This is a genomic window from Streptomyces sp. CBMA152 (assembly GCF_014596475.1).
Classification (GTDB): Bacteria; Actinomycetota; Actinomycetes; order Streptomycetales; family Streptomycetaceae; genus Streptomyces.
The window spans coordinates 224,085-280,802 of the sequence record NZ_MECJ01000033.1 but is presented as its reverse complement, the minus strand read 5'-3'; the positions used below and the strand labels follow the sequence as shown (position 1 = coordinate 280,802).

General features: G+C 71.2%; 53 protein-coding genes, 4 tRNA genes and 1 riboswitch (2 of these 58 running past the window's edge). Of the genes, 26 read left to right on the top strand and 31 right to left on the bottom strand.

Annotated features, from left to right (window positions below):
• The 4 genes from BG418_RS34340 to BG418_RS34325 all read right to left on the bottom strand — a co-directional run.
• Positions 1-380 carry the beginning of an ABC transporter ATP-binding protein gene (locus BG418_RS34340; RefSeq protein ID WP_188277968.1) on the bottom strand. It extends 1,546 nt beyond the left edge of the window, so the window shows 380 of its 1,926 coding nt (coding positions 1-380); it begins with the start codon at positions 378-380; the stop codon falls past the left edge of the window.
• Entirely contained in the window at positions 377-2,110 is a 1,734-nt protein-coding gene (locus tag BG418_RS34335; RefSeq protein WP_188277967.1) for an ABC transporter ATP-binding protein, read from the bottom strand. The genes BG418_RS34340 and BG418_RS34335 overlap by 4 nt, the downstream gene beginning before the upstream one ends.
• A 189-nt stretch (positions 2,111-2,299) precedes the next feature.
• Positions 2,300-3,751: an FGGY family carbohydrate kinase gene (locus BG418_RS34330; protein WP_188277966.1), complete on the bottom strand. Its 1,452-nt coding sequence runs from the start codon at positions 3,749-3,751 to the stop codon at positions 2,300-2,302.
• Between the two features lie 137 nt (positions 3,752-3,888).
• Positions 3,889-4,200, bottom strand: a complete 312-nt coding sequence (locus BG418_RS34325) for a YtxH domain-containing protein (protein ID WP_188277965.1) — start codon at positions 4,198-4,200, stop codon at positions 3,889-3,891.
• Positions 4,201-4,394: 194 nt separating this feature from the next.
• On the opposite strand from BG418_RS34325, the gene BG418_RS34320 reads away from it, so the two are divergent.
• The 5 genes from BG418_RS34320 (at position 4,395) to BG418_RS34300 (ending at position 7,626) form a co-directional block, all read left to right on the top strand.
• Positions 4,395-4,467, top strand: a tRNA-Asn gene (locus BG418_RS34320).
• Positions 4,468-4,472: 5 nt separating this feature from the next.
• Positions 4,473-4,545 (top strand) — tRNA-Asn (locus tag BG418_RS34315).
• A gap of 165 nt (positions 4,546-4,710) precedes the next feature.
• A tRNA-Ile gene (locus tag BG418_RS34310) sits at positions 4,711-4,784 on the top strand.
• Positions 4,785-5,474: 690 nt separating this feature from the next.
• On the top strand, positions 5,475-6,215 hold the full coding sequence (locus tag BG418_RS34305) for a class I SAM-dependent methyltransferase (RefSeq protein ID WP_188277964.1): 741 nt from the start codon (positions 5,475-5,477) through the stop codon (positions 6,213-6,215).
• Between the two features lie 187 nt (positions 6,216-6,402).
• A complete protein-coding gene (locus tag BG418_RS34300; RefSeq protein ID WP_317453874.1) occupies positions 6,403-7,626 on the top strand; it encodes an MFS transporter in 1,224 nt (407 codons plus the stop codon).
• A 200-nt stretch (positions 7,627-7,826) separates the two neighbouring features.
• Here the strand turns inward: BG418_RS34300 and BG418_RS34295 are convergent, their stop codons facing one another.
• The 6 genes from BG418_RS34295 to BG418_RS34270 form a co-directional block, all read right to left on the bottom strand.
• Entirely contained in the window at positions 7,827-9,182 is a 1,356-nt protein-coding gene (locus BG418_RS34295; protein ID WP_188278335.1) for a carboxyl transferase domain-containing protein, read from the bottom strand.
• A gap of 28 nt (positions 9,183-9,210) precedes the next feature.
• Positions 9,211-10,656 carry an acyl-CoA synthetase gene (locus tag BG418_RS34290; protein WP_188277962.1) on the bottom strand — a complete coding sequence of 482 codons (1,446 nt, stop codon included), beginning with the start codon at positions 10,654-10,656 and terminating at the stop codon, positions 9,211-9,213.
• Between the two features lie 301 nt (positions 10,657-10,957).
• Positions 10,958-12,592, bottom strand: coding sequence for a GAF domain-containing protein (locus BG418_RS34285; protein ID WP_188277961.1), 1,635 nt, complete (start codon positions 12,590-12,592; stop codon positions 10,958-10,960).
• Between the two features lie 38 nt (positions 12,593-12,630).
• The gene (locus BG418_RS34280) at positions 12,631-13,668 is read right to left on the bottom strand and encodes a rod shape-determining protein (protein WP_188277960.1); all 1,038 of its coding nucleotides are present in this window, start codon (positions 13,666-13,668) and stop codon (positions 12,631-12,633) included.
• 326 nt (positions 13,669-13,994) lie between these two features.
• Positions 13,995-14,585, bottom strand: a complete 591-nt coding sequence (locus BG418_RS34275; RefSeq protein ID WP_188277959.1) for a hypothetical protein — start codon at positions 14,583-14,585, stop codon at positions 13,995-13,997.
• A 921-nt stretch (positions 14,586-15,506) separates the two neighbouring features.
• A complete protein-coding gene (locus BG418_RS34270) occupies positions 15,507-15,932 on the bottom strand; it encodes a MarR family winged helix-turn-helix transcriptional regulator (protein ID WP_188277958.1) in 426 nt (141 codons plus the stop codon).
• Positions 15,933-16,024: 92 nt separating this feature from the next.
• Between BG418_RS34270 and BG418_RS34265 the strand changes: the two genes are divergently transcribed.
• Together BG418_RS34265 and BG418_RS34260 are read left to right on the top strand one after the other, a co-directional pair.
• Positions 16,025-17,053 (top strand): NADP-dependent oxidoreductase, encoded by a 1,029-nt coding sequence (locus tag BG418_RS34265; RefSeq protein ID WP_188277957.1) that lies wholly within the window; start codon positions 16,025-16,027, stop codon positions 17,051-17,053.
• Between the two features lie 125 nt (positions 17,054-17,178).
• Positions 17,179-17,604: an organic hydroperoxide resistance protein gene (locus tag BG418_RS34260; protein WP_188277956.1), complete on the top strand. Its 426-nt coding sequence runs from the start codon at positions 17,179-17,181 to the stop codon at positions 17,602-17,604.
• 78 nt (positions 17,605-17,682) lie between these two features.
• Here the strand turns inward: BG418_RS34260 and BG418_RS34255 are convergent, their stop codons facing one another.
• On the bottom strand, positions 17,683-18,834 hold the full coding sequence (locus BG418_RS34255) for a serine hydrolase (protein WP_188277955.1): 1,152 nt from the start codon (positions 18,832-18,834) through the stop codon (positions 17,683-17,685).
• Between the two features lie 121 nt (positions 18,835-18,955).
• Here BG418_RS34255 and BG418_RS34250 point away from each other — a divergent pair, with 121 nt between their 5' ends.
• Entirely contained in the window at positions 18,956-19,786 is an 831-nt protein-coding gene (locus tag BG418_RS34250; RefSeq protein ID WP_188277954.1) for an EI24 domain-containing protein, read from the top strand.
• On the opposite strand, the gene BG418_RS34245 is transcribed toward BG418_RS34250, so the two are convergent.
• The 3 genes from BG418_RS34245 to BG418_RS34235 all read right to left on the bottom strand — a co-directional run bounded on the left by BG418_RS34245 (position 19,740) and on the right by BG418_RS34235 (position 22,991).
• Positions 19,740-20,948: a pyroglutamyl peptidase gene (locus BG418_RS34245; protein WP_188278334.1), complete on the bottom strand. Its 1,209-nt coding sequence runs from the start codon at positions 20,946-20,948 to the stop codon at positions 19,740-19,742. The genes BG418_RS34250 and BG418_RS34245 overlap by 47 nt on opposite strands.
• 154 nt (positions 20,949-21,102) lie before the next feature.
• Entirely contained in the window at positions 21,103-22,032 is a 930-nt protein-coding gene (locus BG418_RS34240; RefSeq protein WP_188278333.1) for an aldose epimerase family protein, read from the bottom strand.
• 35 nt (positions 22,033-22,067) lie between these two features.
• Complete coding sequence (locus BG418_RS34235) at positions 22,068-22,991, bottom strand: SGNH/GDSL hydrolase family protein (RefSeq protein WP_188277953.1); 924 nt, start codon at positions 22,989-22,991, stop codon at positions 22,068-22,070.
• A 315-nt stretch (positions 22,992-23,306) separates the two neighbouring features.
• Between BG418_RS34235 and BG418_RS34230 the strand changes: the two genes are divergently transcribed.
• Positions 23,307-23,801: a DUF3145 domain-containing protein gene (locus BG418_RS34230; protein ID WP_188277952.1), complete on the top strand. Its 495-nt coding sequence runs from the start codon at positions 23,307-23,309 to the stop codon at positions 23,799-23,801.
• A 69-nt stretch (positions 23,802-23,870) separates the two neighbouring features.
• Here BG418_RS34230 and fabF read toward each other — a convergent pair whose 3' ends face one another.
• From fabF to BG418_RS34205, 5 genes are all read right to left on the bottom strand, one after another.
• Positions 23,871-25,133 carry a beta-ketoacyl-ACP synthase II gene (gene fabF / locus BG418_RS34225; RefSeq protein WP_188277951.1) on the bottom strand — a complete coding sequence of 421 codons (1,263 nt, stop codon included), beginning with the start codon at positions 25,131-25,133 and terminating at the stop codon, positions 23,871-23,873.
• A 72-nt stretch (positions 25,134-25,205) separates the two neighbouring features.
• Positions 25,206-25,454: an acyl carrier protein gene (locus BG418_RS34220; RefSeq protein WP_188277950.1), complete on the bottom strand. Its 249-nt coding sequence runs from the start codon at positions 25,452-25,454 to the stop codon at positions 25,206-25,208.
• A gap of 56 nt (positions 25,455-25,510) precedes the next feature.
• Positions 25,511-26,506, bottom strand: coding sequence for a ketoacyl-ACP synthase III (locus tag BG418_RS34215; protein ID WP_188277949.1), 996 nt, complete (start codon positions 26,504-26,506; stop codon positions 25,511-25,513).
• Positions 26,507-26,519: 13 nt separating this feature from the next.
• Positions 26,520-27,434 carry an ACP S-malonyltransferase gene (locus BG418_RS34210; protein WP_188277948.1) on the bottom strand — a complete coding sequence of 305 codons (915 nt, stop codon included), beginning with the start codon at positions 27,432-27,434 and terminating at the stop codon, positions 26,520-26,522.
• Positions 27,435-27,523: 89 nt separating this feature from the next.
• Positions 27,524-28,720 carry a CdaR family transcriptional regulator gene (locus tag BG418_RS34205; RefSeq protein WP_188277947.1) on the bottom strand — a complete coding sequence of 399 codons (1,197 nt, stop codon included), beginning with the start codon at positions 28,718-28,720 and terminating at the stop codon, positions 27,524-27,526.
• Between the two features lie 92 nt (positions 28,721-28,812).
• On the opposite strand from BG418_RS34205, the gene BG418_RS34200 reads away from it, so the two are divergent.
• Entirely contained in the window at positions 28,813-29,472 is a 660-nt protein-coding gene (locus BG418_RS34200; RefSeq protein WP_188277946.1) for a pirin family protein, read from the top strand.
• Between the two features lie 162 nt (positions 29,473-29,634).
• Here BG418_RS34200 and BG418_RS34195 read toward each other — a convergent pair whose 3' ends face one another.
• A complete protein-coding gene (locus tag BG418_RS34195) occupies positions 29,635-30,447 on the bottom strand; it encodes a serine hydrolase (protein ID WP_188277945.1) in 813 nt (270 codons plus the stop codon).
• A gap of 20 nt (positions 30,448-30,467) precedes the next feature.
• Complete coding sequence (locus tag BG418_RS34190) at positions 30,468-30,938, bottom strand: GNAT family N-acetyltransferase (RefSeq protein WP_188277944.1); 471 nt, start codon at positions 30,936-30,938, stop codon at positions 30,468-30,470.
• A gap of 87 nt (positions 30,939-31,025) precedes the next feature.
• Between BG418_RS34190 and BG418_RS34185 the strand changes: the two genes are divergently transcribed.
• A complete protein-coding gene (locus BG418_RS34185; protein WP_188277943.1) occupies positions 31,026-31,487 on the top strand; it encodes a MerR family transcriptional regulator in 462 nt (153 codons plus the stop codon).
• 30 nt (positions 31,488-31,517) lie between these two features.
• Positions 31,518-32,549: an aldo/keto reductase gene (locus BG418_RS34180; protein WP_188277942.1), complete on the top strand. Its 1,032-nt coding sequence runs from the start codon at positions 31,518-31,520 to the stop codon at positions 32,547-32,549.
• A gap of 42 nt (positions 32,550-32,591) precedes the next feature.
• Here the strand turns inward: BG418_RS34180 and BG418_RS34175 are convergent, their stop codons facing one another.
• The 3 genes from BG418_RS34175 to BG418_RS34165 all read right to left on the bottom strand — a co-directional run bounded on the left by BG418_RS34175 (position 32,592) and on the right by BG418_RS34165 (position 35,719).
• Positions 32,592-33,455, bottom strand: coding sequence for a DUF4429 domain-containing protein (locus tag BG418_RS34175; protein WP_188277941.1), 864 nt, complete (start codon positions 33,453-33,455; stop codon positions 32,592-32,594).
• A 147-nt stretch (positions 33,456-33,602) separates the two neighbouring features.
• Positions 33,603-34,796 carry an alpha/beta hydrolase gene (locus BG418_RS34170; RefSeq protein WP_188277940.1) on the bottom strand — a complete coding sequence of 398 codons (1,194 nt, stop codon included), beginning with the start codon at positions 34,794-34,796 and terminating at the stop codon, positions 33,603-33,605.
• A gap of 263 nt (positions 34,797-35,059) precedes the next feature.
• Positions 35,060-35,719 carry a TetR family transcriptional regulator gene (locus tag BG418_RS34165; protein WP_317453854.1) on the bottom strand — a complete coding sequence of 220 codons (660 nt, stop codon included), beginning with the start codon at positions 35,717-35,719 and terminating at the stop codon, positions 35,060-35,062.
• A gap of 116 nt (positions 35,720-35,835) precedes the next feature.
• Between BG418_RS34165 and BG418_RS34160 the strand changes: the two genes are divergently transcribed.
• Positions 35,836-37,434 (top strand): MFS transporter, encoded by a 1,599-nt coding sequence (locus tag BG418_RS34160; protein ID WP_188277939.1) that lies wholly within the window; start codon positions 35,836-35,838, stop codon positions 37,432-37,434.
• Between the two features lie 72 nt (positions 37,435-37,506).
• Here the strand turns inward: BG418_RS34160 and BG418_RS34155 are convergent, their stop codons facing one another.
• A complete protein-coding gene (locus BG418_RS34155; RefSeq protein WP_188277938.1) occupies positions 37,507-38,277 on the bottom strand; it encodes a potassium channel family protein in 771 nt (256 codons plus the stop codon).
• A 66-nt stretch (positions 38,278-38,343) separates the two neighbouring features.
• Entirely contained in the window at positions 38,344-41,091 is a 2,748-nt protein-coding gene (aceE, locus tag BG418_RS34150; RefSeq protein WP_188277937.1) for a pyruvate dehydrogenase (acetyl-transferring), homodimeric type, read from the bottom strand.
• A gap of 394 nt (positions 41,092-41,485) precedes the next feature.
• Here aceE and BG418_RS34145 point away from each other — a divergent pair, with 394 nt between their 5' ends.
• From BG418_RS34145 to BG418_RS34120, 6 genes are all read left to right on the top strand, one after another.
• A complete protein-coding gene (locus tag BG418_RS34145; RefSeq protein ID WP_188277936.1) occupies positions 41,486-41,908 on the top strand; it encodes a DUF3052 domain-containing protein in 423 nt (140 codons plus the stop codon).
• 121 nt (positions 41,909-42,029) lie between these two features.
• Complete coding sequence (locus BG418_RS34140) at positions 42,030-42,488, top strand: peroxiredoxin (protein WP_188277935.1); 459 nt, start codon at positions 42,030-42,032, stop codon at positions 42,486-42,488.
• Between the two features lie 121 nt (positions 42,489-42,609).
• The gene (locus BG418_RS34135) at positions 42,610-43,185 is read left to right on the top strand and encodes a TerD family protein (RefSeq protein ID WP_188277934.1); all 576 of its coding nucleotides are present in this window, start codon (positions 42,610-42,612) and stop codon (positions 43,183-43,185) included.
• A gap of 89 nt (positions 43,186-43,274) precedes the next feature.
• On the top strand, positions 43,275-43,850 hold the full coding sequence (locus BG418_RS34130; RefSeq protein WP_188277933.1) for a TerD family protein: 576 nt from the start codon (positions 43,275-43,277) through the stop codon (positions 43,848-43,850).
• Positions 43,851-43,937: 87 nt separating this feature from the next.
• On the top strand, positions 43,938-45,086 hold the full coding sequence (locus BG418_RS34125) for a DUF475 domain-containing protein (protein WP_188277932.1): 1,149 nt from the start codon (positions 43,938-43,940) through the stop codon (positions 45,084-45,086).
• A 131-nt stretch (positions 45,087-45,217) separates the two neighbouring features.
• Complete coding sequence (locus tag BG418_RS34120) at positions 45,218-45,952, top strand: Tellurium resistance (protein WP_188277931.1); 735 nt, start codon at positions 45,218-45,220, stop codon at positions 45,950-45,952.
• Between the two features lie 91 nt (positions 45,953-46,043).
• Here BG418_RS34120 and BG418_RS34115 read toward each other — a convergent pair whose 3' ends face one another.
• Positions 46,044-46,901, bottom strand: a complete 858-nt coding sequence (locus tag BG418_RS34115) for a TerD family protein (protein ID WP_188277930.1) — start codon at positions 46,899-46,901, stop codon at positions 46,044-46,046.
• A gap of 227 nt (positions 46,902-47,128) precedes the next feature.
• Between BG418_RS34115 and BG418_RS34110 the strand changes: the two genes are divergently transcribed.
• From BG418_RS34110 to BG418_RS34095, 4 genes are read left to right on the top strand one after another with little or no spacing between them, the layout of a single operon-like run.
• Positions 47,129-48,292: an HpcH/HpaI aldolase/citrate lyase family protein gene (locus tag BG418_RS34110; RefSeq protein ID WP_188277929.1), complete on the top strand. Its 1,164-nt coding sequence runs from the start codon at positions 47,129-47,131 to the stop codon at positions 48,290-48,292.
• A 38-nt stretch (positions 48,293-48,330) separates the two neighbouring features.
• Positions 48,331-50,811 (top strand): phosphoribosyltransferase, encoded by a 2,481-nt coding sequence (locus tag BG418_RS34105; RefSeq protein ID WP_188278331.1) that lies wholly within the window; start codon positions 48,331-48,333, stop codon positions 50,809-50,811.
• Entirely contained in the window at positions 50,808-51,659 is an 852-nt protein-coding gene (locus BG418_RS34100) for an HAD family hydrolase (protein WP_188277928.1), read from the top strand. Before BG418_RS34105 ends, BG418_RS34100 begins: the two co-directional genes overlap by 4 nt.
• Before the next feature lie 20 nt (positions 51,660-51,679).
• A complete protein-coding gene (locus BG418_RS34095; RefSeq protein ID WP_188277927.1) occupies positions 51,680-52,339 on the top strand; it encodes an O-methyltransferase in 660 nt (219 codons plus the stop codon).
• 219 nt (positions 52,340-52,558) lie between these two features.
• Here the strand turns inward: BG418_RS34095 and BG418_RS34090 are convergent, their stop codons facing one another.
• The 3 genes from BG418_RS34090 to BG418_RS34080 form a co-directional block, all read right to left on the bottom strand.
• The gene (locus BG418_RS34090) at positions 52,559-52,768 is read right to left on the bottom strand and encodes a zinc ribbon domain-containing protein (RefSeq protein WP_188277926.1); all 210 of its coding nucleotides are present in this window, start codon (positions 52,766-52,768) and stop codon (positions 52,559-52,561) included.
• Between the two features lie 64 nt (positions 52,769-52,832).
• Positions 52,833-53,372: a DUF4383 domain-containing protein gene (locus BG418_RS34085; protein ID WP_188277925.1), complete on the bottom strand. Its 540-nt coding sequence runs from the start codon at positions 53,370-53,372 to the stop codon at positions 52,833-52,835.
• Positions 53,373-53,464: 92 nt separating this feature from the next.
• Positions 53,465-54,868 carry a hypothetical protein gene (locus BG418_RS34080; RefSeq protein WP_188278330.1) on the bottom strand — a complete coding sequence of 468 codons (1,404 nt, stop codon included), beginning with the start codon at positions 54,866-54,868 and terminating at the stop codon, positions 53,465-53,467.
• A gap of 185 nt (positions 54,869-55,053) precedes the next feature.
• Here BG418_RS34080 and BG418_RS34075 point away from each other — a divergent pair.
• A tRNA-Val gene (locus BG418_RS34075) sits at positions 55,054-55,125 on the top strand.
• 53 nt (positions 55,126-55,178) lie between these two features.
• Here BG418_RS34075 and BG418_RS34070 read toward each other — a convergent pair.
• On the bottom strand, positions 55,179-55,742 hold the full coding sequence (locus BG418_RS34070; protein ID WP_188277924.1) for a histidine phosphatase family protein: 564 nt from the start codon (positions 55,740-55,742) through the stop codon (positions 55,179-55,181).
• An 88-nt stretch (positions 55,743-55,830) separates the two neighbouring features.
• Positions 55,831-55,969: riboswitch (cobalamin riboswitch) on the top strand.
• 33 nt (positions 55,970-56,002) lie between these two features.
• Here BG418_RS34070 and BG418_RS34065 point away from each other — a divergent pair.
• Both BG418_RS34065 and BG418_RS34060 read left to right on the top strand, forming a co-directional pair.
• Positions 56,003-56,227 (top strand): CbtB domain-containing protein, encoded by a 225-nt coding sequence (locus tag BG418_RS34065; RefSeq protein ID WP_188277923.1) that lies wholly within the window; start codon positions 56,003-56,005, stop codon positions 56,225-56,227.
• Positions 56,228-56,245: 18 nt separating this feature from the next.
• Positions 56,246-56,718 carry the 5' portion of a CbtA family protein gene (locus BG418_RS34060; RefSeq protein ID WP_188277922.1) on the top strand. 292 nt of this gene lie beyond the right edge of the window, so the window shows 473 of its 765 coding nt (coding positions 1-473); it begins with the start codon at positions 56,246-56,248; its stop codon lies beyond the right edge, outside the window.

Here is a 56,718-nt window from a genome sequence, read left to right as displayed (position 1 = left end):
TACACCGCGAGCGCGAGGAGCAGCACCCGGCCGACCGCGCCGAAGTCGATGCCCTGGCCAGGCGTGAAGTCCACCCCGGAGAGCATGTCGGCGAGGCCGCCCTCGCCCTTCCGGCGCAGACCCGCGAGGGCCGCGTCCTTGGTCGCGCCCTCCGAATGCCGCCCGACGACGCCCGCGAAGACCAGGTCGGTCGCCTTGCCGAGGATCTTGGGCCCGACCACCGAGGCGGCCACGCTGAGCACACCGGCCCCGAGCATCACCCAGAGCGTGCGCTTCTCCGGCGCGAGCTGGCGCAGCAGCCGCTTCGAGGAGCCCTTGAAGTCCATCGAGCGCTGGGCGTCGCCGCCGCCCATCATCCGCGCCATGGGTCCGCCGCTCATGCCGCCTCAGCCTCCGTCAGCTGGGAGAGCACGATCTCCCGATACGTTTCGTTCCCGTCCATCAGCTCGTGATGGCGGCCGGTCCCGACGACCCGGCCCTCGTCCAGGACGACGATCCGGTCGGCGTCGCGGATCGTGGACACCCGCTGGGCGACGATCACCACGGTCGCCTCCCGCGTCTCGCGCCCGAGCGCGGCCCGCAGCGCGGCGTCCGTCGCGTAGTCGAGTGCCGAGAACGAGTCGTCGAAGAGATAGATCTCGGGGCGCTGCACCAGCGTGCGCGCGATCGCGAGCCGCTGGCGCTGGCCGCCGGAGACATTGGTGCCGCCCTGCGCGATCGGCGCGTTGAGCCCGCCGTCCAGCTTGGCGACGAACTCCTTGGCCTGGGCGACTTCCAGCGCGTGCCACAGCTCGTCGTCGGTGGCGTCCGGGTTCCCGTAACGGAGGTTGGTCGCGACCGTCCCGGAGAAGAGATACGGCTTCTGCGGCACCATCGAGACGGTCTTGGCCAGCAGTACGGGATCGATTCCGCGCACGTCCTCGCCGTCGACCAGGACCGATCCGTCGGTCACGTCGAACAGCCGCGGTACGAGCCCGAGCAGCGTCGACTTGCCGCTGCCCGTCGACCCGATGATCGCGGTCGTCTCACCGGGCCGGGCCACCAGCTCCACACCCTTGAGCACGGCCTCCTCGGCGCCCGGATACGTGAAGTCGGCGCCGCGCACCTCCAGATGACCGCTGCGGCGCAGCTCGCGCACCGGCGCCTTCGGGGGCACCACGCTGGTCTCGGTGCCGAGCACCTCCTCGATGCGCTCGGCGCAGACCTCGGCGCGCGGCACCATCATGAACATGAAGGTGGCCATCATCACGGCCATCACGATCTGCATCAGATACGTGAGGAACGCGGTCAACTGGCCGATCTGCAGCGACCCGTTGTCGATCCGGTGGGCGCCGAACCACACCACGGCCACGGACGACACGTTCACGACCGTCATGACGGTGGGGAACATCAGGGCCATCAGCCGGCCGGTGCCGAGCGACACTTCCGTCAGCTCGGTGTTGGCCCCGCCGAAGCGCTTCTGCTCGTAGTCGTCCTTCACGAACGCCCTGATCACACGGTTGCCGGTGATCTGCTCGCGCAGCACGCGGTTGACCGTGTCCAGGCGGGTCTGCATGGTGCGGAACAGCGGCCGCATCTTGCGGATGATCAGCGACACGGAGATCCCGAGCACCGGCACCACGGCCAGCAGCACCGTCGAGAGCGGCACGTCCTGGCCGAGCGCCATGATGATGCCGCCGACGCACATGATCGGCGCGGACACCATCAGCGTGAACGACATCAGCGTCAGCATCTGGACCTGCTGGACGTCGTTGGTGGTCCGGGTGATCAGGGACGGCGCCCCGAAGTGGCCCACCTCGCGCGAGGAGAACGACTGGACGCGCCCGAACACGGCCGCCCGGATGTCCCGGCCCACGGCGGCGGCGGTCCGCGCGCCGAAGAAGACGGCACCGACGTTGCAGACGACCTGCACCAGGCTGACGGCGATCATGACACCGCCGTACTCCAGGATGTAGCCGGTGTCCCCGCTCACGACACCGTTGTCGATGATGTCGGCGTTCAGGGTCGGCAAGTAGAGGGTCGCGCAGGTCTGGAGCAGCTGGAGCAGCACCAGAAGCGCGATCGGTTTCCTGTACGGAACCAGATGGGTCCGCAGAAGTCGTATGAGCACGTGGGGGCTCTCCGGGTCGGCAAGATCGGGGTATCGAACCCCATCTTGCGACACACCACCCCCGCAACCCCAAGCAATTAAGCCAAGGGCGAGTCAAAAGGATGAGTAAAGGGCGGACCTCCGACGTAGTCAAGTCGCCACGCCGGAGTCCGTCGTACGAATCCTCCGTACGGCCCCGTACGGGACGGGTCAGGACGTGGCGCCGCCACCGAACGCGCCCGGGTGGATCTCGTCCCGGATCGCGATGTACTGCTGGCGCACCGCCTGCCCCACGGCCAGCTCCTCGCCCGGCTCGAAGACCTGCGCGGCCGCACCCTGCCAGGCCGGCGGGGTGTGCGCGGCCAGGGTGCCCTGCGAGACGCCGAGCGCCCAGGCGGCCTGCCGGGCGGCTCCAAGCGCCGCGTACTCGGCGGGCTGCGGCACGACCACCTGCGTCCCCAGGATCGCGGGCGCGGCCGCCTGCACGGCGGGCAGTTCGGCCGCCGCGCCCAGCAGGAAGACCCGGCGGACCTCGACGCCGCGCATCCGCAGCACGTCCAGCGCGTCCGCCAGCGAGCAGAGCATGCCCTCGAACGCGGCCCGGGCCAGATGTTCCGGCTTCATCGACTCACGGCGCAGCCCGGCGAGCGTCCCGGCGGCGTGCGGCAGCCGGGGCGTGCGCTCGCCCTCCAGATACGGCAGCAGGACGAGCCCGCTGGCGCCCGGCGTGGACTTCAGCGCGAGGGCCGACAGCTCCTCCAGGCTCTCCGCGCCGAGCATCTCGGCCGTGCCGCGCAGGGCCCGTACGGCGTTGCTCGTATGCACGACGGGCAGATGGCGGCCGGTGGCGTCGGCGAACGACGTAATCATCCCGGCGGGGTCGGCCAGCGCCTCGTGATGCACGGCCATGACCGAACCCGAGGCGCCGAGCGAGACGACCGCGTCGCCGGGACCGACGCCGAGCCCGAAGGCGGCGGCCATGGTCTCGCCGGTGCCGGCCGAGATCAGCAGCCCCTCGGGGGTGGTGCCGGCGGCGTCGGAGGGGCCCAGGACCTCGGGCAGGGCCACCTGGTGGCCGAGCGCGAGCTCGACCAGGTCGGGCCGGTAGAAGCCGGTCGCGGCGGACCAGAACCCGGTGCCGGACGCGGCGCCCCGGTCGGTGGTGCGGCGCGCGGGCCGGCCGAGCAGCTGCCACACCAGCCAGTCGTGGGCCTGCACGATCCCGGCGGTGCGCTTCGCGGCCTCGGGTTCGTTCCGTGCCAGCCAGCGCAGCTTGGCCACCGCCTGGGCGGCCTGCGGTACGCACCCGACCGCCTTGGCCCACGACTCGCGCCCGCCGAGCGCGTCGGTGAGGTCGGCGGCGGCGACCTGGGCGCGCTTGTCGTTGCCGGACAGCGCGGCCCGTACGAGCGAGCCCTGTCCGTCGAGCGCGATCAGCGCGTGCTGCTGGGCGGCGACGCCGATGGCCTGCACCCCTTCGAGCAGCCCGCCGGCCGCGGCCTCGCCGAGCGAGAGCAGCCAGGCCTGCGGATCGACCTCGGTGGCCTTCGGGTCCACGGGATGCGGGGCGTACCCCTGCCGCAGGACGGCACCGGTGTCGGTGTCGCAGACGACGATGCGAGTGAAGGCGGAAGAGCTGTCCAGCCCGGCGACTATCCCCATGCGCACGATTCTGCATCACGCCCGGGGCCACGGAGGCCACGCGTGGGTGAGGTGTTGCCCTGGCCGGATGTTGCTCAGGTCAAGTGTTGCCCATGTGCGCGGCGCCCGCCGGGTGCTGCCGGCGTACCCGGCGCCGGTCAGGTGTTGCTGGTGCCCCAGTCGTCGTCGTTGCCCTGGCCGCGCTCGCGCAGCGACCGCACCCGGTCGGCGACCGCGCCCGGCATCTTGTCGCCGACCTTCTCGGAGACCTTGTCGCTCACCGCGCTGAACGCCTTGCCCGCGTACGCGCGGCCGTTCTGGGCCGCCGACTCGGCGGTGTTGCGGACGGCCGGGTTCTGGGCGACCTGCCGTACGGACTTCTTCAACTGCTCGTACCGCTCGCGCCCGGCCCGGGTCCCGAGCACGTACCCGACGACGAGTCCGGCGGCGAACGTGAGCCGGTAGCGCATGGCGGTCACCCTTCTGTGGCGTCTGTCTGACGCAGCTGTGGCGTCGTGTGCTGCGCCTACCCGTGCAGCCCCGTGATCACCCGGGGCGGAACCGATTGGCGGAGCACCCCCCTGCTTGCGCTAATGTATGTGTCGCAGCGAGCGCACGCCGCCCGGGGACACCCGGGGTAGGTACGTTCGATGCAACGAGACATTCCCCTGTAGCTCAATTGGCAGAGCAGCCGGCTGTTAACCGGCAGGTTACTGGTTCGAGTCCAGTCGGGGGAGCTCGGTCTCCTGTAGCTCAATTGGCAGAGCAGCCGGCTGTTAACCGGCAGGTTACTGGTTCGAGTCCAGTCGGGAGAGCAGTGGAATAGGACCCCTTGAGGGTCCTTTTTCATGCCCGGGGGAACCGGGCAGCCCGCAGCGCGGTCCTCATGGTCGTGCGTTGCCGACCATCCGAGGCAGGAGATCGTATGAGCGGCTATGCTGCGGCAGACGGCGCGCACAAATGTGCGCGACGCGCCGTTAGGGGCGGTAGCTCAGCCGGTTAGAGCAGCGGACTCATAATCCGTCGGCCGTGGGTTCGAGTCCCACCCGCCCCACTCTGCGCCTCCTTCGCAGAAACGTTCAGCCTGGGTGTTCCCTGCTCTCCTGGTGGAGGGCGGGGGCGCCGCGCGGCGATCGTGAGGACGGTGGAGAGCGTCGGCCGATCTGACGGCCGGACCGCATGGCACCTTCGGCGGGGAGTGGGCGCCGGGCGGATGGCGGGCGCCGACGCCGGGGCGCCGACGGGGGCAGTGCGCGGTACGCGCGAATCAGCGATCCGGAACCCAGGATTCATCATCTGCGATTCCCGACCCCTCTCACCTCCGATCCATGGGGTCGACTCTCCTTCGTTTCCGACCCTGTCGAATTCCGTGCGTACGGGAAGTGCGCGGGCGGTGGAATTCCGAATTCGGGAAATAGGGGGCGGCGGAGCGGACGCTTCCGGAACCGGGGCCGCTGTGGGGGAGCCCCGGCCCGACCCCGTCCGGCACCCGGCCCGGTGGGGCGCCTGGCCTGGCCACGGGCCGTGGGGGCCCGGGGCGTCGAGCGCGCGGCACGCGTCCGGGGCGGCGGGCCGTGGCCGAGCGGCGGTCAATTTGTCAAGGTCAGTGTGCAACCGCGGAATTCCCGCGTTTGAACGTACAGGTCGCCGCAATACGCCCGTTCAGGCTTGTCCGGAGGTGATTCGGTCCGGGAGATTGACCGCATCACTTAATTTCCGCGCAGCGCACAACGGGAGGCACCACGTGAGCACGGAGCAGGTCTACACGGCGGGCAGCGCCAACTTCGACCCGCTGTACGCGGGGAAGGTGGGGACCGAGGGCCTGGGGATGAAGTTCGACTTCGCGCCCTGGAACATCCCCGAGCCGCAGCCGGTCGTGGTGGCCCTGGAGGCGTCCGGCGCGTTCCGCGGGAAGGTGCTGGACGCCGGGTGCGGCACCGGGCAGAACTCGCTCCACCTGGCGAGCCGGGGCCACGCCGTCACCGGCCTGGACTTCTCGCCCTCCGCCATCGGTCAGGCGCAGGAGCGCGCCCGTGAGCGCGGGCTCGACGTCAACTTCGCGGTCGCCGACGCCACCAGGTTCGAGGGCATCGAGGGCGGCTTCGAGACCGTTCTGGATTACGGGCTCTACCACGTCCTCAACGACGAGCAGCGGCGCGCGTACGCGGCCGCCCTGCACCGGGTGACCGCCCCGGGTGCGCATCTGCACGTCTACGGCTTCGCCGAGTCCGAGCTGAAGGGTCTGCCGCCGCAGCAGCTGCGGGTCAGCAAGGAGAACTTCCGGCTGAACCTGGAGGGCGAGGGCCAGTGGCGCATCCTCTCCATCGAGGACAGCCTCTGCACCACCAACCACACCCGCGAGTACTTCGAGAAGCAGCGCGTCGAGGCGGGCGGCACGCTGCCGTTCGACCCGGAGGCGTTCGACGTGGACGAGAAGGGCCGCATCGTCTACCCGATGTCGTACGTGCACGCGGAGCGCGTCTGACGTGATGTGTACGAGGGCGCCCCGTTCCCGCGGGAACGGGGCGCCCTCGTACGCCTCGGGAGCTCTGGCGTGAAACTCGCAAGCGTCGTCCCACCCGCCCCGGTTACCATCCCGCGTGACCGCGCAACCCGAAGCCAAAGCCCGTAACGGTAAGGCCCGTAGCCGTAACGGCGACGACCGTCCCCGGATACTCGCCGACCTCACGCCGCTGCGGACCTCCGCGCACTACCGGCGGCTCTGGTTCGGCAACACGATCTCGTGGGTCGGGCAGGGCATGACCGCGCTCGCGATCTCCCTCCAGGTCTACGACATCACCGGGTCCAGCTTCTCCGTCGGGCTCGTGGGGCTGTTCTCGCTGGTGCCGCTGATGGTGTTCGGGCTGTACGGCGGTGCGATCGCCGACACGGTCGACCGGCGCAAGCTCGGGCTCGCCAGCGCGACCGGGTCCGCGGTGCTGTCGGCGGGGCTCGCGGCGGCAGCGTTCGCCGGGTTCGCGCATGTGTGGTTCCTGTACGGGATCGTCGCGCTGCAGTCGGTCTGCGCCGCGCTCAACGCGCCCGCCCGGTCCTCGATGATCCCCCGCCTGCTGCCGCCGGAACAACTGCCCGCCGCGAACGCGCTGAGCTCGATCACCACGACGTCGGGGACCCTTGTCGGCCCCATGCTGGGCGGGCTGATGGTCGGTTTCGCGGGATACCAGTCGGCGTATCTGCTGGACGCCGTGAGCTTCTCCGCCGCGCTGTACGCGATGTGGCGGCTGCCGTCGATGCTGCCCGACCGGGACCGTACGACCGCGAAGCGGGCCTCCGTGCTCGACGGGTTCCGCTTCCTCGCGACCCGGCCGAACCTGCGGATGACGTTCTTCTCCGACTTCTGCGCGATGATCCTCGCGCATCCGCGTGCGCTGTTCCCGGCGGTGGCGGTTCTTTGGTACGGCGGTGACGCGCGTACGACCGGACTCCTCGTCGCCGCGCCCGCGTTCGGGGCGTTGCTCGGCGGGGTGTTCTCGGGGTGGCTGAGCCGGGTGCACCGGCATGGGCTGGCGATTCTGCTCTCGGTGGGCGCGTGGGGTGCGGCGATCGCGGTCTTCGGGCTGACCCGGAATCTGTGGCTCGGGCTCGTTTTTCTCGCCCTCGCGGGGTGTGCGGACACCGTGTCCATGGTGTTCCGGAACACGATGATGCAGGTGGCTGCGCCGGATGAGATGCGGGGGCGGTTGCAGGGGGTGTTCATCGTGGTCGTCGCGGGTGGGCCGCGTCTTGGCGACTTCCTCGCGGGGACGACGGCGGACCTCGCGTCGCCGACTGTGGCGGTGACGGGTGGTGGGGTCGCTTGCGTGCTGGCCGTCACGCTGCTGGGTCTGAGCCGGCGTCGGTTCGCGCGGTACGACGCGCGGGACCCGGAGGCGTGATCTCCCCCACCCCGCCCCTTCCCGAAAGCTCTGGGCGAGCGGCCGGGTTTTTGGCTGCGGACCGCATGTGGCTGATCGCGCAGTTCCCCGCGCCCCTAGGTAGTTAGGGGCGCGGGGAACTGCGCGAGCAACCCGGCACGGTCCGCAGACAAACGGGGTCGGTGGTTCTCCCGGGGGCTGCGCCCCGGCCCCCGGAGGGTTCAGGGAAGGGGTGGGGTGGGGGAGATCACGCCTTGGGCGATGCCCAGTTCCACCAGGTCCTGGGGACGTATCCGCAGCTGGTCCGCCGTCGCCCGCACATCCCCCGGCCCCCGCTTCAAGATCGCCGCCGCCAACTCCGGCGCGATGACGGAGAAGTAGCTGTCGGCCGTGACCCACGTACGGGACGGAGAAGACAGAGCAAGGGCCCCGCCCGACCCGCCCTCCCCGATCACCAGCGACGTCACCGGCACGACCGCCGACGCCATCGCCGCGAAGCAGTCCGCGATGGCCGCCCCCTGCCCGGCCCGCTCCGCCGCCGCGTCGTTCGCCGCGCCGGGCGTGTCGACCAGGGTCAGGACGGGCACGCCCAGCCGGTCGGCGAGCCGGATCAGACGGGCGGCGGTGCGGTAGCCCGCCGGGCGCGTCGCGGTGCCGGCCTGGGCCGCGTACGCGACCGTACGCCGGTCCCGCAGCCCGAACCCGCAGAGCATCCCGTCGTCCACACCCCCGCACCGGTCCCCGCTCAGCGCCATGCGGGAGGTGAAGTACGCGTCCAGATACGCCGACGCACGCGGCCGCCCCGCCGCCCGCGCCGCACGCACCGCGTCCCAGCCGGTGACGGGCAGCGCCGTGTCCGAGAGCGCGTCCGGCACGTCGGCGGGCACCACCGAACCCCCGACGGCCCCGCGCCCCGGTTCCACCGTCCCCCGCCCAGGTCCCAGCAGCCCCAGCCACGCCCCCACCACCCCCCGCAACTCCTCCACCGGCACCACCGCGTCCACCGCCCCCGCCGCCACCTGCCCCTCGGCCGAGTACGCCGCCGGGTCCGCGTCCGCGGGGCGGACCCGGGAGCCCGCGAAGCCGATCTGGGCGCCGGGGAGCGCGAGGATCACGTCCGCGCCCGCGCCCAGCGTGGCCCAGCCGCCGCCGGTCGTGGGGTCGCGCAGGACCGCGATCTGGGGGAGTGCGGCGGCACGCAGCAGGGCGGACTGGCGGGCCACGCGCTGGAGTTGGGTGAGGGCGACCATGCCCTCCTGCATCCGGCTGCCTCCGGTCGAGATCAGCGAGACCAGCGGCAGCCGCCGCTCCCGGGCCGTCGCGTACGCGGCTTCCAGGCGGTCCCCGGTCCGCTCGCCCAACGACCCGCCCAGGAAGCCGAATTCGAAGGAGGTAAGGATGCAGGGGCGGCTCTCGACCTGCGCCACGCCGTAGATCACCGACTCGTGCTCGCCCGTGCGCTCCGTCGCGCGCGCCCGTGACGCCGCGTACCCCTCCCAGCCGAGCGGGCCGTCCGGCGCCGTCTCGCGCTCGGGCGGGAACAGCTCGGTGAAGTCGTCCGTGACGGCGGCGACCATGTGCCTCGCGCTCGGGCGGCGGTTCCCCTCAGTCACTCTGCAGCGCCCGCTTCATGATCTTGCCCATGTCGTTGCGGGGCAGCGCGTCGAGGTAGTGGACCGTACGAGGGCGTTTGTGGGGGGCCAGTTGGGTGGCTACGTGCTCCGCCAACTCCTCAGCAGTGGGAGGAGATTGACGATCCGTCGGCACCACCCAGGCCACCACCCGCTCCCCGAGATCCGCGTCCGGCTCCCCGGTGACGGCCGCCTCGCGCACCCCGGGGTGGTCGAGCAGGGCGTTCTCGATCTCGCCCGCCCCGATCTTGTACCCGCCGCTCTTGATCAGGTCGGTGGCCTTGCGGCCGACGATCCGTACGTAACCGTCCGCTTCCAGGCTCGCCATGTCGCCGGTGCGGAACCAGCCGTCCTCGGTGAAGGCCGCGGCCGTCGCGTCCGGGCGGTGGAGATAGCCGCTGAACAGGTTCGGGCCGCGCACCTGGATCTCGCCGATGCCGTCCGACTCGTCCGCGAGCCGCAGCTCCACGCCGGGCAGCGGTACGCCGACCGTGCCGGGTCGCGGGTCGCCGTCCACCCGTACGCTCGTGTTCATCAGCGTCTCGGTCATCCCGTACCGCTCGATCACCGCGCGGCCGGTCGCCGCCGTGATCCGGCGGTGGTCGTGGACGGGCAGCGCCGCCGACCCCGACACCAGCAGCCGCGCCCCGGTCAGCGCCTTGGCCAACTCCCGGTCGGTGTCGAGGGATTCGGCGATCCGGTGGTACATCGTCGGTACGCCGAAGAGCATGGTCGCGCCGGACGACAGTTCGCGGGTCACCCCGTCGACCGAGAACTTGCCCAGGTGGCGCACCGAACCGCCGCGCCGCAGCGGGCCGAGGATGCCGAGGATCAGGCCGTGTACGTGGAAGAGGGGCAGGGCGTGGACGAGTACGTCGTCGGCCGTCCAGCCCCAGACGTCCGCCAGTGCGTCGAGCGTCGTGGCGATCGCCCGGCGGGGGAGGACGGCGCCCTTGGGCGGGCCGGTGGTGCCGGAGGTGTAGACGATGAGGGCGGGGGATTCGGGGTCGGTGTGCGTGTCGCCCAGCGGAAGCGTTCGCTCCGGAGTGGGGTCGGCTGTGGCCGTTCCCGCTGCCGTGACCTCGATACGGGTCAACTCGGCCAGTGCGGGCGGGAGTTGGTCGGTCGGGGCCGCCAGGATCGTCGTGGGGGCGCTGTCCTTGAGGATGTGCGCCAGTTCCCGTTCGCCCGTCCTGGGGTTCAGGGGTACGGCCGGGACCCCGGCGAGCAGTGCCGCGACCACGCCCACGGCCGTCTCCAGCGTGGGGGTCGCCCAGACCGCGACCCGTCCGGCCCCTTCGATCCGGGCCGCCAAGGAGCCTGCCGTACTGGCGAGTTCCGCGTAGGTGAGGGCGCGTCCGTCGAACCGTAGCGCTTGCTTGTCGTCGGCGGTCAGCAGGGCGGGAAAGAGAGAGGACACGAACGGGGCTCCTCGGGGTCGACGGTCGCCGGCCGTCCACCGGCCTGCGGAAACCCTACGCGGCGCGCCGCCCCTCTCCGGTGTGATCTTCCCCCGCCCCGCCCCTTCCCGAAACTCTCCGAGGGATCTGGTCGGCTGCGGACCGTGCTGGGTTGCTCGCGCAGTTCCCCGCGCCCCTGGGTAGTTAGGGGCGCGGGGAACTGCGCGACAAGCCCCCACCGGGCCGCAGACGAACGACACCCGCCGGAGGCTTTCGGGAAGGGGCGGGGTGGGGTGGGGGATTCCCCCCCCCGGGCCGGACCTACAGCGGCTCCTGCCACACCGTCTCGCCGCCGGGCGTGCCGTCGTCGCGCAGGCCGTCGTCCGTCACGGTGAGGCGCACTCCGGACCGGCCGCCCGGGAGCGTCGCCGTCGCGTCGACCGTGACCGCGACGGACGTGATGCCCGGACGGCGGTGCGCGGTGGCCAGGGCCGTACGCAGGGCCGCCAGCAGCCGGGTGTCGTCGCCGACCAGCGCGTCCACCGCCCCCTCGAAGCGGACCGACGGGCGGAACCCGAGCAGCGCCCCCGCCCCGTCCGTCTCGCGCAGCACCCGCCCGCGCAGCGTCGTCGGCGCGTCGGCGGGCGGCTGCTGGAGGGCGAAAATGGCCGTACGCACCTCCTGGATCGTGGAGTCCAGCTCGTCCACGGCCCTGGTCAGCAGCTCGTCCGTGTCGTCGGCGGCGGCCTTCGTGGCCCGGCGGCGGGTCGACTCCAGCATCATCTCGGTCGCGAACAGCCGCTGGACGACCAGGTCGTGCAGATCGCGCGCGATCCGGTCGCGGTCCTCGTACACCGCGAGGCGTTCACGGTTGTGCTGCGCGTCCGCGAGGACCAGCGCGAGTGCGGCCTGCGAGGCGAACTGGGCGGCCAGCAGCCGGTCCACCGCCGAGTACGGGAGCCCGCCGCGCCGCCGGGGGAGCGCGAGCGTGCCGATGAGCTTGCCGCCGCTCTGCAGCGGCAGCATCATGCTCGGTCCGAACCGGGTGCGTACGTGCGTGGTCATCCGGGGATCGGTCGCCGAGTCCTCGATGAACACCGGCTCGCCACTGAGCAGTTGGACCAGTACGGGCGAGCCGGGCTCGATGGCGGTGCCCACGAAGTCGGCCGGGTCGTCGGGCGCGGAGGCGGCGACGATCTCCATGCCGCCGGCCTCGGTGGGCTGGAGCACCACCCCGGCGGCCGCGTCCGCGAGCAGCCGGGCGCGCTCGGCGACCGTCATCAGCGCGTCCGCCGCCGTGTCGCCGGTCAGCAGCGACGTGGTGACGGCGGCCGCGCCCTCGATCCACCGCTCGCGCCGCCGGGCCGTCTCGTACAGCCGGGCGTTGCCGATCGCGATCCCCGCCTGCGAGGCCAGCACGCGCAGCAGCGCCAGATCCTCCTCGGTGAACGGACCGCTGCGCTTCTCGGTGAGGTAGAGGTTGCCGAACACCTCGGTGTGTACGCGGATGGGGACGCCCAGGAACGATCGCATCGGCGGATGGCCCGGTGGCACGCCCGACGAGCGCGGGTCGGCGGTGAGATCCGCGAGGCGCAGCGGGCGGGGGTCGTGGATGAGCGCGCCGATCAGTCCGGTGCGCCCGTCGGGGAGCGCCCCGATCCGCTCCCGCACGGCCTCGGTGAGCCCGGCCGTGAACAGCTCGGTGAGCCGCCCGCGTTCGGGGTCGACCACGCCGAGCGCGCCGTAGCGTGCGTCGGTCAGGTCGGCCGCGGTGTCCACGATGTGCTGGAGGGTGGTGCGGAGTTCGAGCTCGGAGCCGACGCTGAGGACGGCGTCGAGGAGGACGGGGAGCCGGGGCGGCGGGCCCGTTCTGGATGCCGGGCTCGTGCCTGCCGGGCCCTTGGATGTCGGGCCCTTGGATGCCGGTCCGTCGCTCTGCGCCGTGTCCTCTCCCACGTCCGCCCCTCCCGTACCACCCGTCCCGTACGGTCTGGTCACTCCGCGAGCGGGTCCAGGACCATCGGCTCGATCTTGCCGTCCAGCATCGATCCGAGGCCGAGGATGGCGCAGATGTCGGGGCGTTCGGCGATGGCCACGGGCATGCCCGTCGCCTTGCGCAGCATCTGGTCCAGGCCCGGCAGCAGCGCGCTGCCGCCGACCATCATGATCCCGCGGTCGGCGAGGTCGGCGACCAGGTCGGGCGGGCAGTCGCGCAGGACCTTGCCGATGCCGTCGAGGACGGCGGTCAGCGGGGTGTGGATCGCGTCGCGGACGGCCGCCGTGTCCACCTGGACCGAGCGCGCCAGGCCGGTGGCGACGTCGCGGCCGTGGATCTCGGTGGACGCCGGGCCCTGGGAGGTCAGGCCGTTGCCGCTGAGGGCGAGTTGGAGGGGGCGTACGGACTGGCTCGGGAGCATCAGTTCGTGCTGGTGGCGCAGGTGCTGGATGACCGCGTGGTCGATCGCGTCGCCGCCGACCGGGATGCGCTCGGCGGTGACGATCGCGCCGAGCGAGAGCACCGCGATCTGGGTCGTGGCCGCCCCGCACACCATGATCATGGTGGCGGTCGGCTGCTCGACCGGGAGTCCGCAGCCGACGGCCGCCGCGATCAGGGTGTCGACCAGCTCGACGCGGCGGGCGCCGAGCCCCACCAGCGTCTCGATGGTGGCGCGCTGCGCGAGCGGGTCGGCCTCGTGCGGGGTGCAGGCGGCGGCCCGCAGCCGGGGCTTGCGGCGCAGCTGGCGCCGCAGCTTCTCGCCGATCAGATGGCGCAGCATGCGCTGGGCCATCTCGATGTCGACGACGGTGCCGCCGGACACGGGTCGGGCGACCCGGATGTAGTCCGGCGTACGGCCCGTCATCTTCTCGGCGAACGTGCCGACGGCGATCAGCGCGCCGGTTTGGGTGTTGACGGCCGCGACGCTGGGCTCGTCCACGACGAGCCCGAGGCCCTTGACGAAAACACGCGTCCTCGCGGCCCCGAGGTCTACGGCTACATGGCAACGGCGCAACTGTTCCAGACTGACGCTCACGGCGATCCTCCCGACTGGGGCTCTTGATCGAATCGTCCGTTCCCGACGGGCCCGGCGCGCGCTGGGCTGCGCCGGTCGGGCGTCGGCTGACTGAGTGCCAAACCCGCCGGAGGCGGGGCTGATCGGGGGACGACGTGTCGGCCCTCGGCGTGCCGTGTTGCCCGAGCGTGCCTTTCGACTGCGGACCGTGCTGGCTCGCTCGCGCAGTTCCCCGCGCCCCTTAGGTGGTCCGCCGAACCCTGGGAACTTGGCTCGGCCGACGTTTTTAGGGGCGCGGGGAACTGCGCGATCAGCCACACACGGTCCGCAGTCGAGATCCGTACCTCCTACGGCAACAGCCGTTGCAGCAGCCCCCACGAGAACTCCGCCACGCGGCGGTCGCCGCCGGGCAGCGTCAGTTCCAGCTGCCAGCGCGTGGGCGCGCTGCCCTCCATCGGCCGGGCCGGAGCGAACGCGCGGGCCGCCTCGTCGACCGTGCAGGACCACGGGCGCAGGTCGTCCACCGAGGTCAGGGCGGGACCCGGCGAACCCGGTGCCCGGATCAGCCACTCGTTCCACACCGTCCCGTCCGGCCCCGCCAGAACCTCGAACCGCAGCGTCGGCCACAGCGGCACCGGCCACAGCCGCGCCTCGCACTCCAGGTCGCCGACCGTGCGCGGCAGCACGCGCTCGGGCTCGCCGAGCACCGACCGGTACCGGGCCGCCGCGCCGCGCGAGCGCGGTGAGCGGACCATCGCCTGCCAGCGCCGGTTCGCCTCGCGCATCTCGGCTATGGACGCCCCGAGCTCGTGCCGGGCGTCCTCGACCAGGCCCGGCTGGTGGTCGGCCATCCGCCGCAGCAGGACAAGTTGGAAGTCGCGCGGGCCGAAGGAACCGGGCCGCGCCGGGCCGGTGGAATGCGGCTGTGCGTCCGTCATGACCCCATCCTGCCCGGCCCCACTGACAACGCACCGAACGCCCGGGTTCGTACGGGGGACACGCCACGGAAGATCGGGTTCCACACAGGATCCACACACTCCGGGCCCCAATTGTCGACCCGTACGCGCATAGCCTCCGTTGGCCATGGATTACTGCCACGTCTGCCGACGGCACCTCAACGGCGCACTGGCCTGCGCCGGATGCGGCACCCCCGCCGAGGAACTGCGGCAGCCCGACATCATCGACCTCGGGGTGTACGACACCGCCGCGGCCGGTGCCACCGACGCCGCCCCGACCGGGTACCGCCGGGCGCGCCGCGAGCGCGAGCAGCCCCGGGCGCGTACGCGTCGCCGGGCCCGTAAGCGGCGCGGGCGCCTCGTGCTGTTCGGGTCGGCGGGTGTCGTGCTCGCGGCGGGGGCGCTGGGTCTTGCGGAGCTGGCGATCGAGCCGCCCGCGAACGATCGGGGCGCGGCGACGGCCGTCCATGACGAGGAGCCGATCTCGCAGGAGACGTCCGAGCCTGCGCCCGATCCGAGTGAGGGTGGGCCTCGGCGGCCCAGCGCCGTGCCTGCGGCGGCTGGGCATGGGAAGTCGCACCCGAAGGCGGGGGGTGCGCGGCCCTGGCCGGGGGGCAGTGGGGTGCCTGTGCCTGGTGGTACGCGTGCGGGTCGTACGGGGGTGCCGTCCCCGGGTCCCACGTCCGGTGCCACGGGTGGGACCGCGTCGCCCGGCCCGTCCGGGTCCCCTGTGCCGTCCGCTTCGGATTCGGCCCCGCCGCCTGGGCAGCCCGGGCCTGCGCCCTCGCCCACGCCTTCGCCTACGAAGACCTCTTGCACCCGATTTCTCTGGTGGTGCGTCTAGCTGCGGGCCGGTGGGGGCTGGTCGCGCAGTTCCCCGCGCCCCTTAAGTGCCCGGGACGGTCAGGTCGCCCCCAGCATCCGCCTCAGCAGATCCCGCAGCACCGTCCGCTCCTCCGTCGACAGCTCAGCCAGGGGCTCGCGGGCGAAGTTCAGGGACTCGGTGAGGTGGGTCGCCGTTGTCTGGCCCTCCTCGGTCGGGGCCGCCAGCTTTACGCGGCGGTCCGCCGGGTCGGGGCGGCGTTCGGCCAGGCCGCGGGCCTCCAGGCGGTCGATGATGCCCGTCACGTTCGACGGCTCGCACTTCAGCTTGAGGGCGATCTGGCGCATCGGGACCGGCCCCAGCGAGAGCAGGCGCAGGACGCGCGCCTGGGCGCCGGTCAGCGCGTGCTCGGACGCGGCCCGCTCGTACTCCTCGTGGTAGCGGGCCACCACCGTGCCGATCAGCTCGACGACTTCGAGGCTCAGGGGATCCATACGTGGGGCCATGAATACAGGGTACCCAGTTACTTGACAATCTCAAATATCCAGGAGCATGGTTGTTTCAGTACCTGAAGTAATCCAGGAAGGGCGCAGCTCTCATGTCCGTACCGTCCGCACTCCCCGCCACCGGCCGTGAATGGCACCTCGTCGCCCGCCCGCACGGCTGGCCCGTCCCGACCGACTTCGCGCTCAAGGAGACCCCGGTCGTGGCCCCCGCCGCGGGCCGGATCCTGGTGCGCAACCTCTTCATGTCGGTCGACCCGTACATGCGTGGCCGCATGAACGACGTGAAGTCGTACATCCCGCCGTTCGCGCTCGACAAGCCGATGGACGGCGGCGCGGTCGGTGTCGTCGTGGCCTCGGCCGACGAGCGCTACGCCGTCGGTGACCACGTCCTGCACGGGCTCGGCTGGCGCGAGTACGCCGACGTGGACGCCAAGCACGCCACCAAGGTCGACGCCTCGCTCGCCCCGCTCTCCGCCTACCTCGGTGTGCTCGGCATGCCCGGTCTGACCGCGTACGCGGGTCTCTTCGAGGTCGCCTCCTTCAAGGAGGGCGACTCCGTGTTCGTCTCCGGCGCGGCCGGCGCCGTCGGCAGCCTGGTCGGCCAGATGGCCCGGATCAAGGGTGCCTCGCGCGTCATCGGCTCGGCCGGTTCCGACGAGAAGGTGAAGTGGCTGGTCGAGGAGCTCGGCTTCGACGCCGCCTTCAACTACAAGAAGGGCCCCGTCCGCGACCAGCTGCGCGAGGCGGCCCCGGACGGCGTCGACGTCTACTTCGACAACGTCGGCGGCGACCACCTCGAAGCCGCGATCTCCTCGATGAACGTGCACGGCCGCGCCACCATCTGCGGCATGATCGCGGGCTACAACGACACCGAGCCGACCCCGGGCCCGCGCAACATGGCCATGATCATCGGCAAGCGTCTGCGGCTCCAGGGCGTCCTCGTCGGCGACCACGCGGCGCTCCAGCCGCAGTTCGTCCAGGACGTGGCCGGGTGGATCGCCTCCGGTGAGCTCAAGTACGGCGAGACGGTCGTCGAGGGCATCGAGAAGGGCGCGGACGCGTTCCTGGGCATGCTGCGCGGCGAGAACACCGGAAAGATGGTCGTCTCGCTGGGCGAGTGACCCGGGACACAGCTCCACCTGCGTGACCGACCTTGTCGGGTGACTTCCGTCATCCGATAAGGTCTTTCCACATCACGGCTGTCGTGGGCGCGAGCGGCCGGGAACGAGCAGGAGGAGCACTCAGCATGTCCATCCAGCAGTCCGATGTCCTGTACACCGCCGTCGCCACCGCCGAGAACGGCCGCGACGGCCGCGTCGCCACCGACGACGGTCAGCTCGACGTCGTCGTGAACCCGCCGAAGGCCATGGGCGGCAGCGGCGCGGGCACCAACCCGGAGCAGCTGTTCGCCGCCGGTTACAGCGCCTGCTTCCAGGGTGCGCTCGGCGTCGTCGCGCGCCAGGAGAGCGCCGACATATCCGGCTCGACGGTCACCGCCGAGGTCGGCATCGGCAAGAACGACGACGGCTTCGGCATCATCGTGAAGATCGCCGCCGCCATCCCGAACGTGGACGAGGCCACCGCGCGCGCCCTGATCGAGAAGGCGCACCAGGTCTGCCCGTACTCGAAGGCCACGCGCGGCAACATCACGGTCGACCTCGCGATCGCCTGACCGTACGCCTCGTACACCACTTGTCACCTGGGAAGGGCCGCACTCGGCGGGGTGCGGCCTTTCGTATGCCCGCTGTGCCTACGAACCCTCCGCCGCCACCTGCACCGCCCGCGTCAGCCGGTCGTTCTCGGCCGCCGGGCCGCCCGGGAAGGCGTAGCGGCGGCGCACAAAGCCGTACGCGATGCCCGCGCGCGGGTCGGCCAGGGCCAGGGTGCCCGAGGCGCCCGCGTGGCCGAAGGCGTCGGCCCCGAGGCTCGGGTAGCGCAGGCCGAGCGCCTGGAAGCCGAGCGCCCACTCGTCGCCGCCGGTGATCAGGTCCCGGCCCAGCGAGTGCGGGCGGGCGAACTCGGCGATCGTGTCCGGCTTCAGCAGCGGCTCCCGGCCCGCGAACGCGCCTGTGGCCGCCGCGTACATCCCGGCCAGACCGCGCGCGTTGCCGACGCCGCCGAGCGAGGCCGGGCTCTTCTCCTGCGCCTGGCGCGAGTTGGCGAGCGCCAGCACGTCGAAGTCCGGGTCCGCGCTGCGGTTGAACGCGATCGTGATCAGACCGCTGCGGCTGCGCGAGAGCGCCGCAAGCCCCGCCTTCTGCTCCGGCGTCGGCAGCATCGGCAGCGCCTCGCGGGTCCTGTCGCGCTCGGCCTCGGGCAGCCCGAGGAAGAGATCCAGGCCGTACGGGGCCCGTATCCGCTCCTCGAACAGCTCCTGCACACTGGCGCCGGACACCCGCCGCACCACCCCGTTGACCAGCGCGCCCATGGTCAGCACGTGGTAGCCGTGGCCCGCCCCCGGCTGCCAGAACGGGCGCTGCGCGGCGAGTCGGTCGCCCACCGTGCGGTCGTCGACGAGCTCGTCGGCCGTGAAACCGTCGTCCGCGCCGATCAGCCCCGCCCGATGGGTGAGCAGCTGGCGTATGGTGACGGCCCCCTTGCCCTCGGCCGCGAACTCCGGCCAGTAGAAGGCCACTTCGCGGTCCAGGTCGAGCGCCCCGTCCTGGACCAGCAGCGCCGCCACGAGATAGGCCGCGCCCGTGGTGGCGGAGAAGACCGGGGTCAGCGAGTCGCCGGTGACCAGATCGCCCGTCCACAGGTCGACGACCAGCTCGCCGTCCTTGTGGACCACGAGCTGCGCGCCCGGGTCGTGCTCCGCCTCGGCCGTGAACGCCGCCAGCTCCTCCCGTACGCCCTCGTACCCCTCGGCGACGGTTCCCTGCACGGTGATATCGCTCGGCATGCCGCTCCCCTGTGCGTGCGTCGTGATGTCGTCTCGTGATCGCGTTCCGCGATCTGAACGAACGGGACCGGCGCCGGAATTCCCGTACGAAGGGGCGGTTACCGGTCGATAGAATCCGGCCATGCGTGACCTCGGGGCGGGCTTCGGATATCTGGTCAAAGGGCAGCGATGGGTCGCCGGACACGGCAGGTCCTTCGGGTTCGGGCTGCTGCCGGGCCTGGTGACCCTCGTCCTGTACGCGGCCGCGCTGACCGGCCTCGCCTACGGCGCGGACGACTTCGTGGGCTGGGCGACGCCGTTCGCCGACGGCTGGTCCTCGCCGTGGCTCGCGCTGTTCCGGGGCTTTCTGACCGCCCTCGTCTTCGCCATGGGCCTGTTCCTGGCGATCATCACCTTCACCGCGGTCACCCTGCTCATCGGCCAGCCCTTCTACGAGAAGCTGTCCGAGGACGTGGACCGGGCCGAGAGCGGTGGCGATGCGCCGGAGTCCGGTCTGCCGCTCTGGCGTGAGCTGTGGATCTCCGCCCGGGACTCGCTGCGGATCCTGGTGCGCGTGGCCGCGTACGGCGTGATCCTGTTCGGCCTCGGCTTCCTGCCGGTGGTCGGGCAGACCGTGATCCCCGCGATCGGCTTCTGCGTCTCCGGGTTCTTCCTCGCCGAGGAGCTGACGGCGGTGGCGCTCCAGCGCCGGGGCGTGGAGCTGCGGGAGCGCCTGGCCCTGCTGCGCGGGCGACGGCTGCTCGTGCTGGGCTTCGGTGTCCCGCTGACGCTGGCGTTCCTGGTGCCGTTCGTCGCGGTGTTCCTGATGCCGGGGGCGGTCGCGGGCGCGACGCTGCTGGTGCGGGACCTGACCGGGGAGGCCGCGGACCCGGCGGAGGACGCCGAGCCCGCGCCCGCCGGGGCCGTCAGCCAGCCGCCGCCACTTCCAGGATCTCCCGGAGCTGCGCGATGATGTCGAGCCGGTTGCGGACGAACTCCGGGTCCGTGATCGAGCCCGTCGCCGGATCGGTGTTGCCCGCCCCGAACTGGAGCACCGGGGTGTGGACATGGCCACCCGGGATCGTGAGGCCCAGGCGGTCCCGCAGCAGCGTCACCCGGTACGCGATCTCGTTGGAGAGGTAGTCGCCGCCACCGCCCTCCCGGGCCGTCGACCCGGCCGTGGGACCGTCGTCACGCACCACCGGGTCCGTCCCGCCCGCCGGGATCTCGGTCACCGAGGTGTGGTCGTACACCGGGAACGGCCCGGTCTTCGCCGCCACAATTGCCTTGTACGGCAAGGTCGTCGTGGTCCACTGCGGCTGTGTCGCCGGGTCCGAGACCGGCACCGTCTCCGTCCGCGACACGTTCTCGTTGTCCGGGAAGCCGCCCCGCCAGGCCCCGTTGAAGCGCTCGACGTCGATGCGCCCCACCCGTCCCTGGCTCACCGTGGTGAACAGGTCCACCTGCGGAAGCACCGGCCGCAGCGCGCGCTCGACCGTGCCCGCCGCGAAGTCCCCGTACCGCACTGGGAACATGGCCGTCTCGACCCACGCGGGCCCGTCCGCCGTCCGTATCCAGGTGCCGTCCAGCGCGAGTGCGTTCGCCCCCGACGGATTGCTGATCCGGATGTCACGGTCGAGGGTGAACGGGTCGAAGCCGGTGACCAGGATCCGCTTGAAGCCCGTTCCCGAGGGATACGAGATCGAGTCCTGGCCGCGCGAGGACCGCTCCAGATGGTCGAGCAGCGCGGCCCGCCGCGCCTCGGTCAGCCCGAACTCCGGCTCCCAGCCGCGCAGTTCACGGGTCAGCCCGAGCCGGGCCCAGTACAGCGGCCGGTCGTCGTCCCGGCTCAGGTCGCCGCCCGCAGGGCCGCGCCCCTGCGCCCGGTCCACGGCCCGCCGCCACAGCCGCGCGCCCTCCCGGGCGACCAGGCGGTCGGCCTGGCGGTAGGACCGTACGTCGGCCAACGCGCGCGTGAACTCCGGCGCCGCGTCGTCGAATCCGGAGCGCCGCAGGATCTCCTGCGGCACGGCCCCGTCGAGGCGCTGCTCCTCCACGGTGGGCGGCGCCGCCGTGGTCGGCGCGTGCGGCTGTGCCTGCGCCTGCACCGGCGCGAGCACCGCGCCGAACGTCATCGAAGCGATCACCAGGGCGAGCCGCGCTCCCCGTACCCGTACACGTACCACTGGGCATCCTTCCGTCAAGGCATGGGCGGCCAGTATCGGGAAGGAACTCCCCTGTGAACAGGGGGATTCGAGGCGACTGGGGAGGCGGAGGGGACTCAGTGGCCTAGCGCACGCCGAACCCGTACACCGTCTGGGACCTGTACACCTCGCCCGGGCGCACCACCGTGCTCGGGAACTCCGGGCGGTTGGGGGAGTCCGGGAAGTGCTGGGTCTCCAGGGCGACCCCGCCCCGGGGGCCGCCGGTGAACACCTGGAGGCCCGGCTCCGACGTCGTCACCGTCAAGAGCCGGCCCGAGGCGGGGCAGTACAGCTCGGCGGCCGTGGCCTCCCCGTCGAGCACGAAGTTGTGGTCGTACGCGGTGTCCACCACCCGCGCCTCGCGCAGGTCGAACCGGGTCCCCGCCACCGGCGCCAACTCGCCCGTCGGGATGCAGGTCGCGTCCACCGGGGTGTACCGCTCGGCGTTCACCCGCAGCGCGTGCGGGCCGGGGCCCAGCTGCCAGTACGCGTGGTTCGTCAGGTTCACCACCGTCGCCGCCTCGCTCACCGCCGCCTCGTAGCCGATGCGCAGCGCCCCCGTCGCGTCCAGCTCGTACGTCACCGACAGGTCGAGGCGGCCGGGGAAGCCCTCCTCCCCGTCCGGGGACACACGCGAGAGCCGCACCCCGTACGGCGAAACGGCCTCCGCGTCCCACACCCGCTTGTCGAAACCGCGCTCGCCGCCGTGCAGGCTGTGCGGGCCGCCGTTGCGGGCCAGGTCGTGGCGGACGCCGTCCAGGACGAACGAACCGTGTGCGATGCGGTTCGCGTACCGGCCCACCAGGGCTCCGTAGTACGGGGCGGGGTCCGCCAGATAGCCGCCCACCTTGTCGTAGCCGAGGGTCACCTCGTCCAGGACCCCGTCCCGGTCCGGGATCTCGACCGACTGCAGGATCCCGCCGTACGTCAGCACGCGCACGCGCGTACCGCCGCGCTCCAGCGTCCAGCGGTGCACGGCCGTACCGTCGTCGAGGGTCCCGAAGAGTTCCATGATCGGAAGCCTAAGCGGAGTCCGGGGCCGTCATGTCACTACGCGGGCGGCCGCGCCGCCGTCACATTGCGGTAGGCGATCTCGGCGAGCCGGCCCTGGCCGTCCTTGCTGGGGTGGAACCAGTCCCAGTGGCTCAACTGGTCGTCCGTGAAGCGGAAGTCGAAGACCGCGCCTCCGTCGTAACGGCAGTAACGGTCCTTCGCGCAGACGTCCTTCAGCGCCTTGTTGTACGCCACCACCCGCTGGTACACCGCGTCGCGCCGCTCGACCGCCGCCGCCCCCAGGTCGTCCGCGTCGCTCAGCATCGAGCGGCAGATGCCGAGCTTCCAGATCTGCTTGCCCAGGGCGTTGCCGCGCCCGGTCGACCACAGGCGCTTGAGGTCCGGCACGCTCGACACGTACACCTGGGTCTTGGGCAGCGTGCTGCGCAGCTGGCGCAGGGACGTCTCGAAGCCCGCCTTGAAGTCGTCCACCGACGTCATGCCGTCCACCGAGTCCCGGCAGGCGTCGTTGCCGCCGACCATGACCGTGACCAGTTCGGGGCGGTGGGCGGCGGCCCGGGTCAGCTGGCCCGGCAGGTCCGCCATCCGGGCGCCGGTCTTGGCGTAGTTCCAGCTGCGGTCGGCGGCCGACTGCTCGCCGAGCAGCCGGCTCGCGAGCGATTGCACATCGGTGTCGGTGCCGGTCGCCCAGGACGCCTCGGGGCAGTCGGAAAGCACCATGCAGGCGTCGAAGCCGCGGGTGATGGAGTCGCCGACGGCCGCGATGGAGGCGGGGCGCGGGTTCCAGTGCACGGTCGGCGTCGGCGCGGGCTTGTTGGGAGCCTGCGCGTGCGAGGTGCCCGGCGCGCCCGAGCTCGTACAGCCCGCCGTGACCGCGAGGGCGGTCGCCACGAGGGCCGCGGCGGCCGTACGGGCCCGCGCGGGGCGGCTTCGGCGCGTCGGCAACGTCCCCTGGTCCATCCCCGGTCCCCTCCCTACGGGTGCGGTCGGCGTCCTGGCGAGTGAAAGCTTCGTGTTTCCCGGGCCCAGGACCGACCGTACGACACCCTTCTGTCCGCTCCGCGCGGTAGCTTTGGCCCGTCCAGCCAGAGGAACCACGCCAGACGGCTCCGGTAAATTACATCACGTCACATACTGTCCCCTTTCAGGAGATTACCTCCCGATGCTGTTTACTGTTGATCCCCGGGGCAGAATGTCAGGTGCTGTCCTGACCGAGACCGGTAGGGGCGCGAGGCCGCTGGGGAAGGCGAACCTCGAACCGCACTGGAGGTCCCGGTGACGACACGTGGAGTTCTGTACATCCACTCCGCCCCGCGCGCGCTGTGCCCGCACGTCGAATGGGCGGTGGCGGGCGTTCTCGGTGTGCGCGTCCAGCTCGACTGGATCCGCCAGCCCGCCTCGCCGGGCACCTGGAGAGCCGAGTTCTCCTGGCAGGCCGAGACCGGCACGGCCTCCAAGCTCGCCTCCGCGCTGCGCGGCTGGCAGATGCTGCGCTTCGAGGTCACGGCCGAGCCGTGCGCGAGAGCCGAGGGCGAGCGCTACAGCGCCACGCCCGACCTGGGCATCTTCCACGCGGTCACCGGCATCCACGGCGACATCCTGATCCCCGAGGACCGGCTGCGCGCGGCCCTGGCCCGCTCGGTGCGCGGCGAGACCGACCTGGAGGCCGAGATCGCCCGCCTCCTCGGCAAGCCCTGGGACGACGAGCTGGAGCCGTTCCGGTACGCGGGCGAGGGCGCGCCGGTCCGCTGGCTGCACCAGGTCGTGTAGGACCTGTACGTATGCGGAAGGGCCCCCACCGCTTGGTGGGGGCCCTTCGCGTTACGTATGCCTGCGTACTCAGACGGAACGGAACGCGAGCACCACGTTGTGACCGCCGAAGCCGAACGAGTTGTTGATCGCGGCGATCGAGCCGGCCGGCAGCGTGCGGGGCTCGCCGCGCACGATGTCCGCCTCGATCTCGTCGTCCAGCTCGTCGATGTTGATGGTCGGAGGCGCGATCCGGTGGTACAGCGCGAGCACCGTGGCGACGGTCTCGATGCCGCCGGCGCCGCCGAGCAGGTGACCGGTCATGGACTTGGTCGCGGAGACCGCGATGTGGTCCATGTCGTCGCCGAGGACCTTGCGCAGCGCCTTGATCTCGGCGGCGTCGCCCTGCGGGGTGGACGTCGCGTGCGCGTTGAGGTGGACGACCTCGGACGGCTTGAGGTCCGTGGAGTCCAGCAGGTTCTGCAGGGCCGCCGCGACACCCCGGCCGGTCGGCTCGGGCTGCGCGATGTGGTGGCTGTCGGCCGACAGGCCCTGGCCGAGGACCTCGCAGTAGACCCGCGCGCCGCGCTGGGCGGCGTGCTCGGCCGACTCCAGGATCACGACGCCAGCGCCCTCGCCGAGGACGAAGCCGTCCCGGGCCTTGTCGTACGGGCGCGAGGCCTGCTCGGGGTTCTCGTTGTTCTTGGACATCGCCATCATGTTGGCGAACGCGGCCACGGGCAGCGGGTGGATGGCCGCCTCGGTGCCGCCGGCGACCACGACATCGGCGCGGCCGGTGCGGATCATCTCGACGGCGTAGCCGATCGCCTCGGCGCCCGACGCGCAGGCGGAGACGGGGGTGTGCACGCCGGCCCGGGCGTTCACCTCAAGGCCGACGTTGGCCGAGGGGGAGTTGGGCATCAGCATCGGCACGGTGTGCGGGGAGACGCGGCGTACGCCCTTCTCCTTGAGCACGTCGTACTGGTCGAGCAGGGTGGTCACACCGCCGATGCCGGAGGCGATGACCGTGCCGAGCCGCTCGGGGGCGATCGGCTGGTCCTCACCGGCGGGAGCGGTGTAACCCGCGTCGGCCCACGCTTCCTTGGCCGCGATCAGCGCGAACTGCGCCGAGCGGTCCAGCTTGCGGGCGAGCGGGCGGGGCAGAACCTCGCCCGGGTCGACGGCGGCGGTGGCGGCGATCCGGACCGGGAGTTCGGCGAAGCGCTCGTCCTCCAGGGGCCGGACGCCGGAACGGCCCGCCAGCAGACCCTCCCAGGTCGAGGCGGTGTCGCCACCCAGCGGTGTGGTTGCGCCGATACCGGTGACGACCACGGTGCGATTGGTCGAGCTCACAGGAAATTTCTCCACGTGTGTAAGAGGCGTGAAACAGCGGCGCCACCGCCGGGTGGCAGACCGTGCCTGAGATCAGGCCTGGTGCTTCAGGATGTAGCCCGCGGCGTCGCCGACGGTCTTGAGGTTCTTGACGTCCTCGTCCGGGATCTTGACGTCGAAGCGCTCTTCGGCGGCGACGACGACCTCGACCATGGACAGCGAGTCGACGTCCAGGTCGTCCGTGAAGGACTTGTCCAGCTGGACGTCCTCGACGGGGATGCCGGCGATCTCGTTGACGATCTCGGCGAGACCGTCGACGATCTCCTTCTCAGTGGCGGCCATGTGGCGCTCCTTCGGTGTTTTTACGGGTTTGTGGGCATCCGGATGATCCGGTGTGCCTAGGGGAGGGTAACGACCGTCGCGGCGTACACGAGACCCGCCCCGAAGCCGATGACGAGCGCGGTGTCGCCGCTCTTCGCCTGTCCGGTCGCCAGAAGCCGCTCCATCGCGAGCGGGATCGAGGCGGCCGAGGTGTTGCCGGTGGTCTCCACGTCACGCGCGACCGTGACGTGCTCCGGCAGTTTGAGGGTCTTCACCATCGAGTCGATGATCCGCATGTTGGCCTGGTGCGGGATGAAGACGTCCAGGTCGTCCGCGCTGATTCCGGCCGCGTCCAGCGCCTGCTGGGCGACCTTCGCCATCTCGAACACGGCCCAGCGGAACACCGCCTGGCCCTCCTGCGTGATCGCAGGGAACTTGCCGGCCGAGTCGTACTCGTTCCACGGCACGGTCTGCTTGATGGTCTCGGACTTGTCGCCCTCCGAGCCCCAGACCGTACGGGCGATGCCCGGTTCGTCGGAGGGGCCGACCACGACCGCGCCCGCGCCGTCGCCGAACAGGAAGGCCGTCGCGCGGTCCTCCAGGTCGGTCAGGTCGCTGAGCCGCTCGACGCCGATGACCAGCACGTACTCGGCCGAACCCTCGACGATCATGCCCTTGGCGAGGGTCAGGCCGTAGCCGAAGCCCGCGCAGCCCGCCGAGATGTCGAACGCGGCCGGCTTGATCGCGCCGATCTTGTCCGCGATCTCGGTGGCGACGGCCGGGGTCTGCTTGAAGTGCGAGACCGTGGAGACGATCACGCCACCGATCTGCTCGGGCGTGAGCCCGGCGTCCGCGATGGCCTTGCCCGCGGCCTCCACCGACATCGCCGACACGGTCTCCTGGTCGGAGGCCCAGTGCCGGGTGGCGATGCCGGAACGGGAGCGGATCCACTCGTCGGACGAGTCGATCTTCTCCAGGATGACCTCGTTGGGGACCACCCTGGTCGGCCGGTAGCCGCCGACGCCCATGATCCGGGCGAACGGCGCGCCCTTGCTGGGCTTGATCTTCGACATGCGCTACGGCTCCTTATCCGGCGTGCTCGGCGATGAGCGCGCGGGCCGCGTCGAGGTCGTCCGGGGACTTCAGGGCGACGGTCTTCACACCGGGCAGCGCGCGCTTGGCGAGGCCCGTCAGCGTGCCGCCGGGGCAGACCTCGATCATGGCGGTGGCGCCCAGCTCCTGGAACGTCTCCATGCAGAGGTCCCAGCGAACGGGGTTCGAAACCTGGTTGACCAGGCGGCTGACGATCTCGGCGCCGGTGGCGACGGTCTTGCCGTCGGCGTTGGACACGTAACGGATCTTCGGGTCGGAGACGTCGAGCGAGGCGGCGGCCTCGCGCAGCTCCTCGACCGCCGGGGCCATGTGGTGCGTGTGGAACGCGCCGGCCACCTTCAGGGCCACGACCTTGCGCACGCCCTCGGGCTTGTCCGCCGCCAGGGCGGCCAGCTGCTCCAGGGTGCCCGCGGCCACGACCTGGCCCGCGCCGTTGACGTTGGCCGGGGTGATGCCGAGCTTCTCCAGGTGCGGGAAGACGACCTCGGGCTCGCCGCCGAGCAGCGCGGACATACCGGTCTCGGTGACGGCCGCGGCGCGGGCCATGCCGAGGCCCCGGGTGCGCACGAAGCGGAGCGCGGCGTCTTCGGAGAGCACACCGGCGTACGCGGTGGCGGTGATCTCGCCCACGCTGTGGCCGGCGACCGCGCCGGGCGCGATGTCACCCAGTGCCGTGGCGGAGAGCAGACCGGCGGCGACCAGCAGGGGCTGGGCCACCGAGGTGTCGCGGATGGCGTCCGCGTCCGCCTGCGTGCCGTAGTGGACGAGGTCGAGCCCGATGGCGTCCGACCACGCGGCGAGCCGGTCGGCGGCGCCGGGGAGGTCGAGCCAGGGAGTCAGGAAGCCGGGCGTCTGAGCGCCTTGGCCGGGAGCGACGAGTACGAGCACTCTCACACTCTCTCTTGTGGACGGCCCTGCTCGCCCGTGGGGACAGGGACGAAGAACCGTCGGGGGAATTGTGGGTGTCCGACAAAAGTCTAGGACTGTGGATCTCCGACGGCCAGACGCCCCAGGATCAGCGCGATCCTGAGCGTGAAGGCGGAACGTACATCGGAGGGGGACCAGCCGGTGACGTCGGTCACACGTCGCAGCCGGTAGCGCACGGTGTTGGGATGCACGAAGAGCATCCGGGCCGCCCCCTCCAGGCTGCTCGCCTGCTCCAGATAGACGCTCAGGGTCTCCAGGAGCGCGGATCCGGCTTCCTCCAGTGGTCTGTAGATCTCCTCCACCAGCTGGTCGCGCGCGGCCGGATCGGAGGCGATCGCGCGCTCCGGCAGGAGATCGTCCGCCAGAACGGGCCGGGGGGCGTCCTGCCAGGCCGAGCAGGCCTTGAGCCCGGCGGCGGCGGCCTGCGCGGACCGGGTGGCGGCCAGCAGGTCGGGGACGACGGGACCGGCTACCACGGGACCGGCCGCGTACGGCCCGATCAGGGCCTTGGCGACCTGGAGCGGGTTGTCGCTGCCGCCCGCGATGACCACCAGGCGGTCGCCGAGCACGCCGGTGAGGACCTGGAGCTTGGCGTGCCGGGCGGCCCGCCGGATGGCCTCGACGGTGAGCTCGCTGTCGCCGTCGGGGGCGGTGCCGAGGATCACGCAGACGTGCTCCGGGGAGTTCCAGCCGAGAGCGGCGGCCCGCGAGACCGCGCCCTCGTCGGCTTCCCCGGACAGCACCGCGTTGACGACCAGGGACTCCAGCCGGGCGTCCCAGGCACCGCGTGCCTCGGCGGCCTGGGCGTAGACCTGGGCGGTGGCGAAGGCGATCTCGCGCGCGTAGACGAGCAGCGCCTCGCGCAGCGTGGACTCGTCGCCGGGCGCCGCCACCTCCTCGATCGCGGTCTCCATGACCTCGATCGTGGTGCGGACCATCTCCACGGTCTGGCGCAGGGTGATCGCCCGGGTCAGCTCGCGCGGAGCGGTCCCGAAGACGTCCGTGGAGATCGCCTGCGGGGTCTCGGGATGCCGGAACCACTCGGTGAAGGCGGCGATACCGGCCTGGGCGACCAGACCGATCCAGGACCGGTTCTCCGGCGGCATCGCCCGGTACCACGGCAGCGTCTCGTCCATGCGGGCGATGGCGTTCGCGGCGAGCCTGCCGGACGACTGCTCAAGACGCTTCAGGGTCGCTGCGTGCGGATGGGCGGCGTTCGGCGGCTGTGGCGATTCGGGTTCGGGCACGGGACAAGACTGCCTTATCAGGACGGGTGCGTGCCGGGCCGGGGGTTGCCGGGGCGTTTCAGCGCCCCGGGCCCGGGGCTACCGTGGATCCCGTGATTTCCGTGAGGCGCGCCGACGAGCGCTACCGGGGCGGCGAGGCGGCGGCCGGCATCGAGTCCCTGCACGCCTTCTCCTTCGGCCGTTTCTACGACCCGGACAACCTGCGCTTCGGCCCGGTCCTGGCCTGCAACGAGGAGCGGCTCGCGCCCGGCGCGGGCTTCGACGAGCATCCGCACAGCCACACCGAGATCGTCACCTGGGTCGTCGAGGGCGAGCTGACCCACCGCGACTCGGCGGGCCACGCGACGGTCGTACGGGCCGGGGACGTCCAGCACCTCAGTTCGGCCGGGGGCGTGCGGCACGAGGAACGCAACGACGGCCCCGGCCCGCTGGTCTTCGTCCAGATGTGGCTCGCCCCGAAGCGCCCCGGCGGCGACCCGTCGTACGAGATCGTCCGCGGTATCGCCGACTCCACGCCGTACGCGGTGCTCGCGGCGGGGGCGATGCTGTACGTCCGCCGCCTGCTGCCGGGCGAGCGTACGGCGGTGCCGGACGCGCCCGGTGTGTACGTGCACGTGGTGCGGGGTGAGGTCTCCCTGGCGGGGGAGCGACTCGGCCCTGGCGACTCGGCCCGAATCGCGGAGGCGCGGGACCTGGAGTTGGTCGCGTCGACGCGGTCGGAGCTGCTGTTCTGGGAGCTGAACGAGGTGTAGGGGGTTTGGCCCCCACCCCGCCCCTTCCCGAAAGCCCTTGGCGGGCGGCCGGGTTTTTGGCTGCGGACCGCATGTGGCTGATCGCGCAGTTCCCCGCGCCCCTAGGCAGTTAGGGGCGCGGGGAACTGCGCGAGCAACCCGGCACGGTCCGCAGACGACCAACTACGCGAGCTCCGCCAGCACCGCGTCCGTGAACGCAGGCCACGCCCGGACCGCCCACGGTCCGAACGCCCGGTCCGTCAGGGCCACGCACGCCGCCGACGCCTCCGGGTCGATCCACAGGAACGTGCCGGACTGGCCGAAGTGGCCGAAGGTGCGCGGCGAGGACGAACTACCTGTCCAGTGGGGGGACTTGGCGGAGCGGATCTCGAAACCGAGCCCCCAGTCGTTGGGGCTCTGGTGCCCGTACCCCGGAAGCACACCCTTCGTGCCGGGGAACTGCACGGTCATCGCCGACGCGACCGTCAGCGGATGCAACAGCTGCGGCGCCTGAACCTCCGCCGCGAACCGCGCCAGGTCCTCGACCGTCGAGACGCCGTCCTTCGCGGGCGACCCGTCGAGCGACGTCGACGTCATGCCCAGCGGCTCCAGCACGGCCTGCCGCAGATACTCCGCGAACGGGATGTCGGTCGCCTTGGCGATGTGGTCGCCAAGTACCTCGAACCCGGCGTTGGAGTACAGCCGCCGCTCACCCGGCGCCCCCATCACCCGGTGCTCGTCGAACGCGAGTCCCGAGGTGTGCGCCAGCAGATGGCGGATCGTGGAGCCCTTCGGCCCGGCGGGCTCGTCCAGCTCGATGGCGCCCTCCTCGTACGCGACGAGCGCCGCGTACGCCGCGAGCGGCTTGGTGACGGAGGCGAGCGGGAAGCGCTGCCCGGTGGGGCCGTGCGTTCCGGCGACGGTGCCGTCCGTACGGACGACGGCGGCCGCGGCGTGCGGCACGGGCCAGTTCTCGATCAGCGCCAGGCTCTTCATGCGTACGAGCCTAAACGGTTCTACAGGGACAGCCGCATGGCGGGATCGGGGGTGCGGACGAAGCCCAGCGAGGCGTACAGCGGCTCGCCCTCGGCCGAGGCGCGCAGGTCGATCTTGTGGATGCCGCGCTCCTTGAACCAGCCGAGCAGGCCCTCCATGCAGGCGCGCGAGTAGCCGCGGCGGCGCATGCTCTCGTCGGTGGCGACGCTGAACACGTAACCCGTGGTGCCCAAGGGGTTGCCGGGGCCGCCGAGGCGGTATTCGATCGTGCCGACGGCGGATGCCGCGAGACCCGGTCCGTCCGGCCGGTCGACGACGAAGGCGGTCAAGTCCCCTTCGGGCTCGGCCAGCTTGCGGCGCAGGGTCGCGACGGCGGCGGGCTGCCAGCTGACGTCCGGGTGCGGGGCGCCGAGCATCGAGTCCTGCATCACCTTGCGCAGGCGTACCAGCTCTTCGGCGTCTTCGGGTGTGGCGGGGCGTGCGAGGCTCATGCGGTCGGACCCTAATCCGGCGCGCGCCAAACTCCCCAGCTTTTATTGCTTGCTTGGAGTGCACTCCAACGTTCTAGGTTGGTGGTCATGACGGTGATCGAGAGCATTCCTGTGCAGCCGGTGCCGGTGGGTCTGTGCAAGACCCCGCCGGCGCACCCCCGCCCCGACGGCCAGGACCGCTACACGATCAGCGAGGTCGCGGTCCTCAGCGGACTCACCGCGCACACCCTGCGCTGGTACGAGCGGATCGGGCTGATGCCGCACGTGGACCGGTCGCACACCGGGCAGCGGCGGTTCACCAACAAGGACCTCGACTGGCTGGCCTTCGTGTCCAAGCTCCGCCTGACCGGGATGCCGGTCGCGGACATGGTCCGGTACGCGGAGCTGGTGCGCGAGGGGGAGCACACCCTCGACGCGCGCCAGGAACTCCTGGAGCAGACCCGGCGCGACGTCGTCGTCCGCATGGCGGAGCTCCAGGACACGCTCGCCGTCCTCGATCACAAGATCAACTTTTACGCGGACGCCCGGCGGGCGTCGGAGAGGTTCTGAACGGCTATGAGCACGGCTGAGAACACCGCTATGAGCAACGCTGCGGGCAACGAGAAGATCGCCACCGTACGACTGGGCAACGACGGCCCGCAGATCGGTGTCCAGGGCTTCGGCGCCATGGGCATCAGCGAGTTCTACGGCGACACGGACGAGGCGGCGGCCCGCGACACGCTGGAGGCGACCGTCGAGGCGGGCGTCACCCTGATAGACACCGCGGACGTGTACGGGTTCGGCGCCAACGAGGAGTTCCTGGCGCCGTTCGTGGCCGCGCACCGCGACGAGATCACCCTGGCCACCAAGTTCGGGCTGGAGCGCCGGGTGGACGACCCGCACTACCGGGGCTTCAACAACAGCCGGGCGTACATCCGCAAGGCCGTCGAGGCGAGCCTGCGCCGCTTGGACGTCGACGTCATCGACCTCTACTACATGCACCGCCGCGACCCGCAGGTGCCGCTGGTCGAGACCGTCGCCGCCATGGCCGAACTGGTGGCGGAGGGCAAGGTCAAGTACCTGGGCCTGAGCGAGGTGACCGGCGCCGAGCTGCGCGAGGCGTACGCGGTGCACCCCATCGCCGCGCTCCAGTCGGAGTGGTCGGTCTTCAGCCGGGACGTCGAGCGCAGCGCGGTCGGCGCGGCGGCCGATCTCGGGGTGACGTTCGTGCCGTACTCGCCGCTCGGGCGCGGTCTGTTGACCGGCGCGTTCGCCGACGCGAGCAAGGAGCTGGCGAGCGACGACCACCGCCGGACCCATCCGCGCTTCTCCGACGAGAACGCGAAGGCGAACGCCGCGCTGCTGTCGCCGCTGCACAAGATCGCCGCCGTGCACGGGGCGACCACCGCGCAGATCGCGCTCGCGTGGGTGCAGCAGCGTGCCCAGGTGCACGGCCTGTCCGTGGTGCCGATCCCGGGTACGCGCAAGCGGAGCCGCCTGTTCGAGAACACGGGCGCCACGCGGATCACGCTCGGCGCGGACGAGTTGGCCGTGCTTGAGCCGCTCGCGGAGCAGGTGTCGGGCGACCGTTACGCGAACATGGACTTCACGGCGGTGAACCGGGAGGGGTAGTCACAGCGGGGGCCCCGGGGGCGGAGCCCCCGGGAGAACCCCTCACAGCTGCGCCAGCAGCTCCGTCTTCTTCGCGGTGAATTCCGCGTCCGTCACCAGCCCCGCCTGGTGCAGTTCACCGAGGTGGCGGATCCTTTCGGCGATGTCGGCGGGATCGCGCAGGCCGGGGGCGGTCCGGGGCGCCGGTACGGGTACGGCGGCCGCACCCCGTACCGCCTGGAGGACGGCCGCGGCGAACGGCAGCGACTCATGGACCGGCCCGTAGCCGAGGCCGAAGACGACCGCGGCCGGGTCCTGGTCGGCCTGGAGCGGGGCGGAGTCGTCCGCTGCGCGCCGCAGCAGCCGCAGATACCCGTCGAAGACCTCCGGCGAGCGCCACTCGACCCCGCACAGCGACGCCACCGGGAACGTCTGGTCGCCCGCCTTCCACTTCGCCGACGACGCGCCCGTCCAGAACCAGCGGAACGACACCTGCCGCCCGTCGAAGGACGCCCTGCCGTCGTACGCCTTGAAGTTCTGCGGCAGCTCGGGAGCGGCCACCAGATACCGCTCCGACGGCTCGGCCGCGTCCCGGCCGAGCAGCGCGCGCAGCTCGTCCGCGTAGTACTCCGCGAGCGTCTCGCGCTCCGCGGGCAGCACCAGGCGGTACGGGTCGCACCCGTCCTTCAGCTGTCCCGCCGCGGCCTCCATCAGCGGATCGGCGCCGGGTCTCGGCACCGCGTGCAGCACCACCGTGCCGCGCTTGCCCTGGGTCAGCGTCACCGACTCCAACGCCTCGTGGGGGATGCGTCGTTCGCGCAGCGCCTGGAACAGCTTCGGCGCGCGGATCCCCCGTTCGAAGCGGATGAGTACGGAGTCGGACTCGAACTCCCAGGTGGCATGAATTCCGGCCAGCACATCACCCATGCGCCTCATCGTAGGCGGCGCGCGCCCGCGCGTCCCCCCTCGGCGCCCGCCGCGATGCCGTGCGCACGGTCGCGCCGGGGCCGAATTCTCCGCGCGTAGGGCCCCGGCGCCGCCGGAAAATCCGTTTCCCGAGCTCTTTCGTGGAGCTCAGGAGGCCGTGGCGCAGAGCGAGTCGGCGCTCGCACAGCTCACGGACTGGTACGAACCCACGCCTATGGCGGCGAAGTTGGCGAGAGATGTGGTGCCCGGCTCGAAATAGCCGGTGTGGCCGACCGCGCCGGCCGCCGAGAGCACCCGCGCCCCGAACCCGGCGGACACCGGGTCGGCGCCGTGGCCGAGCCCCGCGACATCCAGATGCGGTACGCCGGAGATCCAGTCGTCCCGGTCCCGCATCGCCCACACCCGCGCCGAGGTGCCCAGGTGGGAGGCGCTCTGCGTACGCATACCGGGGCTGCCCGCGACCGCTATGTCCACGACCCGCGGCGGCAGCCGGTGCGCGGCCACGCCGCACAGCACCGAGCCGTAGCTGTGGCAGAACAGGGAGACCGGCGCGTTGCCGGGCAGCGCGCGGACCAGCGCCTCCAGGCGGACCGCGCCGTCCTCGGCGAGCCGGCCGATCGCCGAGTCGATGCCGAGCCCGACGGGCGTCGTGTAGTCGGCCCAGGCGATCACCGCGGTGCGGGTGCGCGGACCGGCCGCGCGCTCCGCCGCGTACAGCGACTGCGCCATGCCCACCGGGGCGGTGTACTTGCGGCTGCTCTTCTCGAACGTCAGCACATCGGTGTCGACGCCCGGGATGATCACCGAGACCCGCTCGGCGTGTTCGAGATCGCCGAAGACCTCGGCGACCCGGCCGCTGTCGGAGGGGTCGAAGGCGAGGATCTGGCGGCCGTCGTCGAGCAGCGACTCGAACCGGTGCATACGGCGGCTCGCCTGCTGGCGGCCGTCGAAGGAGAGCCGGTTGTCGTGCGTACGGGCCCGCTCGATGTCGCGCGCCTCGGCGAGGGCCTGCCGGTTCGCCTCGTAGCGCAGCGGGATCGGAGCGCCGTTGAGGTTGCCGACGACCAGCGGGTACCGATGGACGAGATCGGTGCGCTCGGCCGGCGTCAGCGAGGCGAAGAAGCGGGTGATCCGGTGGGCGGAGGCGTCCGCCTCGGGCAGCTTCTCGCCGTTGACGGTGCCCCGCGCCCAGGCGGCGAGGGCGACGGCGCGCGGCTCGGTCGACCCCTGGTGGCCGCGGACGGCGGTCCACCCCGAGGTCCCGAGCATCACGAACACGACGGCGAGCGCCAGGAGCGCGCGCCAGACGTTGAGTGTGGGGGAGGAGTCGAAGGAAGTCACTGCGGTACAGAGTAGGAGGCCCACGAGGTCCACTGGGGTGACAGTGACTCAGATCACGTTTGAGCAGGTCGTGGAGGTTGAGGAGGTGTCACCGACCGCGCGCGCGGGCGCACACTCCGTACGGCGCGCGCCCGGTGCGTACGGCGCGCGCCACCGCCCCTGCCTCGCGCTTTCGGGACCTCGGCGTTCCGTGCGGTGATCCGCGCCACGGCCGGACGGGGGCGGGGTGACACTCGCCACGATCGGGCGTGTCCGGCGCGTTTTCAGGCGTGCCAGTCGTCCGCGAGCGCCGGTCCGAGGTGGTCGAGGTAGGCGCCGGTGAGCTGCCGCAGCGCGTCCACGTTCGTGTCCTCGCCCCGGCCCCACAGGCCGCCCGCGACCCGCATCACGCCGGTGAACGCCGCCACCGCGACCCGGGGCCGCGGATCCTCGTCGACGTCCAGCCCCTCGCGCTCGGCGATCAGCCGCGCGCTCTGCTCCTCCATCTCGGCGGTGCGGCGCAGATGGACGGCGAGCAGCGCGGGCGTCGACTCGATGACCTGGTACGTCCGCATATAGAGCGCGACCGGGACGATCGGCTGGAGCGTCTCCTCCAGCGTCCCCCAGGCCTCCATCACGGCCTCGCGCAGCGCCGTGAAGGGGCTCTCCTCGGCGGGGCGGGCGCGCAGGGCGGCCGCGAAGTGCGCCTCGACCGTGTCCTGCACGGCGAAGACGACCGCCTCCTTGTTGGCGAAGTAGCGGAAGAAGGTGCGCTGGGAGACGTCGACGGCGTCCGCGATCTCGTCGACCGTCGTCTCCTCGTACCCCTTGGTGGTGAACAGCTCCAGGGCCACGCGCAGCAGCGCGTCCCGGGTGCGCTGCTTCTTCCGCTCGCGCAGGCCGCGCTGGGGAGCGGGCGGTGCCGCGTGCTGTTCCACCGTCACAGACAGGTCCTCTTCCGGTCACTTTGGGTGGCTCAGCCTACCGGTGGGCGATGTGTCAGCCACCGACTAGTGAAACTGTTTGTCAAGTGTCAGCGGCTGACACTAGCCTCGGACGCATGACTAGTCAGACCACCGTGGAACAGACGCCGCAGGACGCATCCCCGGCGCCGGTCAAGGGGCTGCGCGGCCATCCGTGGTTGACGCTGATCAGCGTGGCGATCGGCGTGATGATGGTCGCGCTCGACGGCACGATCGTGGCGATCGCGAACCCCGCCATCCAGAAGGACCTCGGCGCGTCGCTCGCCGATGTCCAATGGATCACCAACGGCTACATGCTGGCGCTCGCCGTCTCGCTGATCACGGCCGGCAAGCTCGGCGACCGGTTCGGGCACCGCCAGACCTTCCTGATCGGCGTCGTCGGCTTCGCGGCCGCGTCCGGTGCCATCGGGCTCTCCGGCAGCGCCGCCATGGTCATCGCGTTCCGCGTGCTCCAGGGCCTGTTCGGCGCGCTGCTCATGCCCGCCGCGCTCGGGCTGCTGCGGGCCACGTTCCCGGCCGAGAAGCTGAACATGGCGATCGGCATCTGGGGCATGGTGATCGGCGCGTCCACCGCGGGCGGCCCGATCCTCGGCGGTGTGCTCGTCGAGCACGTCAGCTGGCAGTCCGTCTTCTTCATCAACGTGCCGGTCGGCGTGCTCGCGCTCGTCCTCGGCCTGGTGATCCTGCGCGACCACCGCGCCGAGAACGCGCCGAAGTCGTTCGACGTCCTCGGCATCGTGCTGCTCTCGGCCGCCATGTTCTGCATGATCTGGGCGCTCATCAAGGGCTCGGAGTACGGGTGGGGCAGCGGCCGCACCCTGGGGTTCATCGCGGCCGCGGTGATCAGCTTCGTCCTGTTCGCGCTCTGGGAGACGAAGGTCCGCGAACCTCTGATCCCGCTGGGCCTGTTCCGTTCCGTACCGCTGTCGGCGGGCACGGTGCTGATGATCCTGATGGCCTTCGCCTTCATGGGCGGGCTGTTCTTCGTGACGTTCTACCTGCAGAACGTCCACGGGATGTCGGCCGTGGACAGCGGACTGCATCTGCTGCCGCTCACCGGCATGATGATCGTCGCCTCGCCCGTCGCGGGCGCCCTGATCACCAAGCTCGGCCCGCGCGTCCCGCTGGTCGGCGGCATGGTCTGCACGGCGGTGGCCATGTTCGGCATGTCCCAACTCACCGTCGGGACCGGCACGGTCACCATGTCGGTGTGGTTCGGCCTGCTCGGCCTCGGCCTCGCCCCGGTCATGGTCGGCGCGACCGAAGTCATCGTGGGCAACGCGCCGTTGGAGCTGTCCGGGGTCGCGGGCGGCCTCCAGCAGGCCGGGATGCAGGTCGGCGGCAGCCTCGGCACGGCGGTCCTGGGCGCCGTGATGGCCTCCCGGGTCTCCGCCGAACTCCCGGACAACTGGGCCGACGCGAAGCTTCCGCCCCTGACCGCCGAGCAGTCGTCCGCCGCGTCCAAGGTGGTCGAGGTCGGCATCGCGCCGGTTCAGCCGGGTACGCCGCCGCAGGTCGCGGGCAGGATCGCGGGGGTCGCGCACGACACGTTCGTCTCCGGCATGAGCACCGCGTTCATGGTCGCGGGCATCGTGGCGGCGCTCGCGGCGCTGGTCGCGATGCTGACGAAGCGCGGGGAGAACGCGGAGGCGGGGGCGGGCGCGGGGCACATCTGAGGGCCCGTGGGTCCTCAAGTCCCTTGCGGTGTAAGGGCGTTCAGGTCTGGCAGCTGACGCCACGAGTGCCGCTCACGGCAGGGGCGCGCTGCGGGTGCCGCACTCGCAGACGTGCTCCTGCGCGTGGGAGAGCGCCGACACCTGGGTGCGCAGCGACCGCACCTCCTGGGCCAGCGTCTCCAGGAGCGCGGTCTGGCGCCGCTCCTCCTCGCCGTCGCGCTCGAAGCGGGAGATGAACCACGCGGCGATGTTCGCCGTCACCACACCGAGCAGGGCGATGCCCGACAGCATCAGCCCCACCGCGATCAGCCGCCCCAGCCCCGTGGTCGGCGCGTGGTCGCCGTAGCCGACCGTGGTCATCGTCGTGAACGACCACCACACCGCGTCGCCCAGGGTCTTGATGTTCCCGCCCGGGGCGTCGCGTTCCACTTCGAGCACGGCCAGCGAGCCGAACATCAACAGGCCCACCACCGCGCCCCCGACGTACACGGTCAGCTGTATCTGCGGAGCCATCCGCGCCCGCCGCCCCACCAGGGCCAGCGTGGAGACGACCCGCAGCAGCCGCAGCGGCTGGATCAGCGGCACCACCACCGCCAGCAGATCCAGCCAGTGCGTACGGACGAACCGCAGCCGCTGCCCCGACAGGGCGAGCCGCACCAGGTAGTCGCAGGCGAACGAGCCCCACACCACCCACTCCACGCCGACGCAGGCTTCCTGTATACCGAGCCCGGCTCCCGGGTGGACGACGGGCACGGCGTAGGCGAGGGCGAAGGCGACGGCCAGCGCGAGCAGCGGCCACTGCGTGAGCCGCTCCCACCGCGTCTGTGCGGGTAGTTGCGTCATGTCCGCATCGTAAAAGCGGCGGCGCGGCCGTGAGGCCGCGCCGCCGCCAGGGGCTGTGCGTTCGGGCTACGCGTCGCCACCTGCCGCGCCCGGGTGGGCCGCCGTGACGTCGAGGAGCTGGTAGCGGTCCACGGCCTGCTTCAGCACCGAGCGGTCGACCTTGCCGTCCCGCGCGAGCTCGGTGAGCACCGCGAGGACGATCGACTGCGCGTCGATGTGGAAGAAGCGCCGCGCCGCGCCCCGGGTGTCGGCGAAGCCGAACCCGTCGGCGCCCAGCGAGGTGTACGGGCCCGGCACCCAGCGCGAGATCTGGTCCGGCACGGCCCGCATCCAGTCCGAGACGGCCACGAACGGGCCCTCGGCGCCGGACAGCTTGCGGGTGACGTACGGGACGCGCTGCTCCTCCTCCGGGTGGAGCAGGTTGTGCTCCTCCACCTCGACGGCGTCGCGGCGCAGCTCGTTCCAGGAGGTGGCGGACCAGACGTCGGCCCGTACGTTCCACTCCTGGGCGAGGATGCGCTGCGCCTCGACGGCCCACGGGACGGCCACGCCGGACGCCATGATCTGCGCCGGGATGGTGCCCGAAGTGCCCCGGGCGTAGCGGTGGATGCCCTTGAGGATGCCGTCGACGTCGACGTCGGCCGGCTCGGCCGGGTGCTGGATCGGCTCGTTGTAGACGGTGAGGTAGTAGAAGACGTCCTCGCCCGGCTTGCCGTCGGCGGTCTCGCCGTACATCCGGCGCAGACCGTCCTGCACGATGTGCGCGATCTCGAAGCCGAACGCCGGGTCGTAGGCGACACAGCCCGGGTTGGTCGAGGCGAGCAGATGCGAGTGGCCGTCGGCGTGCTGGAGGCCCTCACCGGTCAGCGTCGTACGCCCGGCGGTCGCGCCCAGGACGAAACCGCGCGACAGCTGGTCGGCCATCTGCCAGAACTGGTCGCCGGTGCGCTGGAATCCGAACATCGAGTAGAAGACGTACACCGGGATCAGCGGCTCGCCGTGCGTGGCGTACGCCGAGCCCGCGGCGATCAGCGAGGCCGTGCAGCCCGCCTCGGAGATGCCGTCGTGCAGCATCTGACCGGTCGGCGACTCCTTGTAGGCGAGGAGCAGATCGCGGTCGACGGCCTCGTACTGCTGGCCGAGCGGGTTGTAGATCTTGGCGCTCGGGAAGAACGCGTCCATGCCGAACGTGCGGTACTCGTCCGGCGCGATCAGCACGAACCGCTTGCCGATCTCCTTGTCCCGCATGAGGTCCTTCAGGATGCGGACGAACGCCATGGTGGTGGCGATCGACTGCTGACCCGAGCCCTTCTTGGCGGCCGCGTACGTCTTGTCCTCGGGCAGCGGCAGGGGCTTGGCGCGCACCACACGGGTCGGCACGTAACCGCCCAGACCCTTGCGGCGGTCGTGCATGTACTGGATCTCTTCGGAGTTGCGGCCCGGGTGGTAGTACGGCGGCGCGCCGGCCTCCAACTGGGCGTCCGTGATCGGGATGTGCAGCCGGTCGCGGAAGCGCTTGAGGTCCTCGACCGTCAGCTTCTTCATCTGGTGGGTCGCGTTGCGGCCCTCGAAGTTGGGGCCCAGCGTCCAGCCCTTGACGGTCTGCGCCAGGATCACGGTCGGCTGGCCCTTGTGCGCCTTGGCCGCCGCGTACGCCGCGTACACCTTCTTGTGGTCGTGACCGCCGCGGCCCAGGTGCTGGATCTGCTGGTCGGTCATGTTCTCGACCATGGCCCGCAGTCGGTGGTCGCCGCCGAAGAAGTGGTCGCGGATGTAGCCGCCGGTCTCCGTCGCGTACGTCTGGAACTGGCCGTCCGGCGTGGTGTTCAGCTTGTTGACCAGGATGCCGTCGCGGTCCTGCGCGAGCAGCGGGTCCCAGGAGCGGTCCCAGACCAGCTTGATGACGTTCCAGCCGGCGCCCCGGAACTGCGACTCCAGCTCCTGGATGACCTTGCCGTTGCCGCGCACCGGGCCGTCGAGGCGCTGGAGGTTGCAGTTGACGACGAAGGTGAGGTTGTCCAGGTTCTCGCGGGCGGCGATGGAGAGCTGGCCGAGCGACTCCGGCTCGTCCATCTCGCCGTCGCCGAGGTAGGCCCACACATGCGAGTCGGAGGTGTCGGCGATGCCGCGCGCCTCCATGTAGCGGTTCATCCGGGCCTGGTAGATCGCGCCGAGCGGGCCGAGGCCCATCGAGACGGTCGGGAACTCCCAGAAGTCCGGCATCAGACGCGGGTGCGGATACGACGACAGGCCGTACGGCGCCTTGGACTTCTCCTGGCGGAACGCGTCGAGCTGCTGCTCCGAGAGGCGGTCCAGAAGGTAGGCGCGCGCGTAGATGCCGGGGGAGGCGTGCCCCTGGAAGAAGATCTGGTCGCCCCCCTTGCCGTCGTCCTTGCCCCGGAAGAAGTGGTTGAAGCCCACGTCGTAGAGGGAGGCGGAGGAGGCGAAGGTGGCGATGTGGCCGCCGACCCCGATGCCCGGGCGCTGGGCGCGCGAGACCATGACCGCGGCGTTCCAGCGGGTCGCGTTGAGGACCTTGCGCTCGATCTCCTCGTTGCCGGGGAAGAACGGTTCGTCCTTGGTGGCGATCGTGTTGACGTAGTCCGTGCTGCGCATCTCCGGCACGGCCACGCGCTTCTCGCGGGCGCGCTCGATGAGGCGGAGCATCAGATAGCGGGCGCGCTCACGGCCCCGCTCGTCGACCGCCGCGTCCAGGGAGGCGAGCCATTCCTCGGTCTCCTCCGGATCGAAGTCCGGGACCTGGCTGGGAAGGCCGCCAATGATGATCGGGTTGCGATCGGATCCGGAAGCCACGCTGTTCCTTCGCTGTCGGGGGGCGTGCGGGTGTGGTGCGCCGCATCCCATCGTGGACCGCGGGGACGCAAACGTCATCTCTACCGAGGGGTAACGGGATGTACGGCAGCCCAAATCGCAACCTTACGCCCAAGCCGTCAGCGTGTTCCCCAAAGGGGGCGTGACCACGATTGGCGTACGCAGGGCGCAGAAGCATGCAAACTATCTGCAAGGGTGTGGGATGAATCACCGGCAGGACGGCGCGCGCCCCTGAGTGGGGGCACACTGCACCCCAAAGGGCGGGTTCGGGGGCCTGGTACTTGCGCGATTCGTCCCGCCCGTGTGGACTACGCCCACAAGCCTCGCGTACGCGCGCGGCTGCAGAACTTACCGAATCAAGATCAGGAGGCAAGCCGTGAGCGCGACCGCGGACCACGCGGAGGAGCGGACCAACCCGGCCGGAAGGCTGGGGTTCGAGCCCGGACAGGTGGTCCAGGAGATCGGCTACGACGACGACGTCGACCACGATCTCCGCGAGGGCATCGAATCGCTGATTGGCCAGGACCTGGTCGACGAGGACTACGACGACGTCGCCGACGTCGTGCTGCTGTGGTTCCGTGACGAGGACGGGGACCTTACAGACGCGCTGGTGGACGCCATCGGCCTTCTTGAGGACGGCGGCACCATCTGGCTGCTGGTTCCCAAGACCGGCCGGGACGGCTACGTCGAGCCCAGCGACATCAACGACGCCGCGCAGACGGCCGGCCTCTCGCCGGCCAAGAGCATCAGCGTCGGCAAGGACTGGTCGGGCACCCGCCTGAAGTCCGGGAAGCGCTGATCCTCCACGCCCCAGGGCCCCCGCCGGATTCTTCGGCGGGGGCCCTGTGCGTAGTCTTGGTCCCCTCACCTGAACGGCCCACGCGGCCTCCGGCGGAGGCCCACAGAAGGGATGGCGTTACATGGCGATCGAGGTCGGCACCAAGGCCCCGGACTTCGAGCTGAAGGACAACCACGGCCGGACCGTGAAGCTCTCCGACTTCCGCGGCGAGAAGAACGTGGTGCTCCTCTTCTACCCGTTCGCCTTCACCGGCGTCTGCACGGGCGAGCTGTGCGAGCTGCGTGACAACCTGCCGCAGTTCACGGACCGCGACACCCAGCTGCTCGCCGTCTCCAACGACTCCATCCACACCCTGCGCGTCTTCGCCGAGCAGGAGGGCCTGGAGTACCCGCTGCTCTCGGACTTCTGGCCGCACGGCGAGACCTCGCGCGCGTACGGGGTCTTCGACGAGGAGAAGGGCTGCGCGGTGCGCGGCACCTTCGTGATCGACAAGGAGGGCGTGGTGCGCTGGACCGTCATGAACGGTCTTCCGGACGCCCGCGACCTCAATGACTACGTGAAGGCGCTCGACACCCTGTGATCCTTCGGTCGAATCGCCTGTTTGAGGCGGGAACCGCTCACTAGGATCCAGACGTTGATCCGATACAACGTACGGACGGGGACGCTGACCAAGCCGGCCCCTCACACCATTGGGAGGACTCGTGGGAGTCAGCCTCAGCAAGGGCGGCAACGTCTCGCTGACCAAGGCCGCACCCAACCTGACCGCGGTCATCGTGGGTCTGGGCTGGGACGCTCGTACCACCACCGGGGGTGACTTCGACCTGGACGCCAGCGCGCTGCTGACCAACGACCAGGGCAAGGTCGCCAACGACTCGAACTTCGTCTTCTTCAACAACCTCAAGAGCCCCGACGGCTCCGTCGAGCACCAGGGGGACAACCTCACGGGTGAGGGCGAGGGCGACGACGAAGTGATCAAGGTGAACCTGGCCGCCGTGCCGGCCGATGTCGCCAAGATCGTGTTCCCGGTCTCGATCTACGAGGCCGAGAGCCGCCAGCAGTCCTTCGGCCAGGTCCGCAACGCGTACATCCGCGTCGTGAACCAGGCGGACAACTCGGAGCTGGCCCGTTACGACCTGAGCGAGGACGCCTCGACGGAGACCGCCATGGTCTTCGGCGAGCTGTACCGCAACGGCGCGGAGTGGAAGTTCCGCGCCATCGGCCAGGGGTACGCGTCGGGTCTGCGCGGCATCGCGCAGGACTTCGGCGTCAACGTCTGAGCCTTGCTCTCCCTCGTCCGGCGCCGCACCCCGTGCGGCGCCGGACGCGCTCAACCCTTCGTTCGCCATTCAGGGGAGGATTCACGATCATGGGCGTCACGCTCGCCAAGGGAGGCAACGTCTCCCTCTCCAAGGCCGCACCCAACCTCACCCAGGTGCTGGTAGGCCTCGGCTGGGACGCGCGTTCCACCACCGGTGCGGACTTCGACCTCGACGCCAGCGCCCTGCTCTGCGCCTCGGGCCGGGTCCTGGGGGACGAGTACTTCGTCTTCTACAACAACCTGAAGAGCCCGGAGGGCTCGGTCGAGCACACCGGGGACAACCTGACGGGTGAGGGCGAGGGCGACGACGAGTCGCTGATCGTCGACCTCACGAAGGTGCCCGCCGGCTGCGACAAGATCGTCTTCCCGGTCTCGATCCATGAGGCGGAGAACCGCGGCCAGTCCTTCGGCCAGGTCGCCAACGCGTTCATCCGCGTGGTCAACCAGACCGACGGCCAGGAGCTGGCGCGCTACGACCTGAGCGAGGACGCCTCGACGGAGACCGCGATGATCTTCGGCGAGCTCTACCGCTACGGCGGTGAGTGGAAGTTCCGTGCCGTGGGACAGGGGTACGCGTCGGGTCTGCGCGGCATCGCTCTAGACTTCGGGGTCAACGTTTCGTAAAGCTGTGCCCAAGAGGTGCGCGGCGCGGGGGGAGACTCTCCCTCGGACCTGGTCCGGGGGACCCCCATGAGCTAGATGGGGTAGTCAGTGATTCTGAAAACCTTCGGCTGGTCATTCGTGATCACCGCGGTGGGCCTCGCGCTCGCGGTGCTCTACGACGGCTGGACCGCGTTCGGGATCGTGGCGATCCTGTCCATCCTGGAGATCTCGCTGTCGTTCGACAACGCGGTGGTCAACGCCGGAATCCTGAAGAAGATGAACGCCTTCTGGCAGAAGATCTTCCTCACGGTCGGCGTCCTGATCGCCGTCTTCGGCATGCGGCTGGTCTTCCCCGTCGTCATCGTCGCCATCAGCGCCAAGATCGGCCCCATCGACGCCGTCAACCTCGCGCTGAACGAGAAGGAGCACTACAAGGAGCTCGTGACCGACGCGCACGCGTCGATCGCCGCCTTCGGTGGCATGTTCCTGCTCATGATCTTCCTGGACTTCATCTTCGAGGACCGGGACATCCAGTGGCTGCGCTGGATCGAGCGGCCGCTGGCCAAGCTCGGCAAGATCGACATGCTCTCGGTCGCCGTCGCGCTGGTCGTCCTGCTCATCTCGTCGATGACCTTCGCGACCCACGCCCATCTGCACGGCGGCGCGCACGCGGACAAGGCCCAGACCGTCCTCCTCGCCGGCATCGCCGGTCTGATCACGTACATGATCGTCGGCGGTCTCTCCGGCTACTTCGAGGACCGCCTCGAGGAAGACGAGGAGCGCGAGCTGGAGGCCGAGGAAGAGGCCAAGAAGAGCGGCCGGGGCGGCGCCTCGGCGGTCCTGCTCGCCGGCAAGGCCGCGTTCTTCATGTTCCTCTACCTGGAGGTCCTGGACGCGTCGTTCTCCTTCGACGGCGTGATCGGCGCCTTCGCCATCACCAACGACATCGTCCTGATGGCGCTCGGCCTCGGCATCGGTGCCATGTACGTCCGCTCGCTCACCGTCTACCTGGTCCGCCAGGGCACCCTCGACGACTACGTCTACCTGGAGCACGGCGCGCACTACGCGATCGGCGCCCTCTCCGTGATCCTCCTGGTCACCATCCAGTACGAGATCAACGAGGTCATCACCGGCCTCGTCGGCGTCGTCCTGATCGCCTGGTCCTTCTGGTCGTCGGTCCGCCGCAACAAGCGGCTCGCGGCCGAGGGCGGCGAAGAGGCCGGCAGCGAGAAGGCGGAAGCCGTCACGGGAGCCTGAATCTCCCTGGTGTGATCACCCACTGAGTGGTGTGATCGGCCGACGATTGCGGAACGCTCTGTGCGGGGCGGTCACGAGGTCCGGTGCCTCCTGGCCGCCCCGCCGTTCTCTTTGCATAGGGGTGGGGACAGATGGCCTTCTGGGACAGCCTGTTGCGGGGCAGGCCTTCGGCGCAGTTCGACACGGGCAGCGCCGCGAGCAACTCCATCGAGCTGACCAAACGGCATCCGATGGTCTCGCTCGGCAAGCAGGGTGCCAACGGGGGCAATCTGCGCATCAACCTGTCGTGGCGGATGCGCACCTCCGACCTGGGCGGCCGCGCGCAGCCGAGCGTACTGCGCCACCCCCTCAAGCTCTTCAAGCCCGAGGTGGTCCAGGCGCACAGCCAGGCCCTGGTCAACGTCGACCTCGACCTCGGGTGCATGTACGAGCTCACCGACGGTTCCAAGGGCGTGGTGCAGCCGCTCGGCAGCTTCTTCGGCGCCACCAACGCGCCGCCGTATGTGCAGCTCAGCGGCGACGACCGGTTCGGCTCGGCGTCCGGCGAGACGATATACGTCAACCTGGACCACCGTGAGTCCATCAAGCGGCTGCTGATCTTCGTCTACATCTACGACTCGACGCCCGCGTTCGACCGTACGCACGCGAAGGTCACGCTCTTCCCGAGCAACGGCCCGCGGATCGAGATCGACCTCGACGAGCACGCCCCGCAGGCGCGTTCCTGCGCGGTGGTGACCATCGAGAACATCAAGGGCGACATGGTCGTGCGGCGCGAGGTGAAGTTCGTCTACGGCTTCCAGGCCGAGCTGGACCGGTTGTACGGATGGGGGCTGCAGTGGGGCCGCGGCTACAAGACGAAGGCATGAGAGCGCGCGCGTGAGCGGGCCGGGCGGCTTACCGCCCACCCGCGAACCGTTCCTGCTGCCGCCGCTGTCGTCACCGCGGCCGTCACCGGCGTCACTGCCGGATGAACTGCGGCCCCATCGGCGGCAGCACGAAGTTCGGGTCCGGCGCGAAAGCCGCGGCCGCGGGCTGCGGATAGCCGTACGAGGGCTGCGCGGAGGCAGGCTGCGGATAGCCGTAGGCGGGCTGCTGCGCGGGCGGGTACTGCGGCGGCGCCGGCTGGGGATACCCGTAGGAGGGCGAGGCGGCGGGCGGCGGCGGGTACTGCTGGGTCTGCGGCTGGGCCGAGGTCTGCGCATGCGCCGGGAAGGCCGGACGGGCCGGTTCCGGCGCGGCCGGGGCCGTGGCGCCCGAGGAGGCGTCCTCGGTGGCCTCGTCCACCGAGATCCCGTACTCGGTGGCGAGCCCCACCAGGCCGGTCGGATAGCCCTGTCCCACCGCGCGGAACTTCCAGGTGTCCGCGCGCCGGTACAGCTCGCCGCAGATGATCGCGGTCTCCTCGCCGGTCTCCGCCCGTACGTCGAACACGGCCAGCGGCTCGGTCCCGCCCGGCCCCGCGTCGTACAGCAGGACCCGCAGGTCGCGCACGGAGCCGAAGGACGCGCCGTCCGAGGACGCGGTGACCAGGACGCGGTCGACGGACGGGTCCAGCGCGGCCAGATCGGCCTCGATGGTGTCGGTCAACGCCTCGCCGACCCGCTTCTTCGGCAGCCGCCGCACCAGGCCCGAGGGGTGGCGCGGCTGGTTGTAGAAGACGAAGTCCTCGTCGGAACGCACCCGGCCGTCGGCGGCGAGCAGCAGCGCCGAGGCGTCCACGTCCGGCACGTCGGCGCCGGGCGTCCAGCGGAGCACCGCCCGTACGGCCATGGCGTCCAGCGGGACGTTCGATCCCTTCAGCATCGCGTGCGTCATGCTCGCCATCCTGCCTTCCCGCCGCCCGCCCGGACAACGCGGGGGCCTTGTCCCGCAGATGAGCGGTACGTACCTTACGTACCGCGCACGCACACCGCAGGGGAAGGGGGTGGGCGGGTTACCCGGATTTCACACGGGTGGGGAACTCGGGACAGGTGTTCCTACGTACTATTACCGGCCACCCAACACGTCAGTCCGGGCCATCGTTGCAGTTCAGGGGAATCCACATGCGTCACTTCGGACACGTTCCGCCTGCTGCTCGGAAGGATCTCTTCCATCGGGAGCCCGCCGAGTTCAGCCCGGACTCTCCGGCGCGCCTGCTCTCCGCGGCCCTGGGAGCCACGCTCTACAGCCCGGCGACCCGGCCCACGCTCGCCGACGACGTCATGAAGCAGGCCCGCCGGGGTGTCGTGTCCATGGTGCTCTGCCTGGAGGACTCGATAGACGACGCGGAGGTCGCCGGGGCCGAGGCCAATCTGGTCCGCCAGTTCGCCGACCTCGACGCGCGCGGCGGTGAGCCGCCGCTGCTGTTCATCCGGGTCCGCGAGCCCGCCCAGATCCCCGACCTGGTGCAGCGGCTCGGCCCCACCGCCCGGCTGCTCTCCGGGTTCGTGCTGCCGAAGTTCACCGAGGAGCGCGGGGTGCCGTTCCTGGAGGCGCTGACCGTGGCCGAGGCGGCGAGCGGGCGCAGGCTCTTCGCGATGCCGGTGCTCGAATCGCCCGAGCTGCTGCATCTGGAATCCCGCTGCGAGACGCTGACCGGGATCGCCCGCACCGTCGACAAGTACCGTGAGCGGGTGCTCGCGCTGCGGCTCGGCGTGACCGACTTCTGCTCCGCGTACGGGCTGCGGCGCTCGCCCGACATGACGGCGTACGACGTGCAGATCGTGGCCGGGGTGATCGCGGACGTGGTGAACGTGCTGGGGCGCGCCGACGGCACCGGCTTCACCATCACCGGCCCCGTCTGGGAGTACTTCCGGCTCCAGGAGCGCATGTTCAAGCCGCAGCTGCGCCGCAGCCCCTTCCTGGAGGGCCGCGCCGAGGACCTGCGCGACGCGCTGATCGAGCACGACATCGACGGCCTGCTGCGCGAGATAGAACTCGACCGCGCCAACGGACTGCTCGGCAAGACCTGCATCCACCCCTCGCATGTGGTGCCGGTGCACGCGCTGTCAGTCGTCAGCCACGAGGAGTACAGCGACGCGCAGGACATCCTGCGTCCCGAGCGCGGCGGGGGAGGCGTGCTGCGCTCGGCGTACACGAACAAGATGAACGAGGTGAAGCCGCACCGCGCCTGGGCCGAGCGGACTCTGCAGCGCGCCGAGGTGTTCGGCGTCGCGCGCGAGGACACCGGCTTCGTGGAGCTGCTGACCGCCGGTCTGTCCGGCTGAGAACAACCAGCGAACAACTAGAGGACGTAGCGAACGTGGTGGTCTGGTCGGGAACGTGGGTCGCGGAGCGGCTCGGGGTCGAACTGCAGGGTGACGAGCAGTTGCGCGCCCTGCTGGGGCTGGCCCTGCGCCGCAACCCCAAGCGGGCGCATCTGCTGGTCTCGAACGTGCTGGGCAAGCATGTGCCCCAGCTGCCCTCGCGGGTGTACGGGGCGGGGTTCGGTCTGGGCGAGGAGGTACGGGCGCTGCTCGGCGCCGACGAGTCTGCGCGTGCGGTCGTGCTCGGGTACGCGGAGACGGCGACGGGCCTGGGCCACGCGGTCGCCGACGGTGTGGGTGTGGCGCCCTACCTGCACTCCACCCGGCGCCCGGTCGCGGGCGTCGCGCAGGCGGGCGGCTTCGAGGAGTCCCACTCCCACGCGACCTCGCACCTGCTGCTGCCGGAGGACCCCGCGCTGCTCGCCGGGGACGGGCCGCTGGTGCTGGTCGACGACGAGTTCTCGACGGGCAACACGGTCCTGAACACGATCCGTGCGCTGCACGCCCGATACCCGCGCGAGCGGTACGTGGTGGTGGCCCTGGTCGACATGCGCTCCCCGTCGGACCAGTCCCGCCTGTCCGCGTTCGCGGATGAACTGGGCGCACGGGTGGACCTGGTGACACTGGCGGCAGGAACGGTTCACCTGCCGGAAGGGGTACTGGAGCGAGGCCAGGCGCTGGTGGCGCAGCACGAGTCGGCGCAGGAGCCCGCTCCCGCCGCCGCTTCCGTCCCCGCCCCGCTGTGGGCAAACGTCCCGCAGGGCGGGACGGGTGGGCACAGCGGGACCCCGTCCCCGGGCACCGCTCCCTCGACCTCCGCCCCCGTCGCCCTGCCCTGGCCCCACGGCCTCCCCGACGGCGCCCGCCACGGCTTCACCCCGGCGCACCGCACCCGGCTGGAGGCGGCGCTCCCCGCCATGGCCGACCGAATAGCCGCGCACCTGGGCGCGACCCCCGGCAAAACCCTCGTCCTCGGCTTCGAAGAGCTGATGTACACCCCGTTGCGCCTCGCCCTCGCCCTGGAGCAGGCAGGCCTGGACGTCCGATACTCGACGACGACCCGCTCGCCCGTCCTCCCCGTCGACGACCTCGGCTACGCCATCCGCACCCGCATAGCGTTCCCCGCCCACGACACCCCGGCCGACGGCCCCGGCGAGCGCTACGCCTACAACATCGCCGGCGCGGGCTTCGACACGGTGGTCGCCGTCGTCGACTCCACCGCCGACACCCCCGAACTCCACGCCCCCGACGGCCTGTTGGCCCAGCTCGCCGCGCACATCCCGCACGTCGTCCCCGTCGTCGTCCCCTCGTACGTACCCGAAGGTGTTCCCATGCCCGAGCCGCTGCGCGGTCCCGACTTCTCCTCGTACGCGCCGGACGAGGTCGGCTGGCTGCTCAAGGACCTGTCCGGGGTCGAGTTGGAGGCGCCGACCGAGGAGCGCGAGGAGGCGATCCAGAGCGGCGGCGCCCACTACGCCGAGTCGCTGCCGGTCGAGTACCAGCCCTCGCCCCAGTACCAGGCGCTGTTCCGCGCCGCCCTGGACACCTCGGCCGCCCGGATCGCCCGTGCCGTGGGCATCGTGACCGAGACGGTCCTGGCCGAGCGCTCGCCGCGCCCGGTGCTGGTCTCGCTGGCTCGCGCGGGCACCCCCGTCGGTGTCCTGATGCGGCGCTGGGCGCAGTGGCGGCACGGGCTCGACCTGCCGCACTACGCCGTCTCCATCGTGCGCGGCCGGGGCATCGACCCCAACGCGCTGCGCTGGCTCGCCGCCCACCACGACCCCGCCGACGTCGTCTTCGTCGACGGCTGGACCGGCAAGGGCGCGATCACCCGTGAACTGGCGGCCGCGATACGGGAGTTCCCCGAGTTCGACGGCTTTAACCCGGAGATCGCGGTGCTCGCCGACCCGGGCTCGTGCGTCCGTACGTACGGCACCCGCGAGGACTTCCTCATCCCGTCCGCGTGCCTCAACTCGACCGTGTCGGGGCTGATATCGCGCACCGTGCTGCGCGCGGACCTGATCGGGCCGGGCGACTTCCACGGCGCCAAGTTCTACCGCGAACTGGCCGACGCCGACGTCTCGGTGGACTTCCTGGACGCCGTCGCCGCCCGCTTCGACGAGGTCGGCGCGGACGTGGACGCCGAGGGCAAGGTGGTCCGCGCCGCCGACCGCACCCCCAGCTGGGAGGGCTGGGCCGCCGTCGAGCGGATCAGCGAGGAGTACGGCATCCACGACGTCAACCTCGTCAAGCCCGGCGTCGGCGAGACCACCCGCGTCCTGCTGCGCCGCGTCCCCTGGAAGATCCTGGCCCACCACAGTGCCGGGGCCGACCTCGACCACGTACGCCTGCTCGCCGAGCAGCGGGGCGTGCCGGTGGAATGGGTCGACGACCTGCCGTACAGCTGTGTCGGACTGATCCACCCCCAGTACACGCGCGGGGCGACCGGCGCCGACGGAAAGGCCGTGGTCTCCCGATGAGCACCCTGATCGCCAGCGACCTGGACCGTACGCTGATCTACTCGGCGGCGGCCCTGGGCCTGACCATGCCCGACCCCCGGGCGCCCCGGCTGCTCTGCGTCGAGATCCATGAGCACAGGCCGCTCTCGTTCATGACCGAGCGTGCGGCGTCCCTGCTCGCGGGGCTGAAGGCGGACCCGGCGACCGTCTTCGTGCCCACCACGACCCGGACCCGCAAGCAGTACCAGCGCATCCAACTCCCGGGCCCGCCCGCCCGGTTCGCGATCTGCGCCAACGGCGGTCAGCTGCTCGTCGACGGGGTCACCGACCTCGGCTGGCGGCGCAAGGTGGACGAGCGGATCGCCGCCGAGTGCGCCACGCTCGACGAGGTCCGCGCCCACATCGCGGCCACCGCCGACCCCGTCTGGCTGCGCAAGGAGCGGGTCGCCGAGGACCTGTTCGCGTATCTCGTGGTCGAGCGCACGCTGCTGCCCGAGGACTGGGTCAAGGAGCTCGGCGCCTGGGCGGACGACCGGGGCTGGACGGTCTCGCTCCAGGGCCGCAAGATCTACGCGGTCCCCAAGCCCCTGACCAAGAGCGCGGCCGTACGGGAGGTGGCCCGGCGCACCGGCGCCGACCTCACCCTCGCCGCCGGCGACTCGCTCCTCGACGCCGATCTGCTGCTCGCCGCCGACCAGGGCTGGCGCCCGGGCCACGGCGAACTCGCCGACTCCGGCTGGGCCGCACCGCACGTCGGCGTCCTGGAGGAGCGCGGGGTGGTGGCGGGCGAGGAGATCGTGCGCCGGTTCGTCGCGCGCGTGGCCCGCGCCTCGGCCGACACGACCCCGGGTGCCGCAGTGCGGGCGTAATCCACCCCATACTCGCCCATATGGCCAAGGGAAACACGACCAAGATCACGGACGAGCTGTACGGGTACATGCTGGCGCACAACCCGCCGCTGGACGCGGTGCAGCGCGAGCTCGTCGAGACGACGTACGCGCGGCTGCCCGACCATGCGGGCATGCAGTCGGCCGAGGAGCAGGCACCGCTCCTGGCGTTCCTGGTACGGCTGGTGGGCGCCCGGCACGTCGTGGAGGTCGGCACGTTCACCGGCTTCTCCGCCCTCGCCATGGCCCAGGCGCTCCCGGCCGACGGGCGCCTGATCGCCTGCGACATCTCCGAGGAGTGGACGGCGTACGGCCGCGAGGCCTGGGCGAAGGCGGGCGTCACGGACCGGATCGACCTGCGTATCCGCCCGGCCCTGGACACCCTCCAGGCGATGCCCGACGTGCCCCACATCGACTTCGCCTACCTGGACGCGGACAAGGACAACTACATCGCGTACTGGGAGGAGTTGGTCCCCCGCATGCGCCCGAACGGTCTGATCGCGGTCGACAACGTCCTCTTCCAGGGCAAGGTCATCGACCCGGCGGCAACGGGCCCGGCAGCCGCGATCCAACGCTTCAACGACCACGTCAAGCGCGACGACCGCATGGACAGCGTGCTACTGACGGTGGCGGACGGCTTGACGCTGTCGAGGAAGCGGTGAGCAGGTGCGGTGCGCCCTGTTCTTAGGGGCGCGGGGAACTGCGCGACAAGCCACGCACGATCCGCACTCGAAAGCCGCGCTCAGGGGGCATGGCTTCCGTGGTGCGACGCGCGCAACCCCCTGCCTTTAGGGGCGCGGGGCTGTGACATTGTGCGGCTCCGCCGCGTGGGCGCGACCAGCCCAAGACGGCCCGCAGTCAAACAACAACGCCCCCGGGGGCTAGCCGCAGCAACCCCCACCGCAACATCCACCGCCACCCCCGGAGGGCGCCGCGTTCCGGGACGCACCCCCCACCGCCACGGTGGAAAGCAACTTCACCGTGTCCGAGTGCCCCGCAGGGCACGTCGCGGGCGCGGACGACTCGGCCATAGGCCGACTGATCTCGAACGTGTCGCCACACGAGCGGCAGCGGAAGTCATAGCGAGGCATACGCCCAGGCTAGCGGCCGCACCCGGAGCACGGGGCGCGGCCACTGAAGCCGACCGGCCGACCACTACCGCAGAGGCCGATGCGGAGTGCCCTCCTCCGCCGCGTCCTCGTGCCGCGCGCGCCAGTACGGATTGTCGTGCGGCAGATGCGCGCCGACCCTCCCGTACATGCCGAACACCATCAGCACCAGCCCGACGATGAAGCTGAAGATCACGTTCTGCATCTGGAACGCGAGGAAGTTGGCCGAGCCCCGGTCGAGCAGGGCCAGGTTCACGAACCCGCTGATCAGGAAGAGGACGCCGAGCGACATGTTCAGCCAGGACGCGAAGTTGCCGCCCTTGACCATGCCGAAGAAGAGCAGCGCGCCGACCACGATCGAGATCACGCTCAGGGTGCCGTTGGTGTTCAGCCCGGCGACCTGCTTGCCGCCGGTGTCGAAGAACCCGATGTTGTGGGTGAGCCCCAGGACGCCGAAGACGACCAGGAAGAGCCCGACGAGCCCGGCTCCTACGCGGTAGACCTTGCTCAGCCGGTGGTCGACGGGCAGGTGCTCGTCGAGCGAGACGCGGTGGGCGAGGGTGGAGTGCAGCAGATGGGTGGCCATGCGTGGCCTCCTCGTTCGGTACGTACGTGTCCATACGTACTCCCAGCATCGGCCTGCCGGGCCCGCGCGACAACTCGTCCGGGAAGGGCCGGTCAGCCCCCCTGCCCGCGCTCCTCCCGGATCTGCGCCACCACGCCCGCGGCGGCGGCCCGTACCGCCTCGGTCTCCGTGAGGAAGTGCCAGTAGTCGGGGTGGCGGCCCTCAAGCGTGGCGATCGCGCGCTCCAGGCGGCCCACGGAGTCGTCGAGCGGACGGGCGTGGCGCGGGTCCGGGGTGGCGCGGCCGGACATCGCGAGGCGCTGCGCGTCCCGCAGCGCGAACCGGGTGCGCTCGATCTCCTGCTGCGGGTCCTTCGCCACCGCGTCGAGGCGCCGCAGCCGGTCACCGGCCGCCGAGACCGCCTCGTCGGTGGAGTTGAGCAGCGCCCTGACCGTGCTCAGCCGCGACGTCGCGTCGGCCCAGCGCTGCTCCTCGCGCGCGGTGGCCGCCTCCTTGAGCTTCTGTTCGGCCTGCTTGACGTCGGCGAGTGCCTGGTCCGGTACATGTTGGAGGTCCTGCCAGCACGCGGCCGAGAACCGGCGCCGCAGCTCGCTCAGGACGGGGTCGACGCTTCCGGCGCGGGTGGTCAGCGCCTGCGCGCGCGTGCGCAGCGAGACCAGGCGGTGGTCGATCTCGGCGGCCCGCTCGGGCAGCCGCGCGGCCTCCGTCCGTACGACCTCGGCCTCCCGCAGCACCCGGTCGGCGCGCTGGAGCGTCTCGGTCACGCCGTGCTGACCGGCGCCCTGGTTGAGCTTGGTGAGCTCCGGGGCCAGCGCGGCCAGCCGGGCGGCGAGCTCGTCCGCCCGCAGCCCGGACGCCCGCACCGTATCGAGAGCGGTGCTCGCGGCGAGGAGCGCCTGTCTCGCGCGCTCGACGGCGGGCGCGAGCCGCGCCAGCTGTGTCTCGGCGGTGGCGAGCAGCGGCCCCAGGCTCTGCTCGAACCGGTCGAGCTCGCCCTTGACCCGTACGAGCTCGTCCTTGGCGCGGGTCAGCTCGCTTCGGGCCCGCGCGGCGGCCGAGGCCTCCAGGCCGTCGCGGTCCAGGTCGTGTGCGTCGACCGTGGTGATGTAGTCGTTGCTGACCTCGTCGATGCGCCGGCCGAGCGCCGCGAAGTCGTCGACGGCCTTGCGGGCGCCCGGCGAGCTGTCCACGGCCGTGATCGTCTCGATGGAGATCCGCAGATCGCGCTGGGCGGTGTCCAGCTCGTAGAAGGCGGCCGCCGCCGCGTCCTTGGCGGCCTGCGCGTCGGCCCGCACGCTCTCCCCGCGTCCGCCGAACCAGCGCCGCGTCCCGCCCCCGGCGAACGCCCCGGGCAGCACCGCGACCCCGACGACCAGCGGCAGCGCGGCAAGAGTCAGCACATCGCGCAGCTGCCGCCGCACCCCGGCGGCCCGCACCGCGACACCGGGGACGATGGCACCCGCTCTGCTGTACGGCCGCGCGTGTGTCGCCGTCACATCCCTCTCCAGTGCCGTGTCCGCCTGCCGGTTCATTCTCCCACCTGGTAATAACGAACACACCGGTCGATTAGTTCGCGCCCACCCGGCCCGCGGGATCATTCCAAAGTACGGGTTTGCAGGTCTGGCCGGGGAGGCATGTACGCTGTTCCCTCATCCACGGATCCCTTCCACGGATGTGTCACGGGCGTGTAGCTCAGTGGTAGAGCGCTGCTCTTACAAAGCAGATGTCGGCGGTTCGAAACCGTCCATGCCCACCCTTTGACGAAGGCCCCCGCCGATCCCGGCGGGGGCCTTCGTCGTACCTCCTTCAGTTTTCCAGCGGACGCCCGCAGCGCAGGTTCCAGCGGCCCGAGCGGCCGGACAGTTCGGTGACGGTCAGCGGGGACACGTCCAGGCGCCAGAACGCCGGGGGCGGCAGGGTCAGCGCGTGCGTGACCGCCGCGCGGATCACCGCAGGGGAGGCGACCGCCAGCACCCGGCCGCCCTCGGCGGGCAGCGTGTCCAGCCACGCGCCCACGCGCGCGACGAGCGCGAGCAGGCTCTCCCCGCCGTGCGGCGCGGCCGCCGGATCCGTGAGCCAGGCGCGCACGCCCGCAGGGTCCGCGCCGCTCAGCTCGTCGAGCCGCTGCCCGCGCCAGCGGCCCAGATCCCAGTCGGCCAGGGCCGGTTCGGAGCAGGTGGGCAGGCCGCGCGCCAACTCGTAGAGCGACGCGGGTGGTTTGAGCCGACGGCCCGGCACCGGCAGGGCTGCCGCCGCGTCCTGGACCCGGCGCACGGCCGCGTCGTCCGGGGCGGCGTCGTCGTCGCCGACACGCGCCTCGCGCGCGTAGCGGTCGGCCGGCGGTGAGATCAACATCACGCGTACGGTCATGAGGCAAGCAGAACACGGGCGTTCACGCACTTGGCGCGGGGGCTGTGCTCCCGCGCGCCGTAGCGGCGCGGAGCATCGCGCGGTACGGTCGCGTGGACATAAAGACGGTGTGAAGGAAGCCCGGTGAGATTCCGGCACGGTCGCGCCACTGTGAACCCGGCGAGCTCCCTCGAAGAGGGAGCGAAGGCGGGGAAGTCAGACCCACCACCGTCGACAAAGGCACCAACGACCGGGACGCGTGTTCCCCAGGAGGTTCTGCCATGGCACTCTCCGCTGCCCCTGCGCCGAGCGCACCAGCCACCCCAGCGATCACTCCCATCTCCCTGAAGGCGATCGCCCCCTGGGCCCTCTTCTTCGGCATCCTCATGCTCGTGCTGCTCTACTTCGTCGGCTCCGAGCAGGGCGCCACCAGCCTCTTCTCCGGTGAGAACGTCCACGAGTGGGTGCACGACGGGCGCCACCTCCTCGGCTTCCCCTGCCACTGAGACCAGGGGTACCGACTAGTGAACTCCCTGTCCGTCAGGGCGCTGTTGGTGCGTGGCATGCTCGCCGGTCTCGTGGCCGGCGTGCTCGCGCTCGCCGTGGCGTACTTCCTGGGTGAGCCCCGGGTGGACTCGGCCATCGCCTTCGAGGACGCGCACGCGCACGAACACGGCGAAGAGGTCTTCAGCCGCACCCTGCAGTCCACCGGCGGTCTCGCCACCGGTGTGCTGGTGTTCGGCGTGGCGGTGGGCGGTATCGCCGCCCTCGCGTTCTGTGTCGCGCTCGGCCGCATCGGCCGGTTCGGGCCGCGCGCCACGGCGGCGTTCATCTCGATGGGCGCGCTGCTCGCCGTCTACGTGGTGCCGTTCCTCAAGTACCCGGCGAACCCGCCGTCCGTCGGGGACCCCGACACGATCGGCAGGCGCACCGCCCTGTACTTCCTGATGATCGCGCTGAGCGTGCTGCTCTGTGTCGGTGCCGTGATCCTCGGCCG

Excerpts from the sequence above, each read along its gene's own strand:
- BG418_RS34330 (WP_188277966.1), bottom strand. The coding sequence starts at position 3,751 with ATGGGGATAGTCGCCGGGCTGGACAGCTCTTCCGCCTTCACTCGCATC.
- BG418_RS34325 (WP_188277965.1), bottom strand. The coding sequence starts at position 4,200 with ATGCGCTACCGGCTCACGTTCGCCGCCGGACTCGTCGTCGGGTACGTG.
- BG418_RS34295 (WP_188278335.1), bottom strand. The coding sequence starts at position 9,182 with ATGGTCGCCGCCGTCACGGACGACTTCACCGAGCTGTTCCCGCCCGAG.
- BG418_RS34275 (WP_188277959.1), bottom strand. The coding sequence starts at position 14,585 with ATGACGGACGCACAGCCGCATTCCACCGGCCCGGCGCGGCCCGGTTCC.
- BG418_RS34270 (WP_188277958.1), bottom strand. The coding sequence starts at position 15,932 with ATGGCCCCACGTATGGATCCCCTGAGCCTCGAAGTCGTCGAGCTGATC.
- BG418_RS34265 (WP_188277957.1), top strand. The coding sequence starts at position 16,025 with ATGTCCGTACCGTCCGCACTCCCCGCCACCGGCCGTGAATGGCACCTC.
- BG418_RS34260 (WP_188277956.1), top strand. The coding sequence starts at position 17,179 with ATGTCCATCCAGCAGTCCGATGTCCTGTACACCGCCGTCGCCACCGCC.
- BG418_RS34255 (WP_188277955.1), bottom strand. The coding sequence starts at position 18,834 with ATGCCGAGCGATATCACCGTGCAGGGAACCGTCGCCGAGGGGTACGAG.
- BG418_RS34250 (WP_188277954.1), top strand. The coding sequence starts at position 18,956 with ATGCGTGACCTCGGGGCGGGCTTCGGATATCTGGTCAAAGGGCAGCGA.
- BG418_RS34245 (WP_188278334.1), bottom strand. The coding sequence starts at position 20,948 with ATGACGTTCGGCGCGGTGCTCGCGCCGGTGCAGGCGCAGGCACAGCCG.
- BG418_RS34235 (WP_188277953.1), bottom strand. The coding sequence starts at position 22,991 with ATGGACCAGGGGACGTTGCCGACGCGCCGAAGCCGCCCCGCGCGGGCC.
- BG418_RS34220 (WP_188277950.1), bottom strand. The coding sequence starts at position 25,454 with ATGGCCGCCACTGAGAAGGAGATCGTCGACGGTCTCGCCGAGATCGTC.
- BG418_RS34215 (WP_188277949.1), bottom strand. The coding sequence starts at position 26,506 with ATGTCGAAGATCAAGCCCAGCAAGGGCGCGCCGTTCGCCCGGATCATG.
- BG418_RS34195 (WP_188277945.1), bottom strand. The coding sequence starts at position 30,447 with ATGAAGAGCCTGGCGCTGATCGAGAACTGGCCCGTGCCGCACGCCGCG.
- BG418_RS34190 (WP_188277944.1), bottom strand. The coding sequence starts at position 30,938 with ATGAGCCTCGCACGCCCCGCCACACCCGAAGACGCCGAAGAGCTGGTA.
- BG418_RS34185 (WP_188277943.1), top strand. The coding sequence starts at position 31,026 with ATGACGGTGATCGAGAGCATTCCTGTGCAGCCGGTGCCGGTGGGTCTG.
- BG418_RS34180 (WP_188277942.1), top strand. The coding sequence starts at position 31,518 with ATGAGCAACGCTGCGGGCAACGAGAAGATCGCCACCGTACGACTGGGC.
- BG418_RS34175 (WP_188277941.1), bottom strand. The coding sequence starts at position 33,455 with ATGGGTGATGTGCTGGCCGGAATTCATGCCACCTGGGAGTTCGAGTCC.
- BG418_RS34160 (WP_188277939.1), top strand. The coding sequence starts at position 35,836 with ATGACTAGTCAGACCACCGTGGAACAGACGCCGCAGGACGCATCCCCG.
- BG418_RS34155 (WP_188277938.1), bottom strand. The coding sequence starts at position 38,277 with ATGACGCAACTACCCGCACAGACGCGGTGGGAGCGGCTCACGCAGTGG.
- BG418_RS34140 (WP_188277935.1), top strand. The coding sequence starts at position 42,030 with ATGGCGATCGAGGTCGGCACCAAGGCCCCGGACTTCGAGCTGAAGGAC.
- BG418_RS34130 (WP_188277933.1), top strand. The coding sequence starts at position 43,275 with ATGGGCGTCACGCTCGCCAAGGGAGGCAACGTCTCCCTCTCCAAGGCC.
- BG418_RS34120 (WP_188277931.1), top strand. The coding sequence starts at position 45,218 with ATGGCCTTCTGGGACAGCCTGTTGCGGGGCAGGCCTTCGGCGCAGTTC.
- BG418_RS34115 (WP_188277930.1), bottom strand. The coding sequence starts at position 46,901 with ATGACGCACGCGATGCTGAAGGGATCGAACGTCCCGCTGGACGCCATG.
- BG418_RS34110 (WP_188277929.1), top strand. The coding sequence starts at position 47,129 with ATGCGTCACTTCGGACACGTTCCGCCTGCTGCTCGGAAGGATCTCTTC.
- BG418_RS34100 (WP_188277928.1), top strand. The coding sequence starts at position 50,808 with ATGAGCACCCTGATCGCCAGCGACCTGGACCGTACGCTGATCTACTCG.
- BG418_RS34095 (WP_188277927.1), top strand. The coding sequence starts at position 51,680 with ATGGCCAAGGGAAACACGACCAAGATCACGGACGAGCTGTACGGGTAC.
- BG418_RS34090 (WP_188277926.1), bottom strand. The coding sequence starts at position 52,768 with ATGCCTCGCTATGACTTCCGCTGCCGCTCGTGTGGCGACACGTTCGAG.
- BG418_RS34085 (WP_188277925.1), bottom strand. The coding sequence starts at position 53,372 with ATGGCCACCCATCTGCTGCACTCCACCCTCGCCCACCGCGTCTCGCTC.
- BG418_RS34070 (WP_188277924.1), bottom strand. The coding sequence starts at position 55,742 with ATGACCGTACGCGTGATGTTGATCTCACCGCCGGCCGACCGCTACGCG.
- BG418_RS34065 (WP_188277923.1), top strand. The coding sequence starts at position 56,003 with ATGGCACTCTCCGCTGCCCCTGCGCCGAGCGCACCAGCCACCCCAGCG.